Origin of the sequence: Salinispora sp. H7-4 (assembly GCF_013416675.1) — a bacterium.
Lineage (GTDB): Bacteria > Actinomycetota > Actinomycetes > Mycobacteriales > Micromonosporaceae > Micromonospora > Micromonospora vitiensis.
Map to the genome: position 1 here is coordinate 1 of NZ_JABZED010000056.1, position 53961 is coordinate 53961.

A 53961-nucleotide genomic window follows, 5' to 3' on the forward strand; every position below is an offset into this window, starting at 1 on the left:
GCCGTCCTCGTTCCCGCGGGACCCGAGGTCACCTCACGAACGGCGACTGCCGTACTAGGAGCTATCCACCGCGAGCGAGACACCCGACTCACCTCCGAGAGCCACCGCGGACCAGCACCCGGCCAGCAAGACGCGTTGACACAAACCCCTCCCGACGCCACAGTGGTCATCAGACATTCGCCAGGGGCGGAGTGTGCCCGAGCCCGGCTCGCCGGGCTTTCGCGTACCCCAGAAACGGACGCAGGAAGGGGGTGTGGGCAGGTCGCAGGCTGGAACTGCCTGCCCACACCGCCGCCCCCCGCTTACCCCTCCTTCGTGCAGGTCAAGACGATGGTTCGATCCGTGCGGAGCTTCGCGCCCGCCTCTGTGCTCTGCTTTGTCACCGTCCAGTTAGGTGGGTATAGCACTATTTGATCATCGGCATCCTGGGACCCGAACTTCACTTTCGTGAAACCCAGCTCGGTAAGCTTCTCGTAGGCGATCTGCGCGTTCTCACCAACGAGGTCCGGTACCGCCACCTCGATGGCCGTTGGCGACGGCTGCGACTCGGCCGCAGTGGTTGCCGGCGCAGCCGGGGTGGTTGGTGCGTCCGTGGCGGACGCAGCCGCAGTGGGATCCGCCTGCGCGCCTGGCTCGCCCTCGTCACCAGCGATGGCCCCGATGACGCCACTAACGCAGCAGAGCACGATCAGGCCACCGGCGACGATGCCGACGATCGCAGCCCGCGAAAATCGTGGCTTCGACGGTGGCGGCGTCAGTGGTTGGGTGGCATCAGGTTGTGATGGAGGAGGTGCATTAGTCATTCGGCTAGCCTTGGCATTCGATCACCAGCGGTGAATCCACCAATCGGTCAAGATCAGTGTCAAGCGCGCGACTCTTGGTCCTGCGAGGTGAACCTGACCAACGAGTCCCGCCGACCAGTCACACAGGCCGGCTACGACCGCGTCCGCGAACCGCACACCCAGGGCCTGTCTCGCAACGAGACCGGCCGCCGCCTCGGCCGCTCCGGCAGGACCATCTCCCCGCATGACCGAGGAGCTACACCCTACCCAGATGCCCACGTCCGGCCGCAGCCAAGTGGGGCCCGGGTCTGCGCGTCCTCCCGGGACAACTCCACCGCATCATCCGGGGCCAGGTCTAGACACCTCGTACGGATCGACCGTGTCCGCCGACAATCACAGCTCCCCGCGGGCCTTACGCGCGATCAACTCCAGTACCGCGATCACCGTGCCGGCACCGACGATCTCACCCCGGAACACCAGCTCGCACGCCTCGTCGAGCGGAATCCACGCGACCTGCTCCGCCTCGTTCACGTCCACGGGCGCACCGATGCACTCGGCCCGCCGGGCCAGGAACAGCAGGTTCTCGGCGTCCGCAGTACCGACCCACGGTTGAAAGGACAACAACGGCTCCACCGCCTGGGGCCGCCAGCCGGTCTCCTCCTCAACCTCCCGCACCGCACACCGCGCCGGGTGCTCGTCGTCGTCAACATAGCCGCCGGGCAGCTCCCACACCCACCGGTCGAACACGAACCGATGCCGCCGTATCAACAACAGGCGCTCCCGATCATCGAGCACGGCGACCATCGCCGACCGGGGAGCCCGAATCACGTACTGCTCGAAGCGAGCTCCATCCGGCAACTCCACCTCGGCGACACTCAACCGCGCCCGCCGGGTGTCATCCACCACCCGCTCGCCGTGGATCGTCCACCGGGTCAACTCCGTCGCCTGCTTCTCCACCACCCCGCCAGTATCCGCGCCGAACCCCACACCCTGCGCGGCAGGCGGCACCTACTGGCCGCACCATCCCGCTGCTGCCAAGCCGCCCGACCCTCGCTGGTAAGTCCTGGGCGCTCCGTCCATGCGCGTCCGCGCACGTCTCTGCCGCCGGATACTGATCCACCACTTTCTATCTTTGGCACTCCCCGGCTGGCCGTGTTGCTGTCATCGTTGCTGTCTACAGCTGCAGGGCTACCGGCGCTCCTGGAACTGACGCCAACCGACTACCGTCTACCTGTGCTCGATCCCGCAACTGTCTTTGACGGATCCGGCCCGCTGGAGAACCAGCTCACCGACGAGATTCTGCGGGCGGTCGAAGCCCAGCTGGGGTACGAGTTGCCCACCGCGTACGTCGACCTAGCCCGTCGGCACAATGGCGGCTCGTTCGCCCGGGACGCCCACCCTGCACCGAGCCGAACCTCCTGGGCTGAGGACCACGTCGGCGTGTACATGCTGGCGGCGATCGGCCGAACTGCTCGGTTCAGCCTTTGCGGCGATTTCGGCAGCACGTTCTGGGTAGCGGAATGGGGCTACCCCGACATCGGCATCTACATCGCCGACTGCCCGTCGGCGGGTCACGACATGGTCGCCCTTGACTACCGCTCGCCTGATGAGCCCGCCGTCGTACACGTCGACCAAGAGTGGAACTACCAGATCACGGTCCTCGCCCCCGACTTCGAGACCTTCGTGACGGGCCTGGTCGACGAATCCGAGTACGACGTCAACGACTGATCGCCAGTCCGCGACGGAACAGCGAGTCGGTCAGGCGTTGAAGCGAAACTAAGAGGGGCCTTCCCATAACCGCAAGGACGTGCCCGCCCTGCCGGGCCACCACCCACCCCGAGTTCAGAACCCGTGCGGGTCGAACGCCGCGTCAGCTGCCGAGGCACCCTCGTCATCGCCGGGCAACGCATCCAGGTCGGCATCGCCCACGCCGGAGCAGCCCTCACCGTCGAGGAATGCGACACCACCTTCCGCGTCCATGACGGCGACCAGTTCCTCACCGAGGTCCCCCGCACCACCACCAAGGCGATCGCCCGGTTCAAACCCGCAAACCCGAACCTCCACGGCCGACTCGCCGCAACATCACCCCTGAGACGTCCATGAAGTGAACCACCACGGCTCGCCAACCGTGTCGGCCGTTGCCACACCGGACACGGTCACACTGGAACCATCCGCGAAGCACACCTCCAGCTCACCTGCCTCGCTGACCTGAGCCCGCTCCACCGTCAAGTTGCTCAGGTCGAGTAGCCGGCACACCTCTGCCGAAGCCAGCAATGCCCCGCTCGATTCGGAAGGCGGCCGAACCTGCCACAAGCTGTCGAGATAAAGCCGAGCTTCACGCGGTCGCGCGCTTCCACCGTCGGCGAAGGTGATAAACGGCCACGCCTGCCGCTCCCCGACCTCCACAACAAAGCAACCTGCAAGCTCATCCGGATCCACGTCCCTGCCCACCCCAGAAGCATCCCAGAGCAGGCACCCGACGAAGCCGAAGCGTAGGGTCAACATCCACAGCCCCAGAGGAATCACAAAATCGTCTAGTCGGACGTGTCACCCACGTCCCGAGACTGACCTGTCACGTAGGTCCTGAGACCCGACATCGCCGGCAGCCGGCTGTCCGACTCCGGTTGATGCGTTACAGGCTGGCTTCACTTGATGGGGAGGCGGTAGTAGCCGAGCGGCGAGCAATGGCACCCCGGTCCCCCGTAGCTGTTCTGGACCGGCTCTTGACCGGGGGAGACTGCGCCGGCCGTGAAGATCGTCTCCCAGATTTCTCCCAAGCTCGGGTGGAAGAAGTGAAAGAGGCCAGTCCCTTGATTCGGGAACTGGCCTCTTACCTGCCTATATTCAACGTGGGCGATACTGGGATCGAACCAGTGACCTCTTCGGTGTGAACGAATTCCAGCCAGTTCCCTGACCTGGCACGGAGGGGCGATCATGCGTCTGACCTGCACCTAGAGTTAAGCCAAGTTAGGCGGTTTCAACATGACATATCAAGATCATGACTCATGGGCGACTCATCAAGATCCACCACGCGCCCGGCGCAAGGCCTGACGAGCCCGGTCGAACCTTTCCTCCCGCGAATGCAAATACCGCTGCGCTGACCGCACATCCTCATGCCCCATCAGCGCCATGATGTCGTGCAACGGCACCCCCTCGTCCGCGAGCCGGGTGCCGAACGTGTGCCGCAGGTCGTGCGGAGTCGGCTGCGGGTCGTCCAAGTCTGCGCCCGTGACCGCTGGCCGGAACTTATGCCCTTTTACCATCTGCCGCTCTGGCATGCCTTGCAGCGCCGGTTTCCACACCCGACGATGCCAGTTTGAATAACGCAGTTCCTTACCATTCTCTGAGGTAAAAATCAGTCTGCCCGGGTCGTCACCAGGAAACACGCCCTTCACTTCCCGAGCTGCAACCTTCACCTCCTTCATCCGCACGGAAAGGTGGTCCCCGTAGGTCACCGAGCGATTACCAGCAGCAGATTTTGCATACGGCCGCGCCGTACCGTCCCTCTCCATCACCCATGCGATGTGAATACGCTGCCGCCGCGTATCGACAAGCGATGGCGGAATTGCCGATGCCTCTTCCCACCGCATTCCCGTGTCGGCTGCCAACTCGACAAACAGGCGCGCGTCGACACGATCGGGGAACATGCGATCGAGCGCGTCCAGCAGTGTCGTTTCCTCATCGGGGTCCAGGACCCGGTCAACGTGAGCGTCGCGTTTCGGCTTTCGGACACCTCGAGCTGGATTGTCCCGGATAAGTTTGGCCTCGACGGCTAGGTCGAGAACCGCACGGAGCACACCGACCGCACCCTCGATTGTGGCCGCGCCGACTGGGGCCTTACACCCGGGACAGGTTCTTGAGCTGCGGCAGCTCGCTGTGTGTACGCCCTCCATCTCGACCACCCATGCCGTCACATCCGGCTTGAGGATCGATCCGACGCGCACGTCCGCCCACCGTGGTGCTACATGGCACCGGTAGTGGGATTCGTCCCGCCGTCGGCTGGCCTGTTCAAGCCGGCGGGACGTGGTGCCCCACTGCTCCCAGCACTCCCCCACGGTCTTCTTGCCGGCGCGCGGGTCAATCCAGTCGCCCCGCCGCAGGCTGGCCTCCTGGTCAGCGGCCCACCTGGTGATGACCACCTTGGACCTGTCGGTTTCCGTGAGTCGATCGTTTGGTCCGGATCCGTATCGGATCGTCGCCGCCCACTTACCCGAGTCGAGTTGGCGGATCCACGCCATTACCCCTCCTTGGCGTGATCAATCCACCACTGAACCTCTTCAACCTCCGCAGCCTGACGCTGGCGGCGCAACTCGTATAGACGCTCCCGCATCCGGGCCTTGACCCGAGGCGGATGACCGCTCTCCTCGATCACCTTCAGTGCGGCGTCCTCCGCGATCTCAAGCGGGTTCGGCGGAGGCTTGACGGTGAGATCGGCTTCACGGTAGTACCCGACCCTCGTGAGCAGGCCCATCGGATCACGTCCGGTGGTCCGTGCGACGAGGCGCACGTACTCCTCAGAGACGGCCACCTCCTCACTCAGCCAACGCTGGAGCGTCTTCGAGTTGATACCGAGCAGCCGGGCCAGCGGCTCTTTTTTGCCACCGGTCTCCGTCTCCAGCACCTCTCGGACCACCGCAGCCCACTCGGCCCGATCGATCCGGTGCTCACTGTCCATCGGGACATGGTAGGCGACATGCGTGTCTGAGGACGCGGGCAGGCGCGGCAATGGTGGCAGTAGTGGCGGCGGGCGCATGGGCCGGTTGGTCATCGCCGACCTCCGCGCCCTGCGTAGCACTCGCTGAGACATGCAAGTAACGGTACCCAGACACGCATGTCCGGGTCTAGTCATACGTCCGGGTGAACTTAGACATGCGTGACCTACAGCGCTTGCTAGCCCATGCATGTCCGAGTAATCTCCGACACGTGAACACGGACACGCAAGTCAGGACACGGCCAGACGTTGACGGGGTGAAGCGCCCCCACGTCCGGCTACGTCTCGACCGATTCGACCTCTACACGCGCATTGTCGGAGCCACATCCGACCAAGCGCGCGCACGACTACTCGGCATCGCATCACGCACCATCACCCGACTCCGTCGCGACCAGCACGCCGGAGAGGCCGTAATCGCGGCGACCCTCGCGGCACTCCAGCACCACAGCGAGGCGCTTGGCCAACTCGGGCTATCAGTCAGCTTCGAAGACCTCTTCGAGGTAGCCGAGTGATGGACACCTACCTGACCGTCAAGGAAGCCGCCGCAGTCATGCGAACCCACAAGCAGACGGTCTACCGGCTCGTGTGGGCCGGCCTACTCCCCCGCATCGACATCGGTCAGGGCAAGTCCCGACCCCGGTTTCGCGTCCGCCGGTCTGCGGTTGACGCACTGATGCAGCAGCGGGAGAAGGGCAGGATCGCATGACACACCCTCCCGCCGGGCCGAGCAATCCGACTCCGCCTGCCGGCCCCGGCCGCATTTACGCGATTAGCCCACTTCGGATCCGCGCCTTCATCGCTCAGGTAGACACCTCCAACGGCCCCGACGCCTGCTGGATGTGGCGTGGCCACGCCAACTCCGACGGCTACGGGATCTTCGGCAAGGGCAGCGAGGGTGCCCACAGGGTCGCCTACGAACTGATGGTCCGCCCCGTCCCAGACGGCCTGAACGTCGACCACCAGTGCCACAACACAGACATCACCTGTCCAGGCGGGACCGGATGCTGGCACCGACGGTGCGTGAATCCGACCCATTTGGAGGCGGTAACGCAGCGGCAGAACCTGCTCCGCTCCCGCCACACCATGCCCCATTACAACGCGGCGAAGACCCACTGCCGGCAGGGCCACGAGTACACGCCACAGAACACCTACTCGCGGCGCACTCCGAAGGGCTACGCCCGGCGCGAGTGCAAGACGTGCCGCCGTGAGCGGCTGAGCAGCAAGGCCGCCGAATGACCCTCATCGACGCGAAGCGGTCGATGAAGTGAGCCCCCCGCCGATGACGCGGCGAAGGGCTCGACACCCGGACAACCCGATTCACGAAGGAGTCCAGATGCACACCGATCGTACCGACACCACCGAGCGGCAGATGTGCGCCGCTGCCGCGGCTGGCGTCTACTGCTCGCCGCGCTGCTACAGCAGCCGCGGCTGGGACTGTGAGCACCCGCTGCCCACGCCGGCAGCAGAGCCGCAGACCACCCCGAGGTCGGACTACTGGCTGTCCCTCGCCGCTGACCTACGTGCGGTGGCTGACCGGATCGGCTCTCTCGCCGGCACGCCGGCCCCCGACGTGAGCGCGAGCCTTGCACTGTTTGTCGGGCCCTTCCTGGAAGGGGATCACGACCGGCGGCTACCGGTGGTGGAGGCGATCGCTGCCGCACTCGGTGCGCCGGCCGCTGATGTGAAGTTGGGGTCTTTCTGGGAGCGCCAGGCGGAGGCCAAGGTCGGCGGCCTGCGCGTCACCGCCTCGACCCGGATTCCGGCACCGGAGGACGCGGAGACGGCGGCACTGCGCGCCGAGGTGAAAGCGCTGCGCGCCCAGCTCACCGAGGGCCCCCGATGAGCGCCCTCGACCCGACCGACCCGGTCGACGCGGTGGTGCTGCGGCACGCCGAGTGGGATGCCGGCCAGTCGGCCAAGACCGCGTGGCCACTCATGGCCGCCGCCGCCCCGATCACCGTCCCGGACCTTGGTTGCGGGCACCTGCCCGGGGAGGTCTGCGACCAGGCGTGCACCTACTGGCGCGGGGTCGCGGCCGGCGAGTACCCGCCGCCGCGGGAGTTCGAGCCGGTGATGCTGCCGCCGCACTGCCCCGGCCTGACACCGCTGCCGGACCCGGCGCTGCGGGAGGTGGCCTGATGGCCTTGCTGCCCGTAGCTCTCACGGCCGCCCTGCTCGCCGTGACTCTCACCGCCGTGATCCTCGCCCTGGTCTGCCGCACCATGGACCGGGAGTTGATGGCGCGGCAACGCCGTATCCGACACCAGGCGGAGCGGATTCGCGACTACCGCGCCGAGCTAGCCGACCAGGAGGCCGAGCTACTCCTGCTGCGCGAGACGTCCGCACGGTTTCGCGCCGCCGCCGCACTGACCCCGGATAGCCTGCCGGACCCGATGCTGCCCGGGTGGGCGCGGCGGACCGCGCTCGAGATCGCCCGCTCCGAGGCGACGGACTTTGAGGAGCCCCGGTGAGCGCCCACTCGGGTCCCGGGGTGTGCCCCGGCTGCCTAACCGTCCCCGGCCGTGACCACGGCGTGGCCTGCCCGGCGGTGGAGGGCCCCCGCCACGCTGCCGCGCCGCACGCGGACACCGTCCGCATCGTGACTGCCCTACTGGTCGGCGTGCCGATCGGTGCCGCTATCTATCTCCTGGCCGCCCTGCTGATCTGGAGTCTCACATGACTGACGACATGGTGCGGGAGTTGGCCCGCCTGCAGGACGCGCTGGACACCACTACGGCCGCCTACCAGCGGCGTACCCGGCAGCTCGGCCAGTGGCGGGACCTGGCCCGCGGGCTGTCCGACGACCTGCGGCAGGCCCACACCGACCGGGACCAGGCGATCAGCACCTCCCAGCAGCTACGGGTGGGCCTGGTGGCCGCGCGGGAACGGCTCGGCGTCGGCCGTGAGGAGGCGGGCCGGTGAACGACCTGCGCCACGAAATCGTGGACATCCTCGGCCAGCCCGAAATTGATACGGCGGCTCGCGCCGACCTCATCCTGTCCGCGATGGCGGACTGGCTGGGCAGCCCTGTCGGGTACGGGCTGCGACTCAGCCTCGCCCTGGACGCCGCCGCCCCCGGGGTGTTTGGCCACGGCGTCTGGGCGGACGCCGGACTCACGGACGCCGCGCTCGCGGTCGCCCGTGAGCTGGCCGCAGCGATCCGGCCGCCGGCCCCTCGGGGCCAGCGGCCGTTGGCCGACCGGTACGCCGAGCTCCCGTCCGAGGGCCCGTCGTGACCCGCAGATGGGCGGACATCGCCGCCGCCACCCAGGCCGCGATTACTGGCGGTGCGCCGTGTGCTGGCGGGTGCCGGTGGCCGGTGCATCCCGCCGCCACCGTCGGCGCCGGCGGCCAGCCCGGCGTCTACGACCGGCATCCCGGGTGTGAGCCCGGCGATCGCCGACTGCGACTGATCAAGGGAGCGAGTAAGTGAAGATTCAGCGGGTCAACCGCGGACGGCACCACTGGTATGTGGACACCGACACCGACACCAAGGTCCCCGGCGTCACCACCATCAACGGAAACGGGCTACCCAAGCCCGCGCTGCTCAACTGGGCCGGCGACGCCACCGCCGAGTACGCCGTCGACCACTGGGACGACCTGGCGAAGCTGCCCACGTCCGAGCGCCTAAAGAAGATCAAGGGCGGCCGGTACGAAAAGCGCGACGCCGCCGCCAACAAGGGGTCCGAGATCCACCAGTTGGCCGAACGGCTCTCCACCGGCGAGCGGGTCACCGTCCCCGACGCGCTTACCGGGTACGTCCAGTCTTGTGTGCAGTTCCTCGATGACTTCGACCTACGTCCCCTGCACATCGAGGCGGTCGTCTACTCCGAGAGCCGCCGCCACGTCGGCACCCTTGACCTGATCGGAGACGTGCTGCTGCCCGAGGGGCCGCAGTACGACCACATTCCGCGGCGCGACGACGGCTACTCCCGGGGCCTGTTCGATTGGAAGACGGGCCGATCCGGAATCTTCGGCGACGTAGCCCTCCAGTTGTCGCCGTATCGGTTCTCCGAGTTGCTGATCCTGCCCGACGGTGAGGTCATCGACATGCCGGAGGTCGATTTCTGTGCCGGTATTCATCTGCGTGCCGACGGCTACAGCTTCGTGCCGCTGGAGTGCGGCTCGGAGCAGTACCGGGACTTCCTCTATGTCAAGGAGGTAGCTCGGATCGTCGGCGGGCTGCGGGACCTGGTGGGGGAGCCGATCGTCGCGCCGACCGCTTCGGCGTACGTGCTCGCCAAAACCAGCGAGGACGACTCCGAGGAGGTGCCGTTCTGATGACCGGCATCATCTCGGCGCTGGCCGAGTTCCAGGCCAAGCCGCCGACACTGACCAAGAACAAGGCTGGCCACCAGTCCAAGTACGCCGACCTCGCACAGGTCAACGAGCAGGTGCTAGCCCGCCTCAACGAGTTGGGGATCGTCTACACCTGCGCGCCGACTCTGGCCGACGAGAACAAGTTCGTCCTCGCCTACGAGCTGGTGCACGTCACGTCCGGCGAGAAGCTGGCCGGCAGGTACCCGCTGAAACTGTCGGAGAACCCGCAGCAGATGGGTTCGGCGATCACCTACGCCCGCCGGTACGTGCTGCTGTCACTGACCGGCGTTGCCGCCGAGGATGAGGACGACGACGGGCAGGCCGCGAGCGGTCGCCGTACCGCGCAGCGTGCCATGCCATCGCGTCAGTCCGCCGCCCCGGCGCGAGAGCGACCCACCGCACAGCGGGCCCAGCGGCCCGCGCCGCCGCCGTTGCCTGACGGCGATGCCGGCGGCATCACGCCGAAGCAGCAGAACCTGCTGCATCTGCTGCTGGGCAAGGTCGGCAAGGCCAACCGCGAAGCCGGGCTCGGCCACATCAGCGACGTCTTGGAACGCGAAATCACCAGCACCAAGGAACTCAGCAGGGACGACGCCCGCCGGGTAATCGATCACCTCCAAGCCGTCGCCGACCAGCAGGGGCGGCAGTGAACGACCGCGACGCCGCCTGCGGCGGACTGGTGCGGGAGCCGGGCTGGTGCGTGTGCGGGCACCTGGAGCCGCTGCACACACTGCGGGCGGACCGCCGCCGGGGTGGCTGTTCCACCTCGACGTGCGGATGCGGCGGCTACGAGCCCGGGGCCGGTGTCACGCCGGCCCCGGGCCCCCGGCCGACACCCGCCGACCTGTACGCCATGACCAGCCGGTACATCGCGTACGCCGACGCCCGCGACAGCGGCCGGCAGCCAGACGTCGCACTGCTCGCTGCCGCCGTTGCCGACGACGTACCTGGGTGGGTCGCCGAGGTGCACCGCCTGGAGGCACTACGGCGGGAGCTGGCTGCCGAGCTGGACCGGCTCCAGTGCGGCGCGTGATGGACAGCAGCACCTACGTAGACCAGCTCGCCGCCGTCGCCGCCGAACTGGTCGTGCGGGTCCGCGACGACGACCCGCAGGCCAACGCGCGGTGGCTCGCCGCGACGCTGCCCAACCCGGGCGACCGGGAACGGCTGCTGTACGTCCTCGCCGCTGCCGTCCCGGACGACCGGCCGTGGCTGCACCTGACCGCTTGGACAGTCACACCACGGCCGGCCCGCGGTCCACAGCCGTGTGGGACGCCGGCCGCCGCGAAGCGGCACCGAGAACGCGACGAAAAGCCGTGCGAACCGTGCGAGACCGCCGAGCGGGAGGACTGGAGGCTCCGCAAACGCGACCAGCGCGCCCGCCACAAGACCACCCCCTGACCGGTTGGGCCGGCCCCGGAAGGGGCGGGGCCGGCCCAACTACCCCCGCACAGACCAGCACCACCCGTAAAGGAAGGCACGACGTGGCCCGGATCCGCTCCATCAAGCCCGAGTTCTTTACGTCGCTGACCGTGGCGAGCCTGCTCGTCGAGACACGGCTGACGTTCATTGGCTTGTGGACCCACGTGGACGACGAGGGCCGCTGTGTCGACGACGCCCGGCTCATCAAAGCCGCCGTCTGGCCACTGGACGACCGGCTCTCCACCGACGTCGAACTCGACCTAAAACGACTCAGTGAGTCCTCACTGATCCTTCGTTACAAGGTGGGCGAGCGCTCATACCTTGCCGTCCGAGGATGGGGTGAGCACCAACGGATCAACCGTCCGACAAAGAGCAAGATCCCCCCACCACCGGAAGCCCCCGAACCCCCACCGACCAGTGAAACGACACCCCTTCCACCTGTGGAAATCCCTGGTCGGAGCACTCCCGAACCGTCACACAGTGAGCCCTCACCGCAACCTCACACACAACTCACTGAGGACTCACTGGCGGAAAGGAACAGGGAACAGGGAACAGGGAACAGGGAAGTTCCGCCTTCGGCGGAGCGCTCAACCGCGCTCGCGATCGTCCCAGCCGAACCCGACACCGCACAGGCCCTCATCGGCGAATGGATCGACCACTGCCGTCGACGCCCACCCGGACAGGTCATCGGCCAAATCGGCAAACAGCTCAAGCAAATGCTCGCCGAAAACATCGCCCCCGCCGACATCCGCCGCGGCCTCGCCGCCTGGCACTCCAAGGGACTGCATCCCTCGGCGCTACCCAGCGTCGTCAACGAACTGATGAACGCCGCCCCGGCACAGGCCCGACCATCCACTACCGACCAGCGGGTCAACGCCGCCCTCGAACTCGCCGCCCGCTACGCCGCCGAGGAGGCGTCATGACCAAAACCGAAACGGCGCTCATCCTCGCCGCCGCCGCAGCCCGCGACCTACGCACCGTCGGAGACGCCGACGTCCTCGCCTGGCACGAAGACCTTCACGACATCACCTACCCGGAAGCCTGCGAAGCACTCCGACGCCACTACCGCGACAGCACCGACCGGATCATGCCGGCGCACATCCGCCACCACACCCGCACCATCCGCGACGAATGGCGCCGCCAGGTCACCCACCAGGTCCGCGCCCTGCCATCGCGATACGAAGACGACGCCACCCGCGACGCACGCACCGCCCGCGGCGCCGAACTGTGCCGACAAGCCATCGCCGCCGCCCTCGGTGAGACGGCCGACGAAGAGCGGCCCCCACCGCTGACGCCATCCGACGAAATCCGCCAACGGGCACTCGACCGGGCACGCGCCGAACGGAAAACCGCCCGGGTGCCGGGGATGTCGTCCGTCGGCGACGTCCTGAACCAAATCGTCCGTCGCAAGTCCGCCTGAGGAAGCCCGCCGCCATGCCTGAGATCCGCACCATCCGCACCGCCCGCACCGCCCACGACTGCCAGGCAGAGCCCTGCGCGAACACCATCCGCCCCGGCGAGCAATACCTCGCCGCCGCACTGCCCCCCGGTGACGAGCATGTCGGCAACGAGCACTGGGGACGGCTGCGCATCTGCGAGCCCTGCGCCACCCGCTGGGGTCAAACCCTCGACGAGCAGGTCACCCCACGCCGACCGCGCCGCCCCACGCCCAGCACACCTGAGGAGACGCCATGACCCAGCACGCCCGCCGCCTGCCAGTCCACGGCGACCACAACGTCGCCACCATCACCGCCGAGCGCGACGACGCCCTCACGCAGCTCACCGACGTATGGGCCGCACTCAACCGCGCCCGCATCACCGGCCCCACCGGAGCCGCCGAACTGATCAACCAACTCGCCGCGCAGCGCGACCATGCCCGCTCCGTCCTCGGCGAAGCCCAAGAGCTGATCGACCAGCTCGCCGCGCAGCGGCACCGCGCACGCGCCACCCTCGACGACGTGGTCGAACAGCTCGACGAGGTACAGGCGCGATACGCCACCCGCCCCGGTTCCCCGGCCCGCGGCACGCAGGACGCCGCCAAGCCCGCTGAGAGCCACGCACAGGCCCGTATAGGCCCCGAGCGGGACCGCGGCACCACATACCCCCCAGCCGAGATGCAGGCGTTCCTCGACTACTCCACAGCGGAGTGGCGGGCCGCGCGCACCGCCGACGAACGCTGGGCAGCCATCCGTGACCTCCTGGAGGGCTGGTACGACCGCTGGGACGCCCACTACCCCGGGGCTGTCGTTGACGAGCACGACGGCCTCGCCCGCCACCTCGTCGCCCTCATCGCCGCCGCTGAATCCCGCGCGGCCGACAGGGAGGGCTGACCCGTGTCCTGCGACGACTGCCGCCTACACGACCTCAACCAGGGCCGAGATGACCCGATTTGGTCCGTGTGCGACTGCGAGCTAAACGAGGACCGCGGCTGGGGTGACCTCGACTGGGTCACCGACCCGGCCGAGCGCGAACCAGACGACGACTGGACCAGCCGATGACTGCCCACGCCTCGGAGGGCCACCCGTGACACCGCACCACCTGCACGCCACCGCCGCCGCATGGTCCCTGAAGACAGCGCTCGAGCACCTCGCCCAACTCGCCGACGACGAGGCCGCTCACATCGCCGCCGAAGCACTGGAGGCCCCCGCCCTGCTGCACTCCCCGGCCTGGGGCCGCCGCCACACCCTCGGCGGTCACGGCGATCCCACTCCCGGCCTGGCCGCCGTCACCACCGCACCTCGGGCACCCCGCCGGAACCGGTGGGCGGACATGCACACCCGCAGCCTGCGCAAACTCGACTGGCTCGCCTTGCAACTCCCCACCGCACCCGCCGGCCCGAACCCGTGGTGGCGGATCTACGACACGATCCCCCGCGTGACCAACGCCGCCACCGCCGCCGCCATCACCCGGCACCTGGCCGACGAAGACACGTGTGTCCGCGCTGCCGTTGGCTGCGGACCGCAGCGGGAACTGCTCGACGACATCGCCTGCCCCAACCCCCGGTGCGCCCAACGGCGCATCCACATCCAAACCGCAGGACCACCCGAGGTCTGGACCGTCATATGCGCCGCCGGCTGCCGCTGCGTCGGGCAGGGCTGCGGCTGCGGCATGCCTGGCGCAGTGAAAGGCGTCGCTCATATCTGGCCGCGCGCTGCCGTGCTGCATGCCGCATGACCCGTTGCCCCCGCTGCGCACTGACCTGCACCGCCGCCGGCTGCCCTGCCACCGCTCCGCTGTCCTGGTACGCCGGCCGGGAGTGGGGCACCGCCCAGCAGCTTGTGCACCGTCTCGGCGACGACGTCACCGTCGCGATGGTCCGCCGCTGGCGTGACCGCGACGGACTCACCACCCACGCCGGCTACAGCCCACTGGACGAGGCCGCGCGCATCGAGGCCGCCAAGCGCCTCTCACCACGCGGACGACCACGCCCGACTTGACCTTGCCGGACGCGCTACGGCATGATTTGTTCACCAACTCCGCTAGGCGGAGTGTGCCCAAAGCCCCGATACCATGCACTTGTGTGGAACTTTCGTCGGCCGCCGACCGGTTTGAGTAGACGTGCTCGCTCGTTCGTCGGCGTTCACGGAGTGTGGCTCGATGCGCCGCCGGTAAGCCAGTTTCGAGGCGCATGGCAGAAGGCGCAGGTTCCTGACGAGGTCATCGACCGCGCCGAGGCGTATCGAGCCCGGTGGGGTGGTCTTGTCCTGCCGTCCGCGCCGGGCATCCCCGAAGATGCGGCGGGCCCACGGATGCTCAGCGTGGACACGCCGGAGTGGGAAGACACCTTTGCTCCCAAGGGGTGGTTTTTCGAGGCCGGTCCACAACGCACCGCTGTGCCGTATTCATTCCTGATCGGACCGGACGGCACGTTCGGAATCGCCGGTGGCGGCGATGGGCAGTGGATCCCGTTGTATTACAGCATCGACGGGTGGGTTGAGGCCCTGGCTCTGGCATGGGCGGCCATGGACATCGCGGACACGGTCACCAGGCTGACCGGTTCGGCCGCCGACCAGCTCGACCTGAACACCATGCAACCGGTCGCAGAGGTTGGTGGCATCACCAACGGCTGGTGGTATCGGCCGGGTCTACTCGCTGCCGTGTACTCGGGCGAGTCAGCGCTGTTCGCGAGGCCGGACTACCGCACCGCCTACCTGTACGCCGGCAACATCGACGAGCAGTGGTTGTAACGCCGCTACGACATCGGCACGTGGGTGCGGGCAGGTCGCAGGCTGGGACGGCCTGCCCGCACACCACACACCAGCACAGGGGGCGGTCGTGACGTATCCGGCTAGTCTCAGCACCCGCACCATCACCGGTGTCATCCTCACCGCCGACGGCAACCCGGCCGCCGGCACCATCCGGCTAACCCGGGCCATCCCCCTACAAGGCCCCGCCGACGACATCACCCTCCAGCCTGGCGCGCACACGGCCACACTCGACAACGCCGGCGCATACAGCCTGACCGTGCCCGTCTCGGACGACGTCGACTGGTCGCCGTCCGGGTGGGCGTACACGCTCGATGTGGACACGACCGCGTGGCGGTATCGGGCGGACATCGCTATCCCCGGCGGGCCGCCCGCGAGCCTTGCCGACCTGGTGCCGGTGACCGCCACGGCGCCGGACCCGGCGAGTACCTACGTCACCAGAGCGTCGGTCGGCACCGCCTCCGGCCCGGCGGGGCCCCTCGACGGCAGTGCGCTGCTGCCCGCCGGGCAGGTGCCTGATCTGTCCGGCACCTACACGCCGCGGTCCTACGTGGGCCCATCCACCGCGCTGACGGCCCCGTTGCTGTCGGTGCGTTTCAGCGACGTTCCGGCCGGCGTCAATCTCGCCGAGGCGCACATCACCATCGGCGGGCAGCTCAGACTTGCCGCGTGGCTCAATGAGGCCCTGCGTTACCGGGCCGAGCAGCAGCCGGGCGGGTTCGGCTACGACCACCTCATCACCCTCATCGCGAGCCACGCGACGGCCACCGGGGTCCTGATTCGGTTCGAGCGCCGCGACGGGACCAACCAGCGTGTCACCACCGGCGGTATCGACCAGGACGGCCGGCTTCAAACCAGCCTGTACGCCTGGCAGGCCATCATCGCCGTCGACCCCGACGCGACCGGCCGGTACAGCGAGGACACCAGCACCGGCGTCGCGCCCCTGGCCGTGCGCCAGGAAAGCGACGACCGGACCTGGCTGCGGGGCAGGATCGCTGTCGCCTCCAGTGGCACCAGCTCGGGGCATGTGGTGGTCACCCTGCCCGCCGGCCACGCACCCACCTACAGCCAGTTGCTGTCGGTGCCCACCACCGGTGGTATCGCCGCCCCCTGCGAGATCATGACTACCGGTGACATCGTGGTACGCCGCACCCAGGCCGGTGCGTACAGCCTCAGCTTTGACGGCCTCAGCTTCCTGCGATGAGCCGGCACAGCGAGGACAGCTACGCCTACCGCAAGGCGAGGCGGGCGTTCCTCGCCGAGCACCCGGTGTGTTGGATCTGCGGGCACGGTGGCGCCAACCAGATCGATCATCGGATTCCCCGATCCCGCAGACCCGTCGGCCGTCTGGAGATGTGGAATTGGGAGCCGTCGCACGGGCCGCGTCCTGATGGATCACCGGGGTGTGCGGTCTGCGCGACGAACTGCAACCAGAAACGCGGCACCGGTGGAGCGCCGGCACCTGCTTTGTGGGTGACGTCGCCGCACTGGTGACCTGTGTTCGCGCAGGTCAGGGCTGTTGTTTTTTAATTTTGGGTGGGTCGACAACCCGCCGCCAAGTTGATTTTTTTCTCTCTCCCGGGACTGGGGGGACATCTGGTGGTTCAGGAAGAGCCCTCGGTGAGTGAGCCGATCAGTGCGGTGGTCACCGCTGAGATCGGTGTGGCGCGGCGGGTTCGAGGCGCTACCCGAGATGAGGTGGCTGTCGCGGCGCGGGCCGCTGGTGCGCCGGCCTCGTTTACCGCGGCGGCGTTGCGGAACCTGGAGACGGGTAAGCGGGCGCCGAGTGTGGATGAGCTGGTGTGGCTGGCTGCGGCGCTTGAGCTGCCCGTGCCGCAGCTACTCGGCGCGCACCGTGTCCTGTTCGGTGCCGATGCGGCGCCGTCGGGGTGCGGGGCGGTTGAGTCGGCGACCCGCGAGTCGATGCGTGAGTTGGGTGACCTGGAGGGGCGGGAGCATCCGTTGGCGCAGGCGGCGTACGCGTTGGCGCGCAAGTTGGACACCGACGCCGGTATGGCCACGGCTGCGGTATCGAAAGAGTTGCGGGCGGCGCTGGCGGACATCTGGGAGGGCCGGGGTGCCGAGGACGAAGACGAAGACGATCTCGGGCCGTCCTGACCGGTACACGCCGTATGAGGTGCGGTTGCGGCCGGGGATGTCGAAGGATGAGATCTGGTCGGCGTATGGGCTGACGTGCCCACCGCGGGTGGGTACCGTCCGTGACCCGTCTCGTCGAACGTACGGCGCGGCGGTGGCGCGGATCTCGGCCCAGCTTGGTATGCCGATGATGCCGTGGCAGCGGTACTGCGTGGATGTCGCGTTGGAGGTCGACCCGGACACGCAGGAGCTTGTGTATCGGGATGTGACCCTGTTGGTGCCGCGGCAGAGCGGTAAAACGTCGATCGTGCTCGGGGTGAAGACGCATCGAGCGCTGGCGTTCCCACGGGCTGCTCGGCGGCACGCGCCGCAGCAGGTTGGCCGGCAGCGCATCCTGTATGCGGCGCAGAAACGGCAGGACGCGCGGGACAAACTGATAGATGATCATCTGCCGGTGTTGTTGGCGTCGCCGCTGGCGAACCGGTTCCGGCCCCGCCTGCGGGGTGGGTCTGAGGCGCTGATCTGGGATACCGGCGCGATCGACGGGATCACCGCGAACACCGAAGACGCGGGGCACGGCAAAACCCTCGATTTGGGGGTGGAGGACGAGTTCTTCCACGCCGAGGATGCCCGCCTGGAGCAGGCGTTCTCACCGGCGATGCTGACGCGGTGGTCACCGCAGCATTGGCGGGTGTCCACCGAGGGCACCGAGCGGTCGGCGTATCTGGCGGCGAAGGTGGAGCTGGGTCGTACGGTCGCCGCCGCCGGTGAGCGGTCCCCGATCTGTTACCTGGAGTGGTCGGAGCTGACCGGCTCGTATGACGACCCGGGTACGTGGCTGCGGTGTATGCCGGCGCTGTGCCCGCGTCAGAGCGGCCCGTGCGTGTGCGGGGTGGATGAGCAGGGCCGCCAGTGGTGGCGGCACACGGTGCGGTTGGACACGATCCGCGCCGAGATGGCCAAGTCCACCACCGTGGCCGACTTCGAGCGGGCGTATCTGAACCGGCGTCGTGGCGCGACGCCGCCTGCGGACCCGAACGTGCCGCCGGTGGCCCGCTGGAACGAACTGATCGACGTGCGGCAGACGCCGGGGGATGTGGTGGCGTTCGGGGTGGCGTGTGACTGGCAGGGCACCCAGGCCGCGATCGTCGCGGCGTGGCCGGGCGTGGGCGGGGTGAAGCATCACCTGCGGGTGATCGAGTACAAGCCGGGAATTGACTGGCTACCAGGCCGGGCGCAGGCCCTCCGCCAGCGGTGGGCGCCGGTCGCGTGGGGTGTGGACCTCGCCGGAGGACCGACCAAGCAGTTGAAGCAGCCGCTGGCCGACGAGGACATTCGGTTGCCGAGCGGTGTGCAGCCGCGGCGGGGGGATGTCGCGTCGCCGTTGGTCAGCGACACCGCCGCGTACACGGGGACGCTGCTGGCTGAGGTCCGTGACGCGACGCTGCGGCATGAGGGTCAGGCGGCGTTGACCGACGCGTACACGGTGGCCCGCACGAAACCCTCCGGTGATGTGTGGCTGCTCGACCGTAAAGCCAGCGGGAACGTGGTGTGCCTACAGGCGGCGATCACCGCCCTGTTCGCGCTGGAGATCCGTAAGCACCTGGCCGACGACGACTACGACGTTTCCGAATCGTTCGGATAGGGAAGGTGTGCCGTGCTGCGTGATGGGGTGACGCTCGGCCTGGACGTGCTCGGCCTGCTGCTGGTCGCCGCTGGTGTCGGTGTCGCCGTCGCGGCGCTGGCCGGCACCGGCGCGGGCATGATTGTTGCTGGTGTGGTGGTGCTGGCCGGACGGTGGTGGGCCGACCGCCGCAACCCGAGGGTTGAGCCGTGAGTTTGTTCGGCCGCCACCAGCGGGCGGCGACCATCACCACCCCCGAAGAGTTGTTGGGTGAGCGCACCAGCCGGCGCAGCAGCGGCCCGCTGGTCACGAACGCGACCGCGTTGCGGCACTCGGCGGTGTGGGCGTGCCTGACGCTACGGGCCGACCTCATCTCCACGATGCCGGTGGACGTGTTCCGCCGCGTCGGCGGGGTGCAGGTGCAGGTGCCGACGCCGCCGGTGCTGATGCTCCCCGGTGGTGATCGGGTCGACATTCAGGAGTGGCTGTGGTCATCCCAGTTCGACCTGGACCGGGCCGGCAACGTGTTCGGCGTCATCACCCGCAGGTCCGCGCTGGGGTTGCCGGCGCGCATTGAGCTGGTGGCCCTGTCGGATGTGTCGGTGCGGGCGTCCGGCGCCCAGATCACCGAGATACGCATCGGCGGTGAGCAGTTTACCGGCGCGCGGTTGGCCGATGTGTGGCATGAGCGGCAGTACGTGGTGGCGGGTTTGCCGCTGGGATTGTCCCCGGTCGCCTACGCCGCCTGGTCGCTGGAGGAGTCGCTGTCGGCGCAGCGGTTCGCCCTGGACTGGTTCGGCGGATCCGCCATCCCGATGGCCGAGCTCACCAACACCGCCAAGAAGATCAACAAGGATGAGGCGCGGGTCGCCAAAGACGCCTACCGGGCCGCGGTGGACAACGGTGACCTGTTCGTGCACGGCAACGACTGGGAGTACAAGCCCATCCAAACCGTCGCGGCATCCTCGGAGTTCCTACGGACCCGCGAGTTCGGGCTGACCGACATCGCCCGGTTCTTCGGTGCCCCGGCCGACCTGATCGACGCCGCGGTGTCCACCGGGTCGATCACCTACGCCAGCATCACGCAACGCAACCTCCAATTTCTGATCATGAAGTTGGGTCCGGCTGTCACCCGGCGGGAAACCGCACTGTCCCGGCTGACCGCGCGTCCCCGGTTCGTCAAACTCAACCGGTCCGCGCTGCTGGCCATGGACCCAGCAGCCCGGGCCGCCACGATCAAGACGAGGCTGGACGCGCGGACGCTGACCCCGAGCGAAGCACGGCAGTTGGATGACCTGCCGCCCCTGACTGACGCCGATCTGGCCGAGTTCGACCGGGTGTACGGCGCCCCCCGCACACAGCCGACGGAGACTAAGACATGACCATCCCCGACACCGCCGCGGCTGCCGCAGCGCGGGCGCAGCACGTGCGGCAACGCGCCGACCGGCCCGCCCAGCGCCGCTGCGCGCCGCAGGCCGGATCCCGGCCAGTCGCACGCGCGCGACTGGCCGACATGCACCTCCGCGACGCCGACGGCGCCGCGCAGGTGGAGTTCGTCGGTCACGCCTCAGTCACCGAGCGGGCCTACGAGATGTGGGACTCCTACGGCCCGTACACCGAGGTCATCGCTGCTACCGCGTTCGATGCCACTCTCACCCGCCCGGACCTGGACGTGCCGCTGGTGCTCGGCCACGACCAGTTGCGCCGTATCGCCCGCACCACCACCGGCACGCTCGACCTGTCGATCGACGACGGTGGGCTGCTGGTGACCGCCCGCCTGGACCCCGCCGACGCCGACGTGGCCTACATCGCCCCGAAGCTACGCGCCCGCCTCGTCGACGAGATGTCGTTCGCGTTCCGCATCGAGTCGGGCACCTGGTCGCCGGACTGGACCCAGTACCGCATCGACCAGGTCGACATCCACCGCGGGGACGTGGCGATCGTCGGCTACGGGGCGAATCCCGCCACCGACGCCGCCCTGCGCCAGCGCGACGGCCGGGCGCGGGCGCTGCTGGAACTGGCCATCGCCGGCGGCTAACCAGCCCTGACCACCCAGACCACCTGTCGCCCGCGCGGGCGTCGGGTTACCTCGCCCTGCTCTGCCTCGCACGAGCCCACCCGGCGCTACCGCCTCGGGTGGCCGTCTGACCTGGACCGGGCGCCACCGATCACTCACCACCACGAGGGAGTCGAGCATGACGCTCACCGAGATGATCGCCCGGGCGCGGGACACGCTGCGCACGGCGATCACCACCCGCCAGGCAGCCCAGGACCAGCTGATGGCGCTGCGGCAGGACCCGAACCTGACCGAAGACGCTGTCACCGCCCGCCGGCAGACCCGAGACGACGCCGACGCCGCAGTCACCCGCGCCGAGGCAGACCTCGCCGAGCTGCTCGCCGAGCAGCGCCGCGAAGACGAAATCGCCGAACTCGCCGCCCGCACCGAGACCACCGGCGCCCGGCCCCCGGCCTACGACCAGGTGGCCCGCGTCGGCGCCGAGGAGCGCACCTACCGGCGAGACCACGACCCGCGCGGCGCCGCGTTCGAGCGTGACGTGTCCGCGATGTTCGTGGGTGACTTCGCCGCCCGGGACCGCCTGTCCCGGCACATGGCCGAAGAGCAGGTCGAGCGCGGCCAGCACATCCGCGCCATCGGCACCGGAGCGTTCGCCGGCCTGACCGTGCCGCAGTACCTGACCGACATGTACGCCCCGGCCGCCGCCGCCGGCCGCCCGTTCGCCGACGCGATCCGCCGCCACGACCTACCGGCGCAGGGCATGACGGTGAACATCTCCCGGATCACCACCTCCACCGACACCGACCCGCAGCCGTCCGAGAACGCCGCGGTGACCGAGCAGGATGCCGACGACACCCTGCTGACGATCACCGTGCAGACCAACGCCGGGCAGCAGACCATGTCGCGCCAGTCGATCGAACGCGGCGCGGGTACCGAACCGGTCATCCTCGACGACCTGTTCCGCCGCTACGCCACCCGGCTGGACTCCGCCCTGCTCAACCAGGCCGCCACCGGCCTGTCAGCCACCGCCACCGCCGTCACCTACACCTCCGGCGCCCCGGCCACCGCCGAGCTCTACCCGCGGGTGATCGAGGCCCTGTCCGGGGTAGAGGCCGCGCTGCTCGACCAGGCATCCGGCGAGAACATCGCGGTGATGCACTCCCGCCGCTGGTACTGGATGCAAAACGCCATGGGCACCTCGTACCCGCTGATCACCCAGCCCGGCGTCGTCGCGCAGACCCTCGGCGCGAACTACGCCACCGCCTACGGGCGCGGCGTCCGCGGCATCCTGCCCAACGGCACCCCGGTGATCGTCGACAACAACATCGCCACGAACCTCGGCACTGGCACCGATGAGGACGAGATCTACCTTCTCGACCGCAACGAGTGCCACCTGTGGGAAGACCCGAACGCGCCGATGTACATCCGCGCCGAGCAGGCCAAAGCCGCATCCCTGGGTGTCCTTCTCGTCGTGTACGGCTACTTCGCCTACACCCACGCCCGCTACACCCACGCCCACAAGGTCGCCGGCACCGGCCTGGTCACCCCAACCTTCACCGGCGCCTAGCCCCGCGCTCGGCTGGGCGCACCAGCGGTATGCCCAGCCGAGCGCCACACACCAACCGACGGGAGCAGCGATGAGCGACAAGACCACGAAGCCGTACGGCAACGACCCGAACCCAACCAGCACCATCGCCGGCCTAGCCGCCGAACGCGCCGCACTGACCCGCGCAGCCGCTGCGGCCGCCGAGCCGAGCAAACGGCGCTACACCGACCGGATCGCCCTGATCGACGAGCAACTGAACCTTCGCGGCCATGGGTCCAAGACCCCGCCGGCTGGCCGGCAGAGCCCACCGCGGCAGAAGACCTGAGGCGACCCATGAACTACGTGGATCTCGCCATGCTGAAGACCTACCTCGGCGTCACCACCACCTCCGCCGACGATCTACTCAACCAGGCAATCCACACCGCGTCCCGATGGATCGACCGGCACTGCGGCCGACGCTTCCACACCGACGCCGGCACCACCGCAACCCGCGTCGTGCCCCTACAACACCGCATCATCGGCGACCCCCACCCCGGGCAGTCACAACTGCTCGTTGACGACATCGCCACCACCACCGGGCTGACCGTCGAACTCGGTAGAGCCCCGTCCACCTGGTCCAGCTACACCAGCTGGTACGCCGACGAACCCAAACCGGGCTGGCCCGTGACCGTCCTGCGGGGCACCTGGTCAGGCACCCACACCCGGATCACCGCCGTGTGGGGATGGCCTGCAGTCCCCGACGAGGTCACCCAAGCCGCGCTCCTGCAGGCGGCGCGGCTGCACCAGCGCAGATCCAGCCCTGAAGGCATCGCCGGATCCGCCGACTGGGGCGCGCTGCGGGTGACCCGCATCGACCCTGATGTTCACGCCCTGCTCTCCCCGTTCGTCCTTCCCGCATTCGCATAGGAGCAGCCGTGAACCTCACGTCCGTGATGCAGGAAATCGCGGCCAGACTCGCCACCATCGACGACTCATGGTCGGTCTACCCGTACCCGCCGGGCACCGTATCGGCGCCGGCCGCGGTGGTCTCCTACCCCGACACCTACACCTACGACGCCACCTACGGCCGCGGCAGCGACGAATTGACCCTCACCGTCGCCCTGGTCGCCGGCCGCGTCCACGACGAATCCACCCGCGACCAGCTATCCACCTGGCTCGCCGGCACCGGCGACACCTCAGTCAAGGCCGGCCTCGAAGCAGACGAGGGCAGCTACACCGCGTTCGACTCCATCCACGTCACAGCCGTGGAGTTCGACACCACCACCATCGGCAGTAACACACACATGGTCGCGCTGGTCGAAGTTCGAATCGCAGGCCAAGGCGGACAGTGAAAGGAACGGGATATGGCCCGCGTACACAGCAAACACACATACGTGTCACTCGGCGGCAGCGACCTGTCGCAGTACCTGAATGATTCGGACTGGACAAGATCCACCGACATTCGGAAGCTCACCACCTACGGCAACGACAACGAGGTGTATGCCGGCGGATTGGGCGACGGGTCAACCGACCTGTCGGGCATCTACGACAACACTGCCGTCACTGGCCCCCGGGCGGTGATCGAGCCACTGATCGGCACTAATGCCGTTTTCGTGTATCGCCCCGAGGGGACTGGCGCCGGCCTACCGGAGCGCAGCGTGGAAGTCGTTGTCGGCGAGTACGCGGAAACGCATCCGGTCGCCGACAACGTGATGTGGACCTGCAAGCTGCAGCATTCCGGCGACGTCACGTATTCGACCCAGGCGTAAGGAGGCATCAATGGGCGCTGAACAGATGGTAGATAAAGAGGTCCTACTGACGCCGCGTTTGAACGAGGTGGCGGACGTGCCGATTCCCGGCGTGGGGACTGTGCGGGTGCGGACGTTGAGCCGCGCGGAGATTTACCTGGTGCGCAAGGCCACCGACACCGAACAGCTGGATGGTCCCCGCGTGCTGACCCTGGAACGAAAGATGCTGGCAGCCGCGATGGTGGACCCGCCGTTGACCGAGGCTGAGGTAGGCCGCTGGCAGAAGGGAGCTCCGGCTGGAGAGATGGACCCGATCGTCCATAAAGTGCAGGAGCTATCCGGGATGCTCGACACATCGCAAAAAGAGGCGATGTCCAACTTTCGAGGCGAGTCCGGAGACTGAGTTTGAGTTCTTTCTCGCGCAGAAGTTGGGCCGCACGGTCGCCGAGCTGCGCGCGGGGATGAGCAACTACGAGTTTATGCAGTGGGGCGTTTACTACGCGCGGAAAGCGCAGCGGGAAGAGCTGGAACGGCTGAAAGCGGAAGGGAGCAGGTAATGATTGACCCGATCAAGATCGACGGCTTGGCCTCGTTTACCCGCAGCCTTCGCCGCCTGGACGCCGACCTGCCGAAGACGCTGCGGGTGGGCCTGAACGACGCCGCCGCCGTGGTCGTGGACTGGGCGCGTCCACGCGTGCCGCGCCGGTCCGGACGGGCAGCTCGGTCGCTGCGGGTTGCCTCAACCGGCCGGGCGGTACGGGTGCGTGCCGGAGGCGCGAGGGTGCCCTACTACCCGTGGCTGGATTTCGGCGGGCGGGTCGGGCGTGGCCGAACTGTGCGCCGCCCATTTCGGCGGGAAGGCCGCTACCTGTGGGCCGGATACGCCGCGAAAAGTGACGAGGTTCGCCGGGTGACCGAACGGGCGCTGCTGGACGCCGCGAAATCGGCTGGAGTGGAGGTCGACTAATGGCCGGCAACACAGTGACCATGACCTTCGCGGGCGACTCGTCGCAGCTCGAATCCGCTTTCGATCGCGTCGGGTCCGCCGCCCGGTCAATGGACCGTGATGTCCGCGCATCGGCTGACGGTTTCGACCGTGTCGGCCAGGCCGCCGATGACGTAGACACCCGTGCAATGGGTTTCCGCGACACTCTGACCGGCGTGCAGGACGGCATGGAGGGCGTGAAAGTCGCCCAGGACGGAATCGGGTTCGAGGCGCTGCTTTTGATGGGTTTCGCCATCGGCGACTTGGCGTCTGGTCTATACAATTTCTTGCTGCCTTCATTAAAGGCGGGCGTGCGCTGGCTACGGGCAACGCGGGTCGGAACCCTCGCCGCAGCAGCAGCACAAAAGGTCGCCGCAGTCGGCTCGAAAATTTGGGCCGGCGCACAGTGGCTACTCAACGCCGCTTTGACCGCTAACCCGATTGGATTAGTGGTTGTCGCTATCGGCGCGCTGGTCGCTGCCGTGGTGTTGATCGCCAGCAAAACGACATGGTTCCAGGATCTTTGGCGGGCGGTGTGGGGCCGGATTGGTGATCCGGTTAAGGCCGGGTGGGCGGCCGTAAAACGGTTCTCCAGCAGCGCAGTCGGCTGGATTACCGGCCTTCCCAGGAAGATCGGCAATGCGTTTTCACGCGTCGGCGGCCTGATTTCTGCCCCGTTCCGTGCCGGGTTCAACGCCGTTTCGCGGGCCTGGAATAACACGGTTGGTCGGCTGTCATGGTCGGTGCCCGGGTGGGTGCCGGGTATCGGCGGCCGGGGTGTTTCGGCGCCGCGGCTGCCGACGTTCCACACCGGCGGCACTGTGCCGGGTAGTCCCGGACAACAGGTGCCGATCATGGCCCTTGCTGGTGAGCGGGTACTGCCGCCGGGCCGGTCCGGCGGGGGCGGGGTCACCCTCACGATCAACTCCGGGGGGTCACGGCTGGATGACCTGCTGGTGGAGGTGCTGCGTGGCGCAATCCGCAAGCGCGGCGGCAACGTCCAAACGGTGCTGGGCCGGGGGTGAGCCATGGGCCTGCTACCGCTGACCGTCGCCCTCTACCTGGGCGATGATCACGGCTGGGTGGATGTGACGGATGATGTGCGGGTTGCTGCCGCCGATTCCGGCGGTGGGGTGACCATTGTCCGCGGCCGCGCGGCTGAGGCCACCGATGCGGATCCCACAATCTGCACCGTAACGTTGAAGAACGTCGATGGTAGTTACAGTCCCCGCAACCCGACCGGCAAGTATTACGGCCTCATCGGACGTAACACACCGATGCGGGTAAGCATGGGTCCATCCACGCGGGCGGTCGTTGAGGTCTCGAGTTGGCCACCTCGCTGGGATCGCTCCGGCGCCGATGTGTGGGTGCCGGTGCAGGGAGCCGGGGTACTGCGCCGCCTGTCGCAGGGCGCGGCCTCGCTGCGGTCGCCTCTGCGCCGCACGTTCATCAGCTACAACCCGGCGGCGTACCTGCCGCTGGAGGATGGCGTTGCCGCCGCGCGGCCCGCCAGCGCGGCCGATGGCATCGCCCACGGCACCAGCCGGGACGTGGAGTTCGGCGTTGACGTGGGCGCTGCGTTCGGTGGTACCGCCGCCGCCGCGCGGATGACCACCACCAAGGCGATGATCGCAACGCCTGTACGTGCCGGGACCGACGCCAATGGGCACTGGTCTGTCGGGTTCTACATGCGCCTAGCGACACAACCTCATTCCCCCTCCGGTCAATTGGTGATGCGGGTCCGCGTGACCGGCGGCTCGGTTGCCCGATACGAGCTGTCGGTCACTGACGGCTCGTACTGGTGGCGGGCCTACGATGCAGACGACAATGTGGTAGCCAACCGCAACGTGTTGTATGGCGCCGGTGCCGATCCCACCGGATGGGTGGCGCTGGCGCTGCAGGTCCAGACCGACCCAGTCGGAACCCGCTGGGCGGGGGTGTGGCATGGCGTCGGCGATAGCAATTTCTGGGCGACGGTGGCCGGCGGCGAAACCTTGGCCGGTCCTATCGGCCGCGTGACCTCAGTGGAGTTACACGGCTCGGAATACGCCCTCGATGCGCTGTTCGCCCACCTAATTGTCACCCCAACAGAGTTGCCGTTCGTGCGTAACGCTTTCCGGATCGTGTCGACCGGATTCGCGTCCGAGCGTGCTGGGGACCGGATTCTCCGCTTGACCGCCGAGGCGGGCGTAGCGGTCGAGATGGTTGGGGACCCCAGTCTCACCGAGTTGTGCGGGCCGCAGCGGGCGGCGCCGCTGGTCGAGCTGCTACAAAGCACAGCCCGCGTCGACGGCGGGATCCTGCAGGAGTCCCGGTCCGTGCTCGGCCTGGTATACCGAACCCGTCACAGCCTCTACAACCAAACACCCCTACCGATCAGCTACGCCGGACACATCAGTGAGCCGTTCGAGCCCGTCGACGATGACGACGCGGTCGTGAACGACGTGACGGTGTCTCGGGTCGGCGGTAGCTCGGCACGAGCAACCGCCACCAGCGGCCCCCTGTCCACCGCGGCACCGCCCCGTGGGGTCGGCATCTACGACACGTCGGTCCAGCTCGACGTCCACGACGACGGGCAGCTTCCCGACCAGGCTGGTTGGCGGCTGCATCTGGGCACCGTCGATGAGGCCCGATACCCCCAAATGCGGCTGGATCTGACCGCGCCCGGCTACGACGGCGACCTCGCTGCGGCGGTAGCCGCCGTGGATGCCGGCGATGTCCTGGCGCTCACTGACCTGCCGCCGTGGCTGCCGCCCGGCCCCACGGCCGCGATGGTGCAGGGATACACCGAGGTGCTTGACGCCGACCAGTGGGCAATCACCGTCAACGCCACCCCCGCCGCGCCGTGGGACGTGGCGGTCGCTGACGGCCCGCAGCGGGTCGGCGCGGACGGCTCCGCCATCGTGGCCGTGTCCGATTCCGCGCTGACCATGACGATGACCTCTACCGCCGTGAACGGCGCCTGGACCGTCGACCCGGCGGATTTCCCGATGGATCTCCGGGTCGGCGGGGAGCGTGTGACCGCCACCGGGATCACCGGCACCGGACTCACACAGACCGTGACCCTGTCCGCCCGCGCCGTTAACGGGGTCAGCCGCTCTTGGCCGGACGGCACGGAGGTGCAGGTGTGGGCACCGGCCGTTACACCGCTCTGATAGGAGGGAAGAAATGCCTGAGCTCATTACGTCCGGTCAACGGCTGACGCCGGCCCGTTTAAACGGGCGGCATTATGAAGAGACAACAACTGGATTTACAGTCGGCAGCGGTTTAACCCTACTGAATTTTCAGCTCCGCCGCACGGCCGGAGTCTGTGTACTCATCCTGCATTTAGCATTCGATACCGCGAGCAATCTAAGCTCGAATGGGAATTTGCCGGACCGCGCGTTGGGAACCCTGCCGCCCGGGTGGGGGCCGACCGGCCAGTCGGTTATGTGGTCCGGCGATACCGGCTACTACACCGTCACGGGCATCATTCACGCGTCCAACGGGGTCGTGGAAGCACGCGCCGCCGTCGGCGATATCGCGGCGGACACAAATCTGCGTCTGACCGCAACCTACATTAACTAGGAGGAATAGATGGCCGTGACCATTCCGCACCCAATCCCGGATGAGAATCCGGAGCAGCACATCGGGGTCCAGCTCCCGGATCCCTGGTCCGACCCCGAGCAAACCGACTGGCCAGTTGTGGAGGTGAACACCGATGGCATGGACCGTGGTGCCTAACCTGGATGAAGCCCGTGATCAGCTCAACCGGCGGTTCCCCGATCGGGACACCCGGTCGGACGGTTCGATCGGCGACACCTCACACCAGCGCTACCCGTCGAGCCACAACCCGGACCGCACCGGCCGTCCGGAGTATCGCGACGGCGACCAGCTCGACGAGGTACGGGCCCGAGACTTCGACGCCGACCTGCACGACCCGGGCGGGGTCACGATGGAGCAGGTCGTGCAGCTGTGGGTGACACTCGCCCGCTCCGGCGCCCTGTGGTGGGTGCGGTACATCATCTACCAGGGCCGGATCTGGCACCGCCGCCACAACTTCGCCACCCGCGCCTACACCGGCTCTAACCGGCACACGACCCACTGCCACGTGAACTCTGACTTCACCCAGGCCGCCGACACGGTGCGGCGTACGGACTGGCAGCTGGACCAGCTCGCCGGGACGGCACCGGTGCGGCCGGCGCCCGGGCCACCGGTGGCGTTCCCCCTGCCAAGCGGCTACTACTTCGGCCCGCGCTCAGGCGGTGACAGGTCGGTGTCGGGCTACTACCGCCGGAAGTTTGGCGACCGTACCGACCGTCACTGGCTAGGGGTGTGGACCACGCAGCTGGTCCGCCGCGGCTGGCCCGCCGGCAAGGGCAAGCGCTACCTGCGCACGGCCGGCGCCGATGGCCTGTATGGGCCGGAGTACCGGGAGCTGATCAAAGCATTCCAGGCCGATCAGGGCCTCACCCGCGATGGGCTACTGGGCCGCAAAACCTGGGACGCCGCCTACCGCAACCCGGTGACGTGAGCAATCAAATCTGGCCGCTGCTCGTCGCTCTGGCGAGCGCCGGCACTGTCGTTCACGTACTCGACCGGTGGCGCTACCGGCACCGGCCGGCGCTTGACGTCGCGCAGCTCGCGCAGCAGGTCAGCGCGGAGGCCGTTGCGCAGTCCCGCGCCGAGCTGGGTGAGGCGTACGCAGACGCAGCCGCAGCCAGGAAAGAGGCTCGCTCCGCCTGGGCGGAAGCCACTAGTCTTCGGCTCGAACTGGCCGAGGCCCGAGAAGAGCTCGGCGCCGCACGTGTCGAGATTGCACGGCTAACTGCCGCCCTGTCTACGGTTCGCTCTAGCTCGGCGGGATGAGCAACTCCCGACATGATGATCGCCGACGTCCTCCCGGCGGTCTGACCCGAAAAGCAACGGGCCGGGGTCTTGTTGACCAACCGGCACCGGCTCAACCGCGGCGGTAACCGAGACGCCAACCGCGCCCTTTACATCCTGGCGGGCCTCTCGGCCAGTGATGGTCTTATCGAACGGGCTCGCGGACACCGCGACCGCAGTCAGGGCACTCCCGGCCTGAAAGCCCCATCATCACCTCGCGATATCCGCCACGCGAACTGCCCGCCTACGGCGCCAGAGCATGACGTCAGCGACCACAACCGGGACCATGGCCGCACCTCCCACCAGAACCTTGACGCCGGTGGGGGCGTCCCAAACAAGCCCGACGACCACGAGAGTCAGAAGACTCAACAGGTAAACGATGTTCCAAGGGCGCGCCATGTCGCCCAACGTAGCAACTGGAAGCATCGACGAACGCCCGGATTGCCACTGCCCTCGGCCGAACTCCTGCACTGAGCACTTGACCCATAGGAGCATCGCCGAGCCGGGCCGAGACCGGCGTGCCAAGCCGGACAGCTCGGCCAGGATCAGCCGCTGTCGCTGCGGCAGTGACGGCACGTTCACCATCCCCGACCCCACCCAGGAGGAACCCCGATGACCCACGACTACCTGATCAGCGTGATTCGTACCGCTGTCCCTGCCGCCGTCGGCGCCGCCCTCGCGTGGCTCGCTGCGGAGGCGGGGATCGTGCTCGACGCCGACTCGTCCACCGCCCTCACAGCCGGTGTGGTCGCGTTGACGATGGGCGCCTACTACGCCGCCGTCAGGGCCGCAGAGGCGCGCTGGCCGCGGCTGGGTGTCCTGCTGGGCACGCCGGCAGCGCCGAAGTACGAGGCGCCGGTGCGGTAGGGTCGTCTATGCGGTGCCGCCGGCGCCGACCAAGCCGCGCGACCCCGTCTGACGAAAGAGCCCCCGGGCTCTGGCCATGCATGGCCTAGTTGGGCGGGGGTTCGTGCTGTAGACAACGCCCCGCCTGACCGTAAGGCCAAGCGGGGGCGTCTCGTCGTGTCCTATGCCGAGCAAATGAGCGTTCCGCCTGCTGCCAGGGTGGCCAAGGCTGTTACGGATTACCATTCCAAGTAAGTTACCATTCCAAGTAAGTTACCTGGATGACTACACGCTTTTGACAGGCAACCCCTACTTTGCTAATTTGAAGTAATGACAGACTCTCTTTCGGATTTACCAATTGAATATCTAGAAATCAAATCTGAACCAACCATCGGGGGCTACCCCGCCTCGAAGTGGGATGCACTATTCCTCGAAATTGGCCAAAGAAGCAAGGAACAGATGGACCGAGCAGGATTAGCGGCCGCTAAGCCGGTCATGGTAAACCTCGGAAACGAACGCGTAGACTACATGAGGCGAGCCGTTCGCCGCGCAAGCTCCCACCTTAAAATGCGCAGCCGAGGGTGGCGCGTCGGTACAGTAGTCAAGGAAGGCAATCTGTACATTTATGTGCGCCCACGTTAAACCTCACCCTTAGTAACACCTTAGAAACGCTCGACTATCAAGCACAACTCATGGTTGCACGTGTCGACTGGCGACACAAACGCCCCGCCTGGCCTCACGGCCGGGCGGGGCGTTTGTTGCGTCCAGGTGCGCACGGTCATTGCCACCCGCTATCCGATACGACGACGGTGCGGGACACCAGCCGCCCCTGGATGCCCCGCCCCGACAGCAACTCCTCGAGGTAACGCTCGGCGCGCTCGCGGTCCGGGGGCGGGCGCCAAGTAGGGGCCGTAGATCCCCTCGAATTCGATACCCCAGGCCGTGTACGTCCCTGCGGGCAACTGCCGGATCACGGCGAGGATGTCCTGGGAGGTGAGCTGGTAGTCGGACATTGCAGGCTCCTTGTGGTGGGGGTTTGTGGTGGCGGACCCGCGCGTCGGTGGTTCAGGACCAGTCGACGTCCGCGCCGTGCTCGACCGCCCAGGACGCCAGACGGCGAAGGTCGGTGAGCCGCTCGGCCAGGTAGCCGGGCCTACGCCCCTCGCTGGTCCAGCGCCCCTCGGCCACTTCGGGCCGTCCGACGGCATCCGTGGTGGTGCCGATCAGGGCGAGGGCGAGCAGCACGCGGCCGAGGAAGTCCGGGCCGGTGGTGGTCCCCCAGTCGCCGTCGAACGTGAGGCCGAGCAGGTCGAGAACCTGCTTGGCGTTGCCGGTGGCCATGTTGACCTTCGGCGATCCGGTGGCGCTGGCGGTGATGGTGATGGACATGGGGGCCTCCCTGGGTTGGGTTGGGTGTTCGCGCTGCCCTTCGCGCCCGTGGCGCTGGGGTGGCCCCCGATGTCCCGCTCGCGCGGGTCCGCTGTGGAGTTGTGGTGGTACATCCCCTTTTAAGGGGCGACGAGTGGGCCAGATGGGCCTAGTGGCCTGCCCTACCCACAAAGTTAGCGGGTACCCGCTAAACCTGTCAAGCGGATACCCGCTAGAATCTTTGGCATGTCAGACCCGCTCGCCCCACTCGACGAGCTGCGCGCGCAGCTCGCCCAGGCCGATACACCCGCCCGGCGGGCGCAAGTGCTGACTGAGATCCTCGCCGCCTGGCCGGACCTGCACCGTGCCGTGGCGGCGGAACGCCGCCGTCAGATCGGCAAGGCCCGGAGCAAGGGTCTGACATGGAGGGAAATCGGCGACGAGATGGGCATCCATCCGTCCTCGGCATCGAGGGTGTACCACGAGTCCGACCGGCAGGGACGTGACCAGACCTAACGACCTGTATACGACAGCGCCCCGCCTGGCCTCACGGCCGGGCGGGGCGCTTCGTCGCATCCGGGGCTACCCCGTGCGGTCTTCAAGGTCGGCGCACAGCTCGGCGTACGCCTCGGCCAGCGCCGCGTCGACTGTCCCCGGCGCCCACGGCTGGCCGCACCCGAGGTAGGCGCGGGTTTGCGCGTCCTCCCGGGACAGCGTCGGCTCGCCAGACGGGGCCAGGTCTAGGTACACCTCGTACGGGTCGACCGTGTCCGCGGCCGGCTCTGCGGAGGCCGCGGGTGCCTGTGATGGTGACGAGGTCGGCGTGTCCTCGCTGTTGAGGTAGAGGGCCGTGCCGGCGATACCGGCACCCAGTGCAGCTACTGCCACAGCAGTGATCACGATCGGTGTGCGGGTCACTATCGCACCGTACGCTCGGCCGTCACACCAGGCCCGCGGTGACACGCGCTGACCAGGGGTGCAGCAGTGCTCACGGCAGCCGCCATGTTCGTCGGAGGGGTCAAGCTGGTCATGGGATGAGGCTCCATCGCTGCGTGCTGGACGGGCTATCCACCCACAGCGTGTGATGACCCTCGTCGCTTACGGTGAGGCCGAGTTGCTCAACCTCGGGACGGCCGGCTCGGACCCAACGGCGGTACGCGTTGTGCACATCTCCCCAAACGGGCCCTACCTCGGTTAACCGACCACGCCCGGCGCGCGCCCAGGAACCCGTGCGGTTGGCGTAGATGTGCTCGGCCTGGTCCCCGTTGCCATCCGGTCCGGAGATGGTGATCTGCACGATGCTGGGACAGTTCAGGTGCAGCCAGGCCACGAAGCTGTCGACCCTCAGGTCGGCTGGGACGTCTGCTTGGCTCCCGTTGTGGAGGGCAGCAGCAGAATCGAACGCAGCTTCCGGGACCATCGCCGCGGCGGGGTCGGCTCGAGAGATCATGAAGGCCGCCCGGGAGGGCAGGAAGCGACCTGAGGCTGTCGCGCCACGCTGGTCGAGCCGGAGCGCGACGAGTCCGAGGCCGAGGTTAGCGACGATGACGCCCCCTGGTACGCATTGGCGCAGCCACGCGGCTGGGACTCGTTCGATGCCGTAGGTGGCGATGATCCGGTCGTACGGTCCCTGCTCGTGCCAGCCTGCCGCGCCGTCACCGACCCGCAACGCGGGGTGGTAGCCGGCTCGCGCGAGTGCGGCGGCGGAGGCGGCCGACAGGGCCTGGTCGTACTCGACCGTACGCACCCGGTTGTCGCCGAGCCGATGGCACAGCAGGGCCGCGTTGTAGCCGGTGCCGGTGCCGACCTCCAGCACGGTGTGACCCGGGCTGACGTCAAGCGCCTCAAGCATGATCGCCATGACAGACGGCTGACTGGATGCGCTGGTCGCGGTCCCGGACGAGTCGACCTGAGTCACCAGGGAGGAATCGGAATAGCAGACAGCCAACCAGTGGCCACGCTGCCCGGGGTCCGTGCTGTCGAGCCGTTCTAGGCCGGCGTTGGTGCGGTGCCAACAGGTGGGGACGAACAGGTGCCGCGGCACCTGCTCGAACGCTGAGATCCATGCCGGCGACCGGAGGGCACCGGCGGTGGTGAGTTTGGCAGCCAGCTCGTGTCGGGGCCCTGCCGTCGGGTCGATCATGTGCGCTCCCTACTCAGTTCGGCGGCTATCGCTGCGGCGATCGGTAGGCCGGTTTCCTGTTCGATCCATCCCCATTGCCCGTTCGGGTTGATCTCCAGGAACACCCAATCCGCATCAGGTGTAACGATGAAGTCGATCGCCCCGAAGCGCAGGTCAAGCGCGGCCATGAACCGGCGGACCGCCGCATCCACCCGTGGTGGGACAGCGATGGGCTGGTAGGTCAGGGCGTCGTAGTCCGAACGCCAGTCCAGAGCGGCGGCGTCTGAGTGCGTGTCAATCCGCGCGGCGAACAGGGCCTCGCCGGCAACGGTTAGACGCACCTCGTACGCCTTGGCCACCTGCTCTTGGAGTAGGTGGGCGGTGTGGGCTATCCCTGGGTCGCCCGCCTGCTCGACCGTAACCGTGCTGGTGGTGTGCAGCAGCCCGGCGTCTTTCGGGCTACCAGTGAGCGTCTTGTAGATCAGCCCGCCGGGGCAGGACTCGGCGAACGTCCGGGCGGCGGAGGGAACGTTGGTGATGATCGTTCGGGGCGTCGTCATCCCCGCCTGATGGGCCAACGAGAGTTGCCGTGGCTTGAAGTCGGCGGCGGCGACCCGATCGGGACGGTTAACCCACACTGCCGGCAGCGAGGTGAGGACACCCCCGAAACCGTGGAGCGCTTCGTCGGACGCCCATGCCCGCTCCTCATCGGACATGCCATCCGGCAGCGCAAATTGGGTGGGTCGCCGGTAGTAAACGGCGCTGATATCGGACAGCCGCACCGTCCGGTGCTTGCCGCACAGGGCTCCGATCCAGGCGCCATCCCATGTCGCAGACAAGTGCAGACGCTGCGGGAAGTCGGCGGTGTCAAAGCGGACCACCTCTGCGCCCGTGTCGTGGAGATGTTTGATCACCGGGTCCACGGTGATGTCGAGAGGGTGGGTGAGGATGAGGACTGCCATGTCCGTCCTTCCGAGAGTGCGGCGGGGTGGCGGGCGGCGGCCCGCCACGTGATGACCGTGGCGGGCCGCCCACTGCTGGTCAGTCCTTGTCGTCCCAGAGCTGGCCATCCTCGCGGGTCTGCCGCACGGTCGCCGCGAGTGGGCCGCCAAGCTCGGCGTACGGCACGCCGTTGACGGTCGCGACCTGGCGCTCGTCGTCGTAGGCGACGCCGGTCAGGTCCAGGACGTTGCCGGCCGGCATCGGCCGAGCCTGACCGAAACCGAACGACACCGGTGCTGCCGGGGCGACGGTCGGAGACTCAGTACGCGGACCTCGGTGCAGCCGCAGCGGGGTGGAGCTCAACATGATGATTCCTTTCGTTCGCCGGCCGCCGTGTGCGGCCGGTCGTCTACTGGTTGTGCGGCACGACCCCGTCGCATCTGACGTACAACTGGCGACGGCGCACCGCAGTGCCCGCACCGTTCAGCTCGTAGCCCTCCAGCCATAGCCAGCCCTCGTAGGTCGGCCGATCAAGGACCCGAATCACCCGAACCGTGATCGGGCGAACGAACTGCGGAGAGGCACGCCGGTCGAGACGGATTGCGTCCCCCGCCCGCAACCTGTAGCCGGGCGCCGCCGGCCTAGCTGCGACCTGAGCCATAGCCGTCAACGCCTACTCCCGGCCCGCTGCGGGGGCGCCCAGTTGCCCTGACCTACCGAGGTCAGGTAGCCGTAGGCGGTCTCGGTGGGCGGGCACGGCCACGCGGAACCGCAGATCGGGCACCGGTCCACCCGCGGCCAGTGCTCGGTGATGATCCGCCGAGCGGACACGATCATCCGGTTGCGTAGCTGGACCGTCGACAGGCTGGCCGGGCTGGGCCGGGCACCGGTGGCCATCACCGCTGGTTGGCCCGTTGCCGGGCAAGCGGGGTCAGCAGTGGCCGGTTGTCGAAGATGACCGTCGGCTGGTTGTGCAGCGGGGAGTAGGCGCCGGCCCGCGCGGCGTACCGGGTGGCGGGGCCGACCGCGTCCAGCTGTGCGGGCCGGCGCCGGCGGAGTCGGCGGAGTAGCCGGATCATGCGCGTGCTCCCTCGATCGGGTCGAGGCGGCGTTTCACCACCCAGGATGATCCTGTGGTGACACCGAGCTACTTGTCAGGATGGGCGCTGTCCGTTACCGGGTAGCGGACAGGCGGCGGACAGCCTCGGTAACCTGCCCAGCCAGCGCCCGTGACGCGGTGGCATCGGCGATAGCGCGAGCCTCATCGAGCACCTGCCGGGCGGTGCTCGCATCCCCGGCCTGCCCGTGCGCCACCGCGAGGTGCACCAGATGCCGGCCGTGCCAGTCCGATCCGCGGGCGTCCTCACTCGCCTCGGCGACCCCGGCGGTCAGCAACCGCAGGGCCCGATCGTTGGCCCGGTCGTCCCGGGCGCCCAGGTACCGCCACACAATCCCCTGCTGCACAGCGAAAAACGCGGGCGTGTACCAGTAGCCCCACGGCGACAGGGGCTGGCCGATGGCCTGCTTAGCAAGATCGGCAGCCTCACTTAGGAGGCCGACTACCTCGCGTGGGTGGGCGTTGGCCATGGCTAGGCCGCGGGCGCCCTGCCCGGTGGAGTATGCGCGTAGCGCGGTGTGGACCGCATCGTCTCGGCGGGCCGCCCCGGACAGGCCGATCATGGTTGGCAGGTCCCCGCGCCCCTCGGCCTGGTGGCCCTGAAACGAGAGCACAGCAGCGATCAAATCTTGATTTCCGGCCTCGGTGGACCATTGCAGCGCGCGCCCGAGCCACATTGTGGCGGCGCGGTCATCACCGGTGGCAATCCCTAGCCACCCGGCGAATTGGGCCCATTGCGCGGCCATATCCACAACCGCCGGCCGGACCTGGTGGCCGGCATCTCGCAGCAGGGACACAACGGTGTCGAGCTGCACTCGGACCGGGTCGACAACCAGAGTCGACCCGATGCTGTCCTCCAGGCGCCGGTAGCTGGCGAGCAGATCGGCCAGGGCATCCACGGCGCCGTGATCGACCCGGCGGGGATGCCGGGCCGCGTATAGGACGCGGTCCTCAGGGCTGGGCATGTCGGCGACGAGAGCGGCCAGGGCCCCGCCGGCGGCCAGGGCGTCGTCCAGGCGCACGGCGACGTCCACTGTTGGCCGGGTCCGGCCGGTCTCCAGCTGGTGCAGCAAGCTTTTGCCGTAGCTGACCGCCACACCTAACTGCCGCAGTGTCAGGCCGCGATCTTCGCGCCGCTGGCGCAGCTCGGCGCCGAATCTCGGATCCACGATGGTGCGTGTCGGCGCCGGCATCGGTTCTCCCAGGTAGCGGTCTGGGTGGCGGGCGCCGACCGCTACAACCGGCGCCCTGCCGCCATCGACGGTACTCCCCGCCCGCACGTCATGCAGTCAGTGAACGAGATAGAGAGGGCGCACCTCGACCCGGAGTTGCCCACCGACGACAGCGGGATCCGCAGTGGCAATCCTGGTAGCCTCCGGGACCGGGCGGTCATAGATGACAACCCCGAGCAGCATCTCCTTCAACAGCCCCGCCCCGTTGTGCATCGGGCCAGCCACGATAGCGGCACCCGAGGCGACCTGCTCACGCATGTGGCGGATGTGTCCTGGCGCGTTTTCCTGCTGATAGATTGGCAGATCACGGTCCCATTTGGGCCCTGCATATACGAGGACGGCACTAGTCAATGGATCACTCATGCGGCACATGATGACATTTGCCGGACGGGTATAGCCAGAGTCAAGTGGTTGCCCTTCTGGTGCACACTGGGACAGACCTGGTCGGCTGAAAGGTCCGTCAGTTCGGGAGGCTGGTACCCGTCCGGGTACTCAAACACGACGATGCGGCGGCCGTCCTCTGGGCCCATGGGTGAAAGGATCACCATGTCGAGGGGCACTCCAGGGTCGCTGAGCCCCTTGCCTGGCTCGCGGAAGAAGCGGCGGACAGTGGGTGGGTCGATGTTGATTAGCGGGTCAGCGGTCCAGCGCACCTCGAAATCGGGATAGCCGCGCATACCGGAAAGAAACGCATCGAAAGCGGCGACGCCTTTTAGGGCAGCGGACAGAGCCCTTACCCGGGCTACGAATTCTTCCGCGAAACGATTCCAGTGAACGAAGACGTGCCGGGCGTGGGGGTGCCCGAAAATCCATTTACCGATGTTGCGATCAGCCGGCGGCATGGCTCCGAAATCGACAAACCATTGCGCTACCGCGCGGTTGGCGGCCAGGACGCGCCAGGCGGCGTCGGTGACGTATGCGGGATAGGGCAACGCATAGACCATTCGCGCCAAGCCGGAATCGTGGCCGGCTGCGAAGGATGTGGCAGGTCGCGCGGTGCCCACGGCGGCCCGCCACAGTGTGTGGCGCTCATCGGCGCTGAGGTGGAGCAGGTCGCCGAGGCTGTCGAGCTGCGCGCCGCTGGGCCGGACGCTCCCTGCCTCGATGCCGGCGTAGGTGCGTAGGGAGCAGCCGGCTGCCGCGGCGATGTCCGCCTGTGTCACCCCGCCACGTCGGACGCGGGGCGGTAGTCCGAGCGAGGCGGGGGGTACTCGGTTGCGCCAGTGGCGGAGCAGTGCACCGACCAGAGTTTCACCCATCCTGCGACCCCTATTTCGCGAATCATGTTGCTTGCAAATTCATTGCAAGCAACATGATTCATCTTTTTGTGGTTGCCGCCAACGGGTTAGATGGGAAACCCCGCCGGGCGAGTCCATCGAATCGACACGCCGTGAGAAGTCTTCCAATTTGTTCGTACGCATGTTCGACTGACTCGCTCCCGACCGGCACTCACCCTGGAGGCATCGACAACGCCATGAACTACCCCTCCCACCCCCACCGTCGCCCCGCCATGCCACTGGTCGCTCGCGCGGCACATGCCGCCACCGCCGCCTACCAGCGCGCCATGACCAGTAAGCGCGAACGCCTGTACCAGCAGGAAAACCAGCGCCTCCGGCAGGAGAACGCGTGGCTCCGGAACGAGGTCCGACACTGCTGGGACGCCATCGACGTGATGGACCGTCTCGCTGGAATGGCCTCGGAATTTCCCGATCGATCCGTGGGGCGCACAGTGGTCGTCGATCAGCGGCGCCTGCTGGAGGTGCACCTTCGCGAACAGCTTGCCGCCGAACTGGAGGATGCGTTGCTCCAGGGCTTCGAGACCGGCTACAAGGCTGGACTCACAGACGGTCGGCCGCCAGGGGCTCAGCGGCGTCGACTCACAGGCGACTCATGATCTCTACCACCGGATAGCAAGAGGGCCGGTTGGAGCTCTCCAACCGGCCCTCTTACCTGCCTATATTCAACGTGGGCGATACTGGGATCGAACCAGTGACCTCTTCGGTGTGAACGAAGCGCTCTCCCGCTGAGCTAATCGCCCGTTGGCTCGGATGACTCTACCTGATCGCCGATGCCGACCCCAAACCGAGGCTCAGTTCGCCTTGAGGCGGTCCAGCACCCAGGCCACCACGTCGATGCCGACGCTGTACTTGAGCGACAGCCACACGACGGTCGACACGAAGACGATACCGACCGCACCGATAACGAACCGCACTGAGAGTGACTGCCGCGTAACCCAGCTGGTCCAGCCGTAGACGTGCCGGCGGGTATAGGTGAGCAACCGCCGCGCCCAGTGAAACTCCACCGCCCAGATCCCGAGGCCGGCGATCACCAGCAACCAGCCGGGACCCGGCAGTGGGATCAGCGCGATTCCGACGGTGACGACGATGGCACCAGTGACCGCGACAAAGATCTTCAGGGCAAGTCGGCCGGTGGGGTTGGCCCGAATCAACGCGAGGGTGGTCGAGACTCGCTGGCGCCACCGCGGCCGTTCTCCCCGGGTGTCGACCAGCGCCGCCCCCGCTGCCGGTGCACCCATGTCCGAGCCGGATCGGCCCGGCCTACTCCGCTGTTCGTTCGACACCCCGTACCCCCGCCGTTCCGCCGTCTGGGTCGCGATGATCGGTCGATCCGACGGCGTGACACGATCCACTGAGGATCACTGTGTCACATTTCCTCCCCCCAGTGTGACGCGCGCCCGTCACTGCGACCGTGGACTGGACGTTACCGGAGTAAGTCGACGACTGAAGCACCTGATGCCGAGCGGCACCGCGGACGGGCGGAAGCGGAAATCCTACAGGAACTTTCACATTCTGGGGGACACTCCGAAGACCTTCCCACCACTGGGTGAAGTCAGCGTATGGCGGAGCGTAGCTAGGGGCAGCACCTGAGTATGGGAAAAGCGGGACACGCGCGTTCCGCAGCGGTGCCGGGGGGAGAACGTCCATGAGTGTCATCCGACCGACGACCGTAGAGGTCGAGACGTCGCTAAGGCTCGTCGCACCTGACGCCACGGCGTTGCCGGTGCGCGCCAGTCTGCGCTACGACCCTGCTGATCCGTATGCGGTCCACGTCCTGTTCCATGCGGAATCGGCCGGTGGCGAGGCGGTCAGCTGGTCGTTCGCACGGGAACTGCTGGTGACCGGCCTCGATGAGCCGGCCGGCATCGGCGATGTGCGGGTCTGGCCCTGGGCCACCCCGCGCGGGGACTTCGTCGCCCTGGCGTTGTCGTCCCCGGACGGCAACGCCCTGTTTGAGGTGCCGCGGAGCGTCCTGGTGCGCTTCCTGCGGCGGACCTACGTCGTCGTCGCGCGCGGCCGCGAGGCCGAGCACCTGGACGTCGACACGGCGGTGAACCGGCTACTCGCCGGACGCTGAGATCGAAAGGCCGGAATCTGGATCGAAGGACCGGAATCTGGTGACCGGTCAGCCGGGGCCGCGCGGAGCTGCCGAGTCCGCGCGACCCCGGCCAAACCCGGTCGGTACGCGAGACGCCAACTGCCGGCCACGCAAAATGCCAACCGCCGGCCACCTCGGTCGGTACGCGAAACGCCTACCACCGGCCACGACGGCTCAGCCGTGGGTGGTGATGCCGCCGTCGACCGGGATGACCGCGCCGGTCAGGTATGCGCCGGCCCGCGACGACAGGTAGATCGCGGTGCCCGCCATGTCCTCCGGTCGGCCGATCCGGCCCAGCGGCACCTGCTTCTCGATGGCCGCCCGAGAACCGGGATCGTCCAGGGCGAACGCCATCATTTTGCTCTCGAACGGGCCCGGGGCGATCGCGTTGACGGTGACGTGTTCCGCAGCGAGCTGGTGGGCGAGGCTGCGGGTCAGCATGTGCACGGCCGCCTTCGTGGCGGAGTACGCGTACACCTCCATCCACGGAACCCTGATCCCGTCCACCGAGCCGATGTTGATGACGCGGGCGGGATCGTCTGCGGTGCCGGCGGCACGCAGTACGGGCAGCAGCGCGGTGGTGAGCCGGAAGACGGCCTTGACGTTGACCGCCCAGAGCTTGTCGAATGCGCTCTCCGGATATGCCTCCAGTGGTGCACCCCAGGTGACGCCCGCGTTGTTGACCAGTACGTCGAGTCGGTCGTGCCGCTCTCCCACGGTGGCGGCGAGCGCCTCGGCGCCGGTGGCGCTGCTGAGGTCGACCGGGACCGCCGTGCACTCGCCCAGCGTTGACAGTTCGGCGGCGACCGCCGTGCAGACGTCCGCCTTCCGGGCGGCGATGATCACTTTGGCGCCGGCCCGTACGAAACCTTCGGCGATCATCCGGCCGATCCCGCGCGAGCCGCCGGTGACCAGGACGGTCTTGCCGGTCACCGAGAAAAGATCCGTCATGCCCGTCCCTTCGCCACCCACCCCTACCGCTCGGTAACGTAATCGCCTCGCGCAGTCCCCACAACCCTGCCGCCGGCACGACGGAGTCGGGGCAGCCCCCTATCGGGAGCCCGTTGGTGCTGGTCCGCCGCGTGCACGGGACCGCGCGGCGAGGACGGTGGTGCGGGAATCGGCTTACGGGGCTACCGTCGCGGGTGATGTTCTCTGCTGTTCGTCGCACCCCGGACGCCGCCGTGAGCGCGGCGCTCGGCTTCGGTGGTGTGGTGACCGATCCGGCGTGGCGGCGTCCGATCCTGCTGACGGAGGACCTGCTCATCCTGATCGTCGCGGGGCACGGCAGCGCTGAAGTGGACTTTCACCCCTTCCCCTGCCACCCGGGCACACTGCTGCGGGTCCGGTCGGGCCAGGTGCTGCGGTGTGGGCCACCGGACCTGGATGCGATCGTGGTGCATTGGGCCTCGGCGGCGCTGCACGGCTTCGACATTGACCCCGAGGCGACCCCGACCCGGCTTGAGCTGACCGGTGCGGATGGGGCGGCCATCAGTACCGGGGTCCATCAGCTCGCCGTGGACTGCGAACGACATCGCGGGGAGTCCGCCGCTCTGCTCCGCCACCAGCTGGCGGCGCTGCTGCTTCGGCTGGCGCTGCTGTCAGACTCCAGTGGGGGACCGCAGCCCGCGTCGCAGTCGGCCTCGCAGTCGGCCTCGCAGTCGGCGTCTCCGTCGGCCTCGCGCACCGAGACCGGCACTTTCCGACTGCTCTGCCGCGAGTTGGAGCAGGGCTACCACCGCAGCCGCCGGGTAGAGGACTACGCCGACCGGGTGGGTTGCTCGGTTCGTACCCTGACCCGCGCCTGCCTGGCGGTCACCGGGCGCAGCGCGAAGCAGATGGTGGACGAGCGGGTGGCGTTGCAGGCCCGCCGCCTACTCGCGGCGACCGACGAACCGGTGGCGCGAATCGGCCAGCGGCTCGGCTTCGCCGAGCCGACCAACTTCGGCCGGTTCTTCACCCGGGAGGTCGGGGTCAGCCCGGGGGCGTTCCGCGCCGCCCGGGAGGTTCCGCCCCTGGTACCCCCGCGCCCGCCCGCCGAGGCTGACGGCGGTCGGCTACGGATGCCGGGCCACAGCGATGACCACGTCACCGCCGAGCCGGCCGTGCTCGGGGTCGCGCACGGCGGCGCCGCACCGCAGCAGCCCGGTGAGCGCCCGCTGCACGTCGACTGACCGGTACGCGGTCGCGGTCAGCGCGTGTCGACGCAGCTGGGTGACGGTACGGGGGCCGGAGCGGGCCAGCTCGGCGAGGAGTTCCCGGCCCAGCGACTCGGGGTCGGGTGCGATGTCGAGCAGTTGTCCGCTCGGGTCGGCGGGATCCCGATAGCGAACCGCGGTGTCGGCGTCCACCGCCCACAGGTTTTCCTTGAACGCCTCCAGGCTCCGGTCGTGGCCGGTGCCGAAAGCGAGCCGCCGCGCGAGTGACCCGTCCGCCGCGACCAGGTCGACCTGGGTGGTGAGGGGGAAACCGGTACCGGCGAGACCGGCCCACACCGAGCCGGCCGGGCCAGCAGATGCCGCGGAGCCCGCCGGGCCAGCGGATGCCGCCGCGGAGCCGGCAGGGCCAGCAGCCGCGGGCTCCGCCTCGGTGACCAGCAGGAGCTCGGCGGGGCGGCCGGCGGCGCTGGCGGCCAGCACGCCGGGGTCGATGGCGCCCGCCCCGTCCAGGTACGACAGCAGCGGCGCCCCCGTGGAGCCGGCTGCCTTCACCGCGACCGGCAGCCGGGCGGGCCCGCCGGGCACCAGGTGTACGGCTATCTCGGCCGGCAGGGTCGCCTCGATCGCGCCCAGCCGGGCGGGGAGTTCCTCACCTCCGTCGGCGAGCACCAGCACGGTGAGCTGCCGTCCGCGAAGCTGGCCGGCGTGCTCGGCGAGCACGCCGAGTACCGCTTCGGCGGAGTCGGTGGCCGCGAGCAGGGCCCCGGGCCCGTAGGCGAGCGCCACGACGCTGGGCCGCCCCCGCGCGACTGCTCGGGGCAACCACGCTTCGAGCTGCCGGCCGAGCAGTTCCCGTACCACCCCGTCCATCACGCCATCGGTTCTACCGTACGGAGATGGGCCGGAGGCGGCGGGGCCGGCAAAAGCAGCGCGGCGGGAATCCCAACCGGCGCGGGGCTTGTACATACCGTCGCTGGTTAAGCACGATGGGGCGTGCCTTCTGGCTTCGGTGATCTGACTGACCACGCGCTTCATCTGGTGGCTACCGGCGACCTCGCCGGCGCCCGGCGGCTCCTCTCCGACGCGTTGGCCGACGCCGACCCACGGCCGACCAACGCCAGCGCCGAGTTGGCCGAGTTGGCGAGCCTGCAGGCGCGGGTGCTGGTGGGGCTCGGCGACCCGCGGGCCGCGCGGAGTTGGGCCGCCTACGCGTACGCGGCCAGCAATCACCTGCACGGCCGTTCGGACGAACAGACGGTCGCGGCTGCCGCCACCCTGGCCGCGGTGCTGCACCGGGTCGGCAGTTGGTCCCGCGCGGCCCGGACCTACCAAGAGGTGATCATCGAGCTGACCGCCCTGGATGGACCGGAGTCGCTTCGCGTTCTCGCCGCGCACGCCGATCTGGCCACGCTGGAGTACGCTCGCGGCCAGTGCCAGGTGGCCCGCGACCGGCTCGCCGACGCGTGGGAGCTGCACCGCGAGGTGTACGGCGATGGGCATCCCAGCGGCATCAAGATGCTCGCCCGGCTCGGTGCGATGCAGCGCGACTGCGGGTTGGCCGGTTCAGCACAGGAGAGTCTGGTGCTGGCCGAGGAGTTGTGCCGCCAGTATCTGGCCGTCGAGGACCCGCTGGCGGTGCAGGTGGCCGCGCTGGGCCGGGCGGACGCCGATCCGGAGCACCGCTGCCCGTCCCACGGGCGGGCGGCCTCGATCGTGCCGGCCGCTCGGACGCCCCCGGCGGGAGACGGGCCGCTCCCCGAGGACCGGCCGCAGCATCCCGCGCAGCCCGGGTATCGCCCGACCGACCTGTATTTTCCGCCCGAGCCCGAGCCCGAGCCCGAGCCGGACCGGTCGGTGGCCGAGAAGCATCCGGCAGCTGGGTATTCGCCGCCACCGGCGGTCCCGACGCCCCGGCTACCGCCCGAGGGTGCCGCGTTCCCCGAGCCACCCGAGCTCTTCCCGCCGGACTTTCCGCCCGACGAGCACGAACCGTGGTGGCGCGAGTCGTCAACCGCACAGTGGGGTGGCGCCGTACCCCCCGCGGTGTTGCCCCTGACCCACCTGGCGGAGGCCGACGGGGTCCGCCGGGTCGAGCCCCACGGGGTGTCCGATCCGCCGACGGACCAGCCGTCGCGGCTGTTGCCAGTGCCGGTACCGCGCGCCACACCGCCGCCCCGGCACCGGCTACCGCTCGTGGTGGGCGCGGTGGTGGTGCTGCTGGGCACGGCCGCGGTGATCGCCGGGGTTTCCCGGTTCGACGGGACCGCACCGCCGTCGGCGACGGACCCGGCAACCGAGGCTCCGGCTGCCCCGGAGGCTTCGCCCAGCGCTCCGCCCGGTGCGGTGACCCTGACCGACAACCAGGACAACGTCGCCCTGCGCTGGACCTACCCGGAGGGCGGAGCGGGCCCGGTGGTGGTCTCGGGGGGCCAGCCCGGCGAGTCGCAGACCATCTTCGCCAACCTGCCCGCCGGCAGCACCGAATTCGTGGTGCACGGGCTCAACGGTGGCGTGGACTACTGCTTCGCGGTGGCGGTGGTGTGGTCAACGGAGACGATCGCCCGGTCCGAGGAAGTCTGCACCAATCGCGATTGACACGTCCGCTACTCGGGGGGCAGCGCGGGCAGCGTCACCCGGACGCATAGGCCCGGCGGCGGGTCGGCGTCGGTGAGCTCGACCCGACCGCCGGCCCGCCGCACCAGTTCGCGCACGATGGCGAGTCCCAGGCCGGCGCCGCCGGCGTCCCGGTCGCGGGCGGCGTCCAGCCGGGTGAACCGGCCGAAGACCCGTTCCCGGTCGGCCACCGGGATGCCGGGCCCGTCGTCGGTCACCGTCACCCGGTGGTACGCGGGCCCGTCCGGCTCGGCGCCGAGCAGCACCCGACCGCGGGCGTGCCGTACCGCGTTGTCGACCAGGTTGACCAGCACCCGACGCAGTTCCTCCGGGTCGCCGAGCGCCCAGAGCGGCGACGCCAACGGTGCCAGGTGGACGCTCTCGGCCGGGTAGCGAGCGGCCACCTCGGCCAGCAGGGCACCCAGGTCGACGGGCCCGGTGCCGCGGGCCGGCGGGGCCTCGTCGAGGCGGGCGAGGAGCAGCAGGTCATCGACGAGCCGGCCGAGCCGTTCGGTGTCGGCCAGCAGGTCCACCGAGACGGCCGGCCAGTCGGTCCGCTCCCCCAGCCGCTGCGCGACCTCGAGTTCGGTCCGCAGGTTGGTCAGCGGGCTACGCAGTTCGTGCGCGGCGTCGGCGACGAACGCCCGTTCCCGGTCCCGGCTGGCGCGCAGCCGGTCCAGCATGTCGTTGAGGGTCACCGCGAGCCGGTGGATCTCGTCCCGCGACGCCGGTACGGGTAGCCGGCCGCGCCCGTCCCGACCGGTGATCTCCTCGGCGCCCCGACGCAGCGCCTCCACCGGGCGCAGCGTCGCGCCGACGGCCCGCCAGGCCACGAGGGCGAGCAGACCCACCAACGGCGGGAAGCTGACCAGCAGAATGGTCTGGACGACGTGGATACTCTGCCGCACGTCCACCAGCGAGCGGGCGACCAGCACGGTGAGGGGGTCGCCGTCGGTGCCGGCCGGGACGGCCACCACCCGCATCGGCCCGGTCAGCCCCATGCGTTGCCCCGGCACGGTGCTGCCGGCTCGGGCGCTACGGTCGACCTGGTCCGGCCGGACCATCGGCACCAGCCGGTCGGCGTCGATGGAGGCGGCGCGGACCCGTCCCTGGGCGTCGATCACCTGTACCCGTACCTGACTGCCGGCGACGGGCAGGGGGTCGGGCAGCGCGTCTTCGGCGGCCAGCAGGGCGATGGCGTCGGCGGTGCGCAGCGCCTCCGTGTCGACGTTGCGGTGCAGAGTCCAGTTGAGCACGGCCAGCAGCACCAGGCCGCCGACGACGAGCCCCGCCGACACGCCGAGTAGGCCGATCGCCATCAGCCGTCCGCGGAGGCCGAGGGGGGCCCAGGGCCGCCCGCGCGCGGTGCCGGGTGGGGGGCGGCCGCTGCCGGGTGGGGGGTTGGTGCCGGGGCGGGGACGATCGGTGGGGCTGGCGGGTTCGGTCATGCGGTGACGAGGCGGTAGCCGGCCCCGCGGACGGTCTCCAGACGGTCTCGGCCGAGCTTGCGGCGCAGGTAGCCCACGTACACCTCCACCGCGTTCGGGGCGGTCTCGATGCTGGCGTCCCAGACGTGGTCCAGGAGTTCGACTTTGGAGACCACCGTGCCGGGTCGGCGCATCAGGTACTCGAGCAGGGCGTACTCCCGGCCGGTCAGGGCCACCTCGACGCCGTCGCGGGTCACCCGCCGCCGGGCCGGGTCCAGCCGGAGGTCGCCCACGGCCAGCACGGCGGGCCGCTCCGGTGCGCCGCGGCGCAGCAGGGCGCGGAGCCGGGCCAACAGCACCACGTACGAGAAGGGCTTGGTGAGGTAGTCGTCGGCCCCGCAGTCCAGCCCGTCGGCCTGGTCGTACTCGCCGTCCTTGGCGGAGAGCATCAGCACCGGCAGCCAGCGCCGCTCGGCCCGCAGCCGGCGGACCACCTCGTAGCCGGAGAGGCCGGGCAGCATCACGTCGAGGACCATCGCGTCGTACTCGCCGTGCCGGGCCGCCTCCAGTCCGGCCGGCCCGGTCGAGGCCACGTCCACCGCGAACCCTTCGGCCTGCAGTCCCCGGTGTAGCGCGGCCGCCAGCCGCGCCTCGTCCTCCACCACCAACAGTCGCACGGGTCAAGGGTGCCATCGGGCTACCCGCGCCCGAAACGCCGTCCTCAGCGTCCGCACAGGGTACGTTCGGCAGGATGGTCGGCAGGAGGTGCCCGATGTCCGTTCTGACAAGCCGTCCCGCCCTACGGTGGCTGGTCCCGGTGGCCGCCGTCGTGACCGTCATCGGCGGCGGCGCCGCGCTGGGCCGCTTCGCCGCCGAAGCCGAGCCGAGCCTGCCGCCCCGATCCGCCGCCCAGCTTCTGGTCGATCTCCAGACCGCCCGCTTCGAGGGTCTGTCCGGCACCGTCGTGCAGCGGGCCGACCTCGGTCTACCGCCGATCGCCGGGTTGCTCGCCGAGGAGGGTCCGGCCAGCCTGCTGACCGGCTCCCACACGTTGCGGGTCTGGCACTCCGGGCCGGACCAGCAGCGGATCGCCTTCGTGGACACGCTCGGGCAGCGGGACTTCATCCGCAACGGGCGGGACGTGTGGCTGTGGAACAGCCGCACGAACACGGCCACCCACCGGGTGCTACCCGAGGGCGAGGAGGTGGCGAAGCCTCCGGAGGTGCCGACGACGCCGCAGGAGGCCGCCGCGCAGGCCCTCGCCGCGGTTGATCCGACGACCGAGGTGAGCGTCGGGCGATCGGCGACGGTCGCCGGGCGGGACGCCTACGAGCTGGTGCTCGAGCCCCGGGACACGGCCTCCCTGGTGCACCAGGTCCGGATCGCCATCGACGCGACCGAGCACCTGCCGCTGCGGTTCGAGGTCTTCGCCGAGGGTGGGGATCCACCGGCGTTCGAGCTGGCGTTCACCCAGATCGACTACGGGCGGCCGGATGCCGACCAGTTCACCTTCAACCCGCCGCCGGGGGTGCAGGTCACCGAGCAGCAGGACGGCTGGGAGCACCCCGAACAGCCGAAGCACCCCGAGCAGCCGAAGTTGCCGGGGCCGACCGACGACGGTGGGCAGCCCGGCCTGCGTGCCGTCGGCACGGGCTGGGCCACGGTTTTCGTCGCGGAGGTCGACGAGGTGGAGGGTCCCACCGCTGCCGTCGAGGAGGCGCCCGACCTGGACCTGCTCGCCGGTCAGTTGCCGGCGGTCCAGGGTGACTGGGGCAGCGGTCGACTGTTCCGCAGCAAGCTGGTGACGGCGCTACTCACCGACGACGGCCGGCTGATCGTGGGGGCGGTCGCTCCGGAGCGACTGTACGAGGTGGCTCGGGGCTGACATTTCGTCGCCGACAAGCCGGGGCCCGCACGGCGCGGGCCCCGGCTTGCCGTTGCCCACGCCCTGGAGTTGTGGTGGGCCACGCCCGGGCCTGCCGCCGAATCACCATGGGGCACCCCGGCGGTCGCGCCGCCCGGTATCCTGACCAGTTCAGGGAACAAAAAAAGAACGGCATGCAGCCGTTCCTTCGGGCAAGGGTAGCGAATTGCGAGATGGCTTGTCAAGCAACTCCGGCGTTTCACCGCACTCCGGCGGTCCCGACGATTCGCCGATGAACGACGACGAGCTCGGCCGGGAGCAGGAGTACGTCTCGATGCTCTACGGCCGGCTGGACGCGCTGCGGGAGCAGGCCACCCACCGGCTGGCCGATCAGCTCCGGGCAACCGGTGGCACCCTCCAGGCCCGCTCCCAACGCGACAGCGCGGTACGGATGTACGGCGAGCAGGTGGAGCAGTACTCGGCGGTCGAGCAGGGCCTGTGCTTCGGCCGACTGGACACCGACGACGGCGGCCGGCACTACATCGGCCGGATCGGCATCTTCGACACCGACGGCGACTACGACCCGCTACTGATCGACTGGCGCGCCCCGGCGGCGCGCGCCTTCTACCTCGCCACCGCGGCCAACCCGCAGGGCGTCCACCGACGGCGGCACCTCCGGACCCGGCAACGCAAGGTCACCGGCCTCAACGACGAGGTGCTCGACCTGGCTGCCGCCTCCCCCACCGGCCACGAGGAGCTGACCGGCGAGGCGGCGCTGCTCGCGGCCCTCACCGCCGGCCGTACCGGCCGGATGCGGGACATCGTCGAGACCATCCAGGCCGAGCAGGACACGGTCATCCGGGCCGAGCTGCCGGGCACGCTGGTGGTGCAGGGCGGTCCGGGCACCGGCAAGACCGCGGTGGCGCTGCACCGGGCGGCCTACCTGCTCTACACGCACCGGCGGGAACTCGCCACCCGGGGCGTGCTGCTGGTCGGGCCGAACGCGACCTTCCTGCGCTACATCTCCCAGGTGCTGCCCGCCCTGGCCGAAACAGGCGTGCTGCTGCGTACCCAGGCTGACCTCTTCCCCGGGGTCACCGCGCGCCGCACCGAGGCGGCCGAAACCGCCGCGCTGAAGGGCCGCGCGGTGCTGGTGGATGTCATCGCCGCCGCGGTCCGGGACCGGCAGTGGGTGCCGGACGAACCGCTGGAGATCGCGCAGCCGCAGCGGGAGATCCTGCAGCTGCACCCGGAGACCGTCCGGGCCGCCCGGGACCGGGCCCGCCGGTCCGGCCGGCCCCACAACCTCGCCCGGGCGGTCTTCGATGTCGAGGTCGTGCACGCGCTCGCCGCGCAGGTGGCCGAGCGCATCGGCGCCGACCCGCTGGGCGGGGAGAACCTGCTCGAGGAGGCCGACCGCGCCGAGATCCGCCGGGAACTGCGGGACGACCCGGAGGTACGGGCGGCGCTGGACCAGTTGTGGCCGCTACTCACCCCGCAGCAGTTACTCGCCGACCTGTACGCCGACCCGGTGCGGATCGCCACCGCCGCGCCGATGCTGACCGGAGCCGAGCAGACTCTGCTGCACCGCCAGCCGGGTGGTTGGACGCCGGCCGACGTGCCGCTGCTGGACGAGGCGGCCGAGCTGCTCGGCGAGGACGACCGCGCCGCCGCGGCCCGCCGGGAGCGACTGCGGACCCTGCAGCGGGAGTACGCCGAGGGCGTGTTGGAGATCGCCCGGGGCTCCCGGTCGATCGACGTGGAGGACGAGGCGGACGGGGGCGAGATCCTCGGCGTCACCGACCTGCTCGACGCCGACCGGCTGGTGGAGCGGCAGGAGGAGGGGGACCGGCTGACCACCGCGCAGCGGGCCGCCGCCGACCGGAGCTGGGCGTTCGGCCACATCATCGTGGATGAGGCGCAGGAGCTGTCGCCAATGGCGTGGCGGCTGCTGATGCGCCGCTGCCCCAGCCGGTCGATGACCATCGTCGGTGATGTGGCGCAGACCGGCGCGTTGGCGGGCACTGCGTCCTGGGCTGACGCCCTCGAACCGTACGTGGCGCAGCGTTGGCGGCTGGCGGAGCTGGCGGTCAGCTACCGCACCCCCGCCGAGATCATGGCGGTCGCCGCGGAGGTGCTCGCCCAGATCGACCCGACGCTGCGCCCACCCCGGTCGGTCCGGTCGACCGGTGTGCCGCCGACCGAGCGGGCGGTGGCGCCGCAGCGGCTGGCGGCGGAGCTGGTCGACGCGGCGACCGCTATGGCGGCGGCACACACCGACGGCCGGCTCGGGGTGATCGTGCCGGCCGCCCGCGTCGCCGACCTGGGTCCCGCCCTGGCGGATGCCATCCCGGAGGCCACCATCGGTGAACAGCCCGACCTGAAGGGTCGTACCGTCCTGCTCACCGTCGCCCAGGCCAAGGGGTTGGAGTTCGACGCCGTCCTGGTGGTCGACCCCGACGGGATAGTCGCGGAGTCCCCTCGCGGTCGTAACGACCTGTATGTGGCGCTGACCCGCGCCACCCAACGGCTGACGATTCTGCGCCCCGCCTCCTGACCGCCCCGCACCCGGCCTTGAACCGGATGCCTCGGCCCTGACCGGGTATCCCGCCCGGCGACCGACGGCCTGGCCCGAACCGGGCCAGGCCGTCGGAGCGGGCTGTCAGTCGTCGGAAAGGTTCGCGGCGTGCACGCCGGGGCCGGCCGCGTCGCTCGTGGAGCCGGCGGTCGGGGTGCTCAAGCCGCCGGTGGTGGCGTCCCCCGTCGTGGTCGGTGCGACCCGGCCCCGGTGCCGTTCCGGTTGCCGGGCCACCCGGCGAACACTGGCCGGGCCGGCGGTCCCGCCGGTCGTCGTGATCGCGCCCTGGCCCCGGGTCGGGCCACCGTCGCGCAGCACCTGCGGGTCGATCCGGTGGTGCGCCGGGTCGCCCGGGTCCTCGTCCTGGATGACCCGCTGTACGTCGGTCTGCGGCACGGTCACCTCATCCAGGACGCCCGCGCCGTACTGGTCGCCGGCGATCCGCTCCTCGGCCCGCCGGGCGGCCTCGTTCCGTGTGTCGTCGGTGCGCATGTCGCATCACCTCGCAGACTCGTCGGAAGTCTCCTTGGGTTCCCGCCCCGGGGCCCGCCAAACACGCCGGTGTGGCTGGGGCGGGGTTACTGCCCCCGGCCGGTCGGGTAGACCCAGGGTGCCCCCGCCACGAACGGTGCCGTGGCCGAGACGCGGTAGCGGGGCGAGGGGCCGCAGGTACTCATCAAATCCGAGGAGGACCAGATGAGCACGCAGGCTGCATCCACCAGGCCGCAGAACCGGCCCTCGGCGGACGCCCAGGACCGGGAGCGCATGCGGGAGGCCCAGAACCGGGACCGCCTGCAGGACGCACCGACCCGTCCGATGCGGGCGATGGACAACGGGCGCCGGGAGCAGATGTCCGCTCCGGACACGGAGACGAAGAACTCGTTCCTGACCACCGAGTTCTGGGTCTACGCCGGCGCGGTCGTCCTTGTGTTGATCTCCGCCTTCTGGCGTGGGTCGGGCACCAACGGCTTGAACATCAACGATCCAACGTTGGCGTGGTGGTTCCTCTCCGCCCTGACCGCCGCGTACCTGATCAGTAGGGGGTTGGCGAAGGCCGGCTCGGATCGGCGTCTCACCAATGAGCGGGGCATGGCCCAGCGTTAGCCGATAGCGACGAGAGGGTGCCCGCCGGGATCTACGTCCCGGCGGGCACCCTCTGCCTGGATGACTGTTCGAGGTCTGGGTTACTCCTCGAAGCCGAAGTCCTCGGCGAAGTCCCCTTCCATCGCGTCCTCGATCATCTCACCGGCGATCATGCCGCCGGCCACCCCGAGCGCGGCACCGGCGATCATGCCGCCCATGCCCATGCCCATCCCCCGCTGGCCGTGCTGCTGCGGGACGCCGAAGCCCTGCGCCCGCAGGCTGCCGTAGCGGGAGGTCGTCTCGCGCAGCCACCCGTCCACCACCTGCATCCAGTCCACCCGGTCGGCGTCCTGGTGGGCGACCTGGTAGCGGCCGAAAACGTCCTGCCCGGAGGTGAAGAAGCCGCCGCGCTTGTCGCACTCCAGGATCACGTCGACACCGTGCGGGTTGGTGACGAACGTGAGCTCCACCTCGGTGATCGTCTGCGCGTACTGCGGGGAGGCGAAGAACTCGATCTCCTGGTAGAACGGCAGCGTCTGCTGCACCCCATAGAGGGAACCGCGCTCCAGGTCGGCGTTCTTGAACCGGAAACCGAGCCGGGTGAACGCCTCCAGGATGCGCTCGTGCACCGGCAGCGGGTGCACGTTGACCTGGTCCAGGTCGCTCTTGTCCACGGCCCGGGCGATCGCCAGCTCGGTCCGCAGCCCCATCGTCATGCCGTGCAGGCGCTGGCCGTACACGTCGGTGATCGGGGTCTCCCATGGCACCGGCAGCTGGAACGGGATCGACAGCTGCTGCTTGGGAGCCAGTTGCAGCGGCCCGGAGACCGGCATCCGCTGGAACTCCATGAGCCCCGCGTACTCGGTGTCGTGGCCCTCGATCTCGACCCGGGTGACCAGGCCGACGACAATC

The 53961-nt window shown here is 69.0% G+C and carries 72 protein-coding genes, 1 tRNA gene and 1 pseudogene (1 of these 74 only partly in view); 49 read left to right on the forward strand and 25 right to left on the reverse strand.

Going from position 1 to position 53961, the window contains the following annotated elements; all coding sequences use genetic code 11:
• Positions 1–302 precede the first annotated feature (302 nt).
• Positions 303–803 carry a PASTA domain-containing protein gene (locus H0524_RS25670; protein ID WP_375372020.1) on the reverse strand — a complete coding sequence of 167 codons (501 nt, stop codon included), beginning with the start codon at positions 801–803 and terminating at the stop codon, positions 303–305.
• Between the two features lie 372 nt (positions 804–1175).
• A complete protein-coding gene (locus H0524_RS21270; protein ID WP_180200325.1) occupies positions 1176–1742 on the reverse strand; it encodes an NUDIX hydrolase in 567 nt (188 codons plus the stop codon).
• A gap of 240 nt (positions 1743–1982) precedes the next feature.
• Here H0524_RS21270 and H0524_RS21275 point away from each other — a divergent pair, with 240 nt between their 5' ends.
• Positions 1983–2510 carry an SMI1/KNR4 family protein gene (locus tag H0524_RS21275; RefSeq protein ID WP_180200326.1) on the forward strand — a complete coding sequence of 176 codons (528 nt, stop codon included), beginning with the start codon at positions 1983–1985 and terminating at the stop codon, positions 2508–2510.
• A 114-nt stretch (positions 2511–2624) separates the two neighbouring features.
• Here H0524_RS21275 and H0524_RS21280 read toward each other — a convergent pair whose 3' ends face one another.
• From H0524_RS21280 to H0524_RS21295, 4 genes are all read right to left on the reverse strand, one after another.
• The gene (locus tag H0524_RS21280; RefSeq protein ID WP_180200236.1) at positions 2625–2846 is read right to left on the reverse strand and encodes a hypothetical protein; all 222 of its coding nucleotides are present in this window, start codon (positions 2844–2846) and stop codon (positions 2625–2627) included.
• 18 nt (positions 2847–2864) lie between these two features.
• Entirely contained in the window at positions 2865–3287 is a 423-nt protein-coding gene (locus H0524_RS21285; RefSeq protein ID WP_218942387.1) for a hypothetical protein, read from the reverse strand.
• Positions 3288–3799: 512 nt separating this feature from the next.
• Positions 3800–5020, reverse strand: a complete 1221-nt coding sequence (locus H0524_RS25175; RefSeq protein ID WP_180200238.1) for a tyrosine-type recombinase/integrase — start codon at positions 5018–5020, stop codon at positions 3800–3802.
• The gene (locus H0524_RS21295) at positions 5020–5457 is read right to left on the reverse strand and encodes a hypothetical protein (RefSeq protein ID WP_018223870.1); all 438 of its coding nucleotides are present in this window, start codon (positions 5455–5457) and stop codon (positions 5020–5022) included. Before H0524_RS21295 ends, H0524_RS25175 begins: the two co-directional genes overlap by 1 nt.
• A 248-nt stretch (positions 5458–5705) precedes the next feature.
• Here H0524_RS21295 and H0524_RS21300 point away from each other — a divergent pair, with 248 nt between their 5' ends.
• From H0524_RS21300 to H0524_RS21495, 40 genes are all read left to right on the forward strand, one after another.
• Positions 5706–6005 carry a hypothetical protein gene (locus H0524_RS21300; protein WP_255436146.1) on the forward strand — a complete coding sequence of 100 codons (300 nt, stop codon included), beginning with the start codon at positions 5706–5708 and terminating at the stop codon, positions 6003–6005.
• Positions 6005–6199, forward strand: coding sequence for a helix-turn-helix domain-containing protein (locus H0524_RS21305; protein WP_018223868.1), 195 nt, complete (start codon positions 6005–6007; stop codon positions 6197–6199). Before H0524_RS21300 ends, H0524_RS21305 begins: the two co-directional genes overlap by 1 nt.
• Before the next feature lie 314 nt (positions 6200–6513).
• Positions 6514–6729, forward strand: a complete 216-nt coding sequence (locus H0524_RS25180) for a hypothetical protein (RefSeq protein WP_255436147.1) — start codon at positions 6514–6516, stop codon at positions 6727–6729.
• 97 nt (positions 6730–6826) lie between these two features.
• On the forward strand, positions 6827–7336 hold the full coding sequence (locus tag H0524_RS21315) for a hypothetical protein (RefSeq protein WP_180200239.1): 510 nt from the start codon (positions 6827–6829) through the stop codon (positions 7334–7336).
• A complete protein-coding gene (locus H0524_RS21320; protein WP_180200240.1) occupies positions 7333–7632 on the forward strand; it encodes a hypothetical protein in 300 nt (99 codons plus the stop codon). Before H0524_RS21315 ends, H0524_RS21320 begins: the two co-directional genes overlap by 4 nt.
• Entirely contained in the window at positions 7632–7964 is a 333-nt protein-coding gene (locus H0524_RS21325) for a hypothetical protein (protein ID WP_180200241.1), read from the forward strand. The genes H0524_RS21320 and H0524_RS21325 overlap by 1 nt, the downstream gene beginning before the upstream one ends.
• Positions 7961–8173 (forward strand): hypothetical protein, encoded by a 213-nt coding sequence (locus H0524_RS21330; protein WP_180200242.1) that lies wholly within the window; start codon positions 7961–7963, stop codon positions 8171–8173. The genes H0524_RS21325 and H0524_RS21330 overlap by 4 nt, the downstream gene beginning before the upstream one ends.
• Positions 8170–8415 carry a hypothetical protein gene (locus H0524_RS21335; protein WP_180200243.1) on the forward strand — a complete coding sequence of 82 codons (246 nt, stop codon included), beginning with the start codon at positions 8170–8172 and terminating at the stop codon, positions 8413–8415. The genes H0524_RS21330 and H0524_RS21335 overlap by 4 nt, the downstream gene beginning before the upstream one ends.
• On the forward strand, positions 8412–8729 hold the full coding sequence (locus tag H0524_RS21340) for a hypothetical protein (protein WP_180200244.1): 318 nt from the start codon (positions 8412–8414) through the stop codon (positions 8727–8729). Before H0524_RS21335 ends, H0524_RS21340 begins: the two co-directional genes overlap by 4 nt.
• Positions 8726–8926: a hypothetical protein gene (locus H0524_RS21345; protein WP_180200245.1), complete on the forward strand. Its 201-nt coding sequence runs from the start codon at positions 8726–8728 to the stop codon at positions 8924–8926. The genes H0524_RS21340 and H0524_RS21345 overlap by 4 nt, the downstream gene beginning before the upstream one ends.
• Positions 8923–9774 carry a hypothetical protein gene (locus H0524_RS21350; RefSeq protein WP_180200246.1) on the forward strand — a complete coding sequence of 284 codons (852 nt, stop codon included), beginning with the start codon at positions 8923–8925 and terminating at the stop codon, positions 9772–9774. The genes H0524_RS21345 and H0524_RS21350 overlap by 4 nt, the downstream gene beginning before the upstream one ends.
• Positions 9774–10463 (forward strand): ERF family protein, encoded by a 690-nt coding sequence (locus tag H0524_RS21355; RefSeq protein ID WP_180200247.1) that lies wholly within the window; start codon positions 9774–9776, stop codon positions 10461–10463. Before H0524_RS21350 ends, H0524_RS21355 begins: the two co-directional genes overlap by 1 nt.
• On the forward strand, positions 10460–10846 hold the full coding sequence (locus tag H0524_RS25185; RefSeq protein WP_180200248.1) for a hypothetical protein: 387 nt from the start codon (positions 10460–10462) through the stop codon (positions 10844–10846). The genes H0524_RS21355 and H0524_RS25185 overlap by 4 nt, the downstream gene beginning before the upstream one ends.
• Positions 10846–11214 (forward strand): hypothetical protein, encoded by a 369-nt coding sequence (locus H0524_RS21365; protein WP_180200329.1) that lies wholly within the window; start codon positions 10846–10848, stop codon positions 11212–11214. Before H0524_RS25185 ends, H0524_RS21365 begins: the two co-directional genes overlap by 1 nt.
• Positions 11215–11297: 83 nt before the next feature.
• Positions 11298–12158 (forward strand): hypothetical protein, encoded by an 861-nt coding sequence (locus H0524_RS21370; RefSeq protein ID WP_180200249.1) that lies wholly within the window; start codon positions 11298–11300, stop codon positions 12156–12158.
• Positions 12155–12655, forward strand: coding sequence for a hypothetical protein (locus tag H0524_RS21375; RefSeq protein WP_180200250.1), 501 nt, complete (start codon positions 12155–12157; stop codon positions 12653–12655). Before H0524_RS21370 ends, H0524_RS21375 begins: the two co-directional genes overlap by 4 nt.
• A gap of 14 nt (positions 12656–12669) precedes the next feature.
• Entirely contained in the window at positions 12670–12930 is a 261-nt protein-coding gene (locus H0524_RS21380) for a hypothetical protein (RefSeq protein ID WP_180200251.1), read from the forward strand.
• Positions 12927–13565, forward strand: coding sequence for a hypothetical protein (locus H0524_RS21385; protein WP_180200252.1), 639 nt, complete (start codon positions 12927–12929; stop codon positions 13563–13565). The genes H0524_RS21380 and H0524_RS21385 overlap by 4 nt, the downstream gene beginning before the upstream one ends.
• Positions 13566–13758: 193 nt before the next feature.
• Complete coding sequence (locus H0524_RS21390; protein WP_180200253.1) at positions 13759–14409, forward strand: hypothetical protein; 651 nt, start codon at positions 13759–13761, stop codon at positions 14407–14409.
• A complete protein-coding gene (locus tag H0524_RS21395; RefSeq protein ID WP_180200254.1) occupies positions 14406–14672 on the forward strand; it encodes a hypothetical protein in 267 nt (88 codons plus the stop codon). Before H0524_RS21390 ends, H0524_RS21395 begins: the two co-directional genes overlap by 4 nt.
• Before the next feature lie 150 nt (positions 14673–14822).
• Positions 14823–15422: a hypothetical protein gene (locus tag H0524_RS21400; protein WP_180200330.1), complete on the forward strand. Its 600-nt coding sequence runs from the start codon at positions 14823–14825 to the stop codon at positions 15420–15422.
• Between the two features lie 88 nt (positions 15423–15510).
• Entirely contained in the window at positions 15511–16644 is a 1134-nt protein-coding gene (locus H0524_RS21405; RefSeq protein ID WP_180200255.1) for a hypothetical protein, read from the forward strand.
• Positions 16645–17060: 416 nt separating this feature from the next.
• On the forward strand, positions 17061–17558 hold the full coding sequence (locus H0524_RS21410) for a helix-turn-helix domain-containing protein (protein ID WP_309225190.1): 498 nt from the start codon (positions 17061–17063) through the stop codon (positions 17556–17558).
• An 88-nt stretch (positions 17559–17646) separates the two neighbouring features.
• A complete protein-coding gene (locus H0524_RS21415) occupies positions 17647–19182 on the forward strand; it encodes a terminase (RefSeq protein ID WP_180200257.1) in 1536 nt (511 codons plus the stop codon).
• 12 nt (positions 19183–19194) lie between these two features.
• Positions 19195–19374: a hypothetical protein gene (locus H0524_RS21420; protein ID WP_018805802.1), complete on the forward strand. Its 180-nt coding sequence runs from the start codon at positions 19195–19197 to the stop codon at positions 19372–19374.
• Positions 19371–20543 carry a phage portal protein gene (locus H0524_RS21425; protein ID WP_180200258.1) on the forward strand — a complete coding sequence of 391 codons (1173 nt, stop codon included), beginning with the start codon at positions 19371–19373 and terminating at the stop codon, positions 20541–20543. Before H0524_RS21420 ends, H0524_RS21425 begins: the two co-directional genes overlap by 4 nt.
• Positions 20540–21199, forward strand: a complete 660-nt coding sequence (locus H0524_RS21430; RefSeq protein WP_180200259.1) for an HK97 family phage prohead protease — start codon at positions 20540–20542, stop codon at positions 21197–21199. Before H0524_RS21425 ends, H0524_RS21430 begins: the two co-directional genes overlap by 4 nt.
• Positions 21200–21356: 157 nt before the next feature.
• Positions 21357–22745 (forward strand): hypothetical protein, encoded by a 1389-nt coding sequence (locus H0524_RS21435; RefSeq protein ID WP_180200260.1) that lies wholly within the window; start codon positions 21357–21359, stop codon positions 22743–22745.
• A gap of 70 nt (positions 22746–22815) precedes the next feature.
• Positions 22816–23049, forward strand: coding sequence for a hypothetical protein (locus tag H0524_RS21440; protein WP_180200261.1), 234 nt, complete (start codon positions 22816–22818; stop codon positions 23047–23049).
• A gap of 8 nt (positions 23050–23057) precedes the next feature.
• The gene (locus H0524_RS21445; protein WP_180200262.1) at positions 23058–23630 is read left to right on the forward strand and encodes a head-tail connector protein; all 573 of its coding nucleotides are present in this window, start codon (positions 23058–23060) and stop codon (positions 23628–23630) included.
• Between the two features lie 8 nt (positions 23631–23638).
• Positions 23639–24055 carry a hypothetical protein gene (locus tag H0524_RS21450; RefSeq protein ID WP_180200263.1) on the forward strand — a complete coding sequence of 139 codons (417 nt, stop codon included), beginning with the start codon at positions 23639–23641 and terminating at the stop codon, positions 24053–24055.
• 12 nt (positions 24056–24067) lie between these two features.
• A complete protein-coding gene (locus tag H0524_RS21455; protein WP_180200264.1) occupies positions 24068–24472 on the forward strand; it encodes a hypothetical protein in 405 nt (134 codons plus the stop codon).
• Between the two features lie 10 nt (positions 24473–24482).
• Positions 24483–24854, forward strand: coding sequence for a hypothetical protein (locus H0524_RS21460; RefSeq protein WP_180200265.1), 372 nt, complete (start codon positions 24483–24485; stop codon positions 24852–24854).
• A gap of 153 nt (positions 24855–25007) precedes the next feature.
• Positions 25008–25418, forward strand: a complete 411-nt coding sequence (locus tag H0524_RS21465) for an HK97 gp10 family phage protein (protein WP_180200266.1) — start codon at positions 25008–25010, stop codon at positions 25416–25418.
• Positions 25418–26461 carry a hypothetical protein gene (locus H0524_RS21470; RefSeq protein WP_180200267.1) on the forward strand — a complete coding sequence of 348 codons (1044 nt, stop codon included), beginning with the start codon at positions 25418–25420 and terminating at the stop codon, positions 26459–26461. Before H0524_RS21465 ends, H0524_RS21470 begins: the two co-directional genes overlap by 1 nt.
• A 3-nt stretch (positions 26462–26464) precedes the next feature.
• Positions 26465–28591, forward strand: a complete 2127-nt coding sequence (locus H0524_RS21475) for a hypothetical protein (protein WP_255436148.1) — start codon at positions 26465–26467, stop codon at positions 28589–28591.
• A gap of 13 nt (positions 28592–28604) precedes the next feature.
• Entirely contained in the window at positions 28605–29003 is a 399-nt protein-coding gene (locus H0524_RS21480; protein WP_180200268.1) for a hypothetical protein, read from the forward strand.
• Positions 29004–29136: 133 nt separating this feature from the next.
• On the forward strand, positions 29137–29949 hold the full coding sequence (locus H0524_RS21485) for a peptidoglycan-binding protein (RefSeq protein WP_180200269.1): 813 nt from the start codon (positions 29137–29139) through the stop codon (positions 29947–29949).
• Positions 29946–30284, forward strand: a complete 339-nt coding sequence (locus tag H0524_RS21490) for a phosphohistidine phosphatase (protein ID WP_309225191.1) — start codon at positions 29946–29948, stop codon at positions 30282–30284. The genes H0524_RS21485 and H0524_RS21490 overlap by 4 nt, the downstream gene beginning before the upstream one ends.
• Before the next feature lie 630 nt (positions 30285–30914).
• Positions 30915–31169: a hypothetical protein gene (locus H0524_RS21495; RefSeq protein WP_180200270.1), complete on the forward strand. Its 255-nt coding sequence runs from the start codon at positions 30915–30917 to the stop codon at positions 31167–31169.
• 1044 nt (positions 31170–32213) lie between these two features.
• Here H0524_RS21495 and H0524_RS21500 read toward each other — a convergent pair.
• Positions 32214–32537: a hypothetical protein gene (locus H0524_RS21500; protein ID WP_180200271.1), complete on the reverse strand. Its 324-nt coding sequence runs from the start codon at positions 32535–32537 to the stop codon at positions 32214–32216.
• Between the two features lie 225 nt (positions 32538–32762).
• Here H0524_RS21500 and H0524_RS21505 point away from each other — a divergent pair, with 225 nt between their 5' ends.
• Positions 32763–33032: a helix-turn-helix domain-containing protein gene (locus tag H0524_RS21505; protein ID WP_180200272.1), complete on the forward strand. Its 270-nt coding sequence runs from the start codon at positions 32763–32765 to the stop codon at positions 33030–33032.
• 66 nt (positions 33033–33098) lie between these two features.
• Here the strand turns inward: H0524_RS21505 and H0524_RS21510 are convergent, their stop codons facing one another.
• From H0524_RS21510 to H0524_RS21550, 10 genes and pseudogenes are all read right to left on the reverse strand, one after another.
• Entirely contained in the window at positions 33099–33434 is a 336-nt protein-coding gene (locus tag H0524_RS21510) for a hypothetical protein (protein ID WP_309225192.1), read from the reverse strand.
• Between the two features lie 109 nt (positions 33435–33543).
• A complete protein-coding gene (locus H0524_RS21515; protein ID WP_180200273.1) occupies positions 33544–34659 on the reverse strand; it encodes a protein-L-isoaspartate(D-aspartate) O-methyltransferase in 1116 nt (371 codons plus the stop codon).
• Positions 34656–35600 (reverse strand): ATP-grasp ribosomal peptide maturase, encoded by a 945-nt coding sequence (tgmB, locus tag H0524_RS21520; protein ID WP_180200274.1) that lies wholly within the window; start codon positions 35598–35600, stop codon positions 34656–34658. The genes H0524_RS21515 and tgmB overlap by 4 nt, the downstream gene beginning before the upstream one ends.
• Before the next feature lie 79 nt (positions 35601–35679).
• Positions 35680–35946 carry a hypothetical protein gene (locus H0524_RS21525; protein WP_180200234.1) on the reverse strand — a complete coding sequence of 89 codons (267 nt, stop codon included), beginning with the start codon at positions 35944–35946 and terminating at the stop codon, positions 35680–35682.
• Positions 35940–36241: pseudogene (locus H0524_RS25510) on the reverse strand (hypothetical protein). The gene H0524_RS21525 and the pseudogene H0524_RS25510 overlap by 7 nt, the downstream one beginning before the upstream one ends.
• Before the next feature lie 5 nt (positions 36242–36246).
• Complete coding sequence (locus tag H0524_RS21530; protein ID WP_180200275.1) at positions 36247–36477, reverse strand: hypothetical protein; 231 nt, start codon at positions 36475–36477, stop codon at positions 36247–36249.
• A complete protein-coding gene (locus H0524_RS21535) occupies positions 36477–36659 on the reverse strand; it encodes a hypothetical protein (protein WP_180200276.1) in 183 nt (60 codons plus the stop codon). Before H0524_RS21535 ends, H0524_RS21530 begins: the two co-directional genes overlap by 1 nt.
• 94 nt (positions 36660–36753) lie before the next feature.
• The gene (locus tag H0524_RS21540) at positions 36754–37890 is read right to left on the reverse strand and encodes a helix-turn-helix transcriptional regulator (protein ID WP_180200277.1); all 1137 of its coding nucleotides are present in this window, start codon (positions 37888–37890) and stop codon (positions 36754–36756) included.
• 96 nt (positions 37891–37986) lie between these two features.
• Positions 37987–38301 (reverse strand): YciI family protein, encoded by a 315-nt coding sequence (locus H0524_RS21545; RefSeq protein ID WP_309225193.1) that lies wholly within the window; start codon positions 38299–38301, stop codon positions 37987–37989.
• Positions 38289–39188 carry a helix-turn-helix domain-containing protein gene (locus H0524_RS21550; RefSeq protein ID WP_180200278.1) on the reverse strand — a complete coding sequence of 300 codons (900 nt, stop codon included), beginning with the start codon at positions 39186–39188 and terminating at the stop codon, positions 38289–38291. Before H0524_RS21550 ends, H0524_RS21545 begins: the two co-directional genes overlap by 13 nt.
• 251 nt (positions 39189–39439) lie before the next feature.
• Between H0524_RS21550 and H0524_RS21555 the strand changes: the two genes are divergently transcribed.
• Positions 39440–39823: a hypothetical protein gene (locus tag H0524_RS21555; RefSeq protein WP_180200279.1), complete on the forward strand. Its 384-nt coding sequence runs from the start codon at positions 39440–39442 to the stop codon at positions 39821–39823.
• A 72-nt stretch (positions 39824–39895) separates the two neighbouring features.
• Here the strand turns inward: H0524_RS21555 and H0524_RS21560 are convergent.
• Positions 39896–39967: transfer RNA gene (locus tag H0524_RS21560), tRNA-Val, on the reverse strand.
• A 51-nt stretch (positions 39968–40018) separates the two neighbouring features.
• The gene (locus tag H0524_RS21565) at positions 40019–40579 is read right to left on the reverse strand and encodes a TIGR02611 family protein (protein ID WP_180200280.1); all 561 of its coding nucleotides are present in this window, start codon (positions 40577–40579) and stop codon (positions 40019–40021) included.
• Between the two features lie 293 nt (positions 40580–40872).
• On the opposite strand from H0524_RS21565, the gene H0524_RS21570 reads away from it, so the two are divergent.
• Positions 40873–41304 (forward strand): SsgA family sporulation/cell division regulator, encoded by a 432-nt coding sequence (locus H0524_RS21570; RefSeq protein WP_011905498.1) that lies wholly within the window; start codon positions 40873–40875, stop codon positions 41302–41304.
• Between the two features lie 195 nt (positions 41305–41499).
• On the opposite strand, the gene H0524_RS21575 is transcribed toward H0524_RS21570, so the two are convergent.
• Positions 41500–42276: a RhlG family 3-oxoacyl-ACP reductase gene (locus H0524_RS21575; RefSeq protein ID WP_180200281.1), complete on the reverse strand. Its 777-nt coding sequence runs from the start codon at positions 42274–42276 to the stop codon at positions 41500–41502.
• Between the two features lie 197 nt (positions 42277–42473).
• Between H0524_RS21575 and H0524_RS21580 the strand changes: the two genes are divergently transcribed.
• Positions 42474–43499: a helix-turn-helix transcriptional regulator gene (locus tag H0524_RS21580; protein WP_180200282.1), complete on the forward strand. Its 1026-nt coding sequence runs from the start codon at positions 42474–42476 to the stop codon at positions 43497–43499.
• Here the strand turns inward: H0524_RS21580 and H0524_RS21585 are convergent.
• Positions 43383–44354 (reverse strand): hypothetical protein, encoded by a 972-nt coding sequence (locus tag H0524_RS21585; protein ID WP_180200334.1) that lies wholly within the window; start codon positions 44352–44354, stop codon positions 43383–43385. The genes H0524_RS21580 and H0524_RS21585 overlap by 117 nt on opposite strands.
• 123 nt (positions 44355–44477) lie before the next feature.
• Between H0524_RS21585 and H0524_RS21590 the strand changes: the two genes are divergently transcribed.
• Positions 44478–46079 carry a tetratricopeptide repeat protein gene (locus H0524_RS21590; protein ID WP_180200283.1) on the forward strand — a complete coding sequence of 534 codons (1602 nt, stop codon included), beginning with the start codon at positions 44478–44480 and terminating at the stop codon, positions 46077–46079.
• An 8-nt stretch (positions 46080–46087) separates the two neighbouring features.
• Here the strand turns inward: H0524_RS21590 and H0524_RS21595 are convergent, their stop codons facing one another.
• Both H0524_RS21595 and H0524_RS21600 read right to left on the reverse strand, forming a co-directional pair.
• Positions 46088–47416 (reverse strand): cell wall metabolism sensor histidine kinase WalK, encoded by a 1329-nt coding sequence (locus H0524_RS21595; RefSeq protein ID WP_180200335.1) that lies wholly within the window; start codon positions 47414–47416, stop codon positions 46088–46090.
• Between the two features lie 125 nt (positions 47417–47541).
• A complete protein-coding gene (locus H0524_RS21600) occupies positions 47542–48201 on the reverse strand; it encodes a response regulator transcription factor (protein WP_180200284.1) in 660 nt (219 codons plus the stop codon).
• 95 nt (positions 48202–48296) lie between these two features.
• Between H0524_RS21600 and H0524_RS21605 the strand changes: the two genes are divergently transcribed.
• Entirely contained in the window at positions 48297–49409 is a 1113-nt protein-coding gene (locus H0524_RS21605; protein WP_180200285.1) for a sigma-E factor regulatory protein RseB domain-containing protein, read from the forward strand.
• A gap of 271 nt (positions 49410–49680) precedes the next feature.
• Complete coding sequence (locus H0524_RS21610) at positions 49681–51945, forward strand: ATP-binding domain-containing protein (RefSeq protein WP_180200286.1); 2265 nt, start codon at positions 49681–49683, stop codon at positions 51943–51945.
• Positions 51946–52050: 105 nt separating this feature from the next.
• Here the strand turns inward: H0524_RS21610 and H0524_RS21615 are convergent, their stop codons facing one another.
• Positions 52051–52458 carry a hypothetical protein gene (locus H0524_RS21615; protein WP_180200287.1) on the reverse strand — a complete coding sequence of 136 codons (408 nt, stop codon included), beginning with the start codon at positions 52456–52458 and terminating at the stop codon, positions 52051–52053.
• Between the two features lie 273 nt (positions 52459–52731).
• Between H0524_RS21615 and H0524_RS21620 the strand changes: the two genes are divergently transcribed.
• A complete protein-coding gene (locus H0524_RS21620) occupies positions 52732–53070 on the forward strand; it encodes a hypothetical protein (protein WP_018725436.1) in 339 nt (112 codons plus the stop codon).
• Positions 53071–53150: 80 nt separating this feature from the next.
• Here H0524_RS21620 and H0524_RS21625 read toward each other — a convergent pair whose 3' ends face one another.
• A protein-coding gene (locus H0524_RS21625; RefSeq protein WP_050564125.1) for a sporulation protein crosses the window boundary here: on the reverse strand, positions 53151–53961 show its 3' portion. 146 nt of this gene lie beyond the right edge of the window; 811 of the gene's 957 nt are visible here — the last part of the coding sequence; its start codon lies off the right edge, out of view; the stop codon is at positions 53151–53153.

Excerpts from the sequence above, each read along its gene's own strand:
- H0524_RS25670 (WP_375372020.1), bottom strand. The coding sequence starts at position 803 with ATGACTAATGCACCTCCTCCATCACAACCTGATGCCACCCAACCACTG.
- H0524_RS21285 (WP_218942387.1), bottom strand. The coding sequence starts at position 3,287 with ATGTTGACCCTACGCTTCGGCTTCGTCGGGTGCCTGCTCTGGGATGCT.
- H0524_RS25175 (WP_180200238.1), bottom strand. The coding sequence starts at position 5,020 with ATGGCGTGGATCCGCCAACTCGACTCGGGTAAGTGGGCGGCGACGATC.
- H0524_RS21295 (WP_018223870.1), bottom strand. The coding sequence starts at position 5,457 with ATGGACAGTGAGCACCGGATCGATCGGGCCGAGTGGGCTGCGGTGGTC.
- H0524_RS21305 (WP_018223868.1), top strand. The coding sequence starts at position 6,005 with ATGGACACCTACCTGACCGTCAAGGAAGCCGCCGCAGTCATGCGAACC.
- H0524_RS21315 (WP_180200239.1), top strand. The coding sequence starts at position 6,827 with ATGCACACCGATCGTACCGACACCACCGAGCGGCAGATGTGCGCCGCT.
- H0524_RS21320 (WP_180200240.1), top strand. The coding sequence starts at position 7,333 with ATGAGCGCCCTCGACCCGACCGACCCGGTCGACGCGGTGGTGCTGCGG.
- H0524_RS21325 (WP_180200241.1), top strand. The coding sequence starts at position 7,632 with ATGGCCTTGCTGCCCGTAGCTCTCACGGCCGCCCTGCTCGCCGTGACT.
- H0524_RS21335 (WP_180200243.1), top strand. The coding sequence starts at position 8,170 with ATGACTGACGACATGGTGCGGGAGTTGGCCCGCCTGCAGGACGCGCTG.
- H0524_RS21355 (WP_180200247.1), top strand. The coding sequence starts at position 9,774 with ATGACCGGCATCATCTCGGCGCTGGCCGAGTTCCAGGCCAAGCCGCCG.
- H0524_RS21365 (WP_180200329.1), top strand. The coding sequence starts at position 10,846 with ATGGACAGCAGCACCTACGTAGACCAGCTCGCCGCCGTCGCCGCCGAA.
- H0524_RS21375 (WP_180200250.1), top strand. The coding sequence starts at position 12,155 with ATGACCAAAACCGAAACGGCGCTCATCCTCGCCGCCGCCGCAGCCCGC.
- H0524_RS21380 (WP_180200251.1), top strand. The coding sequence starts at position 12,670 with ATGCCTGAGATCCGCACCATCCGCACCGCCCGCACCGCCCACGACTGC.
- H0524_RS21385 (WP_180200252.1), top strand. The coding sequence starts at position 12,927 with ATGACCCAGCACGCCCGCCGCCTGCCAGTCCACGGCGACCACAACGTC.
- H0524_RS21395 (WP_180200254.1), top strand. The coding sequence starts at position 14,406 with ATGACCCGTTGCCCCCGCTGCGCACTGACCTGCACCGCCGCCGGCTGC.
- H0524_RS21430 (WP_180200259.1), top strand. The coding sequence starts at position 20,540 with ATGACCATCCCCGACACCGCCGCGGCTGCCGCAGCGCGGGCGCAGCAC.
- H0524_RS21435 (WP_180200260.1), top strand. The coding sequence starts at position 21,357 with ATGACGCTCACCGAGATGATCGCCCGGGCGCGGGACACGCTGCGCACG.
- H0524_RS21440 (WP_180200261.1), top strand. The coding sequence starts at position 22,816 with ATGAGCGACAAGACCACGAAGCCGTACGGCAACGACCCGAACCCAACC.
- H0524_RS21445 (WP_180200262.1), top strand. The coding sequence starts at position 23,058 with ATGAACTACGTGGATCTCGCCATGCTGAAGACCTACCTCGGCGTCACC.
- H0524_RS21455 (WP_180200264.1), top strand. The coding sequence starts at position 24,068 with ATGGCCCGCGTACACAGCAAACACACATACGTGTCACTCGGCGGCAGC.
- H0524_RS21460 (WP_180200265.1), top strand. The coding sequence starts at position 24,483 with ATGGGCGCTGAACAGATGGTAGATAAAGAGGTCCTACTGACGCCGCGT.
- H0524_RS21465 (WP_180200266.1), top strand. The coding sequence starts at position 25,008 with ATGATTGACCCGATCAAGATCGACGGCTTGGCCTCGTTTACCCGCAGC.
- H0524_RS21470 (WP_180200267.1), top strand. The coding sequence starts at position 25,418 with ATGGCCGGCAACACAGTGACCATGACCTTCGCGGGCGACTCGTCGCAG.
- H0524_RS21475 (WP_255436148.1), top strand. The coding sequence starts at position 26,465 with ATGGGCCTGCTACCGCTGACCGTCGCCCTCTACCTGGGCGATGATCAC.
- H0524_RS21480 (WP_180200268.1), top strand. The coding sequence starts at position 28,605 with ATGCCTGAGCTCATTACGTCCGGTCAACGGCTGACGCCGGCCCGTTTA.
- H0524_RS21485 (WP_180200269.1), top strand. The coding sequence starts at position 29,137 with ATGGCATGGACCGTGGTGCCTAACCTGGATGAAGCCCGTGATCAGCTC.
- H0524_RS21495 (WP_180200270.1), top strand. The coding sequence starts at position 30,915 with ATGACCCACGACTACCTGATCAGCGTGATTCGTACCGCTGTCCCTGCC.
- H0524_RS21500 (WP_180200271.1), bottom strand. The coding sequence starts at position 32,537 with ATGTCCATCACCATCACCGCCAGCGCCACCGGATCGCCGAAGGTCAAC.
- H0524_RS21505 (WP_180200272.1), top strand. The coding sequence starts at position 32,763 with ATGTCAGACCCGCTCGCCCCACTCGACGAGCTGCGCGCGCAGCTCGCC.
- H0524_RS21515 (WP_180200273.1), bottom strand. The coding sequence starts at position 34,659 with ATGATCGACCCGACGGCAGGGCCCCGACACGAGCTGGCTGCCAAACTC.
- tgmB (WP_180200274.1), bottom strand. The coding sequence starts at position 35,600 with ATGGCAGTCCTCATCCTCACCCACCCTCTCGACATCACCGTGGACCCG.
- H0524_RS21525 (WP_180200234.1), bottom strand. The coding sequence starts at position 35,946 with ATGTTGAGCTCCACCCCGCTGCGGCTGCACCGAGGTCCGCGTACTGAG.
- H0524_RS21530 (WP_180200275.1), bottom strand. The coding sequence starts at position 36,477 with ATGGCCACCGGTGCCCGGCCCAGCCCGGCCAGCCTGTCGACGGTCCAG.
- H0524_RS21535 (WP_180200276.1), bottom strand. The coding sequence starts at position 36,659 with ATGATCCGGCTACTCCGCCGACTCCGCCGGCGCCGGCCCGCACAGCTG.
- H0524_RS21540 (WP_180200277.1), bottom strand. The coding sequence starts at position 37,890 with ATGCCGGCGCCGACACGCACCATCGTGGATCCGAGATTCGGCGCCGAG.
- H0524_RS21545 (WP_309225193.1), bottom strand. The coding sequence starts at position 38,301 with ATGTGCCGCATGAGTGATCCATTGACTAGTGCCGTCCTCGTATATGCA.
- H0524_RS21550 (WP_180200278.1), bottom strand. The coding sequence starts at position 39,188 with ATGGGTGAAACTCTGGTCGGTGCACTGCTCCGCCACTGGCGCAACCGA.
- H0524_RS21555 (WP_180200279.1), top strand. The coding sequence starts at position 39,440 with ATGCCACTGGTCGCTCGCGCGGCACATGCCGCCACCGCCGCCTACCAG.
- H0524_RS21570 (WP_011905498.1), top strand. The coding sequence starts at position 40,873 with ATGAGTGTCATCCGACCGACGACCGTAGAGGTCGAGACGTCGCTAAGG.
- H0524_RS21575 (WP_180200281.1), bottom strand. The coding sequence starts at position 42,276 with ATGACGGATCTTTTCTCGGTGACCGGCAAGACCGTCCTGGTCACCGGC.
- H0524_RS21580 (WP_180200282.1), top strand. The coding sequence starts at position 42,474 with ATGTTCTCTGCTGTTCGTCGCACCCCGGACGCCGCCGTGAGCGCGGCG.
- H0524_RS21585 (WP_180200334.1), bottom strand. The coding sequence starts at position 44,354 with ATGGACGGGGTGGTACGGGAACTGCTCGGCCGGCAGCTCGAAGCGTGG.
- H0524_RS21595 (WP_180200335.1), bottom strand. The coding sequence starts at position 47,416 with ATGGCGATCGGCCTACTCGGCGTGTCGGCGGGGCTCGTCGTCGGCGGC.
- H0524_RS21605 (WP_180200285.1), top strand. The coding sequence starts at position 48,297 with ATGTCCGTTCTGACAAGCCGTCCCGCCCTACGGTGGCTGGTCCCGGTG.
- H0524_RS21610 (WP_180200286.1), top strand. The coding sequence starts at position 49,681 with ATGAACGACGACGAGCTCGGCCGGGAGCAGGAGTACGTCTCGATGCTC.
- H0524_RS21615 (WP_180200287.1), bottom strand. The coding sequence starts at position 52,458 with ATGCGCACCGACGACACACGGAACGAGGCCGCCCGGCGGGCCGAGGAG.
- H0524_RS21620 (WP_018725436.1), top strand. The coding sequence starts at position 52,732 with ATGCGGGAGGCCCAGAACCGGGACCGCCTGCAGGACGCACCGACCCGT.